We start from the raw sequence: 41188 nt of genomic DNA, 5'->3' as shown, positions 1-41188 counted from the left end.
GTCGCGGGGTGGAGCAGTTCGGTAGCTCGTCGGGCTCATAACCCGAAGGTCGCAGGTTCAAATCCTGTCCCCGCAACCAAATGGTCCCGTGGTGTAGTGGTTAACATGCCTGCCTGTCACGCAGGAGATCGCCGGTTCGACCCCGGTCGGGACCGCCATTTATTTATGGCTCGGTAGCTCAGTCGGTAGAGCAGAGGACTGAAAATCCTCGTGTCGGCGGTTCGATTCCGTCCCGAGCCACCATTTTAACTAAATATGCCGGCTTAGCTCAATTGGTAGAGCAACTGACTTGTAATCAGTAGGTTGGGGGTTCAAGTCCTCTAGCCGGCACCATGTAAGTTTCGGAGGGGTAGCGAAGTGGCTAAACGCGGCGGACTGTAAATCCGCTCCTTCGGGTTCGGCAGTTCGAATCTGCCCCCCTCCACCATTTACATTTTATATAGGGGTATAGTTTAAAGGTAGAACAGAGGTCTCCAAAACCTCCAGTGTGGGTTCAATTCCTACTACCCCTGCCAAAACACAACATGGCGGTTGTGGCGAAGTGGTTAACGCACCGGATTGTGGCTCCGGCATTCGTGGGTTCGATTCCCATCAGTCGCCCCATTTTTATTTTTAACATTTGTAAATAAAGTAGTTAATACTTGCATATAATGAATTAAAACTTCGGTGGGCTATAGCCAAGCGGTAAGGCAACGGACTTTGACTCCGTCATGCGCTGGTTCGAATCCAGCTAGCCCAGCCATTTTTGCGGAAGTAGTTCAGTGGTAGAATACAACCTTGCCAAGGTTGGGGTCGCGGGTTCGAATCCCGTCTTCCGCTCCAAAGTAATTTAATATGGCGGCATAGCCAAGTGGTAAGGCAGAGGTCTGCAAAACCTTTACCACCGGTTCAAATCCGGTTGCCGCCTTTCTTATTATGCCGATGTGGCGGAATTGGCAGACGCGCACGACTCAAAATCGTGTTCCTTCGGGAGTGTCGGTTCGACCCCGACCATCGGTATCAAAAAGACGAGTAATCGTCTTTTTTATTTGTCTTCGGATTGATTATATCGTACATATTAAGCGCTTCTTACTTCGGTAAGGAGTGCTTTTTTTTGCGTTTATAGACGTTGAATTCTTAGATGACTATATTAACTCGAAGCGTGCGAGCAAATCGTTTACGTTGAGTGTGGAGGTGTAGTTGTGGTAAGACGAAGGAACGTGTTAAATGATCGCGAATTATCTGTTGTTCACAAAAGTAAAAAGTCGTACGTAGAAATGTTTGAGGATGCGCTAAGTATTTTTACGAAGAATTGTGAGTTACGTAATTTAAGCCCTCATACGATTGGGCTTTATCGTAAGGAAGTATCTGCCTAAACCATTTACATGAGCAAGGTATCGACAGTATAAATTTAAAGTTGTATAACGTCACAGAGGAACATAGTAAAGAAAACGTCATTTTATATATGCGTAATGAAGTAGAAAATCCTACGGAGCCCCGCGTTTAATTATCGGAAGTGACCACCATTCTCGTTGGCTTTACTCGTTTTTTTTTATACGAGGAAGTCAAAGTATAACCAAGACTCTCTGTTATAGAATACATATTTTCCAATGTATATGTTAAGGATATATATTGAATGACTTTGTCTATAAGGAAAGGACGAATGTTTAAATATGAATTCAAAAGAATCAATTCTTAGCCTTACTAGTAATAATGATATTGTTAAATACCTAAATGTGAGGAAAGACCCTATCGATTTACGAGATAGAATGTTTCAAAGTTATCTTTTTAGTAATGAGGAGGATCTTCCAACTCAAGTGGATCTTCGAGAGCGAATGTCAGATGTTGTAGATCAAGGTCAACTTGGTTCTTGTACAGCAAACGCTATTGTATCCGGATTACGTGAGTATCTCTTAAAACAATCGGGACGCCCATTTGTTCTATTATCGCGCTTATATCTGTATTATCATGAACGAAAAATAGAGGGAGACATTCAAAATGATAATGGAGCTATTTTGCGAGATGGGATGAGTGTACTTGAAAAGCTGGGAGTCTGTCCTGAGAAAGATTACCCTTACCAAATAGAGCATTTTCGTGATACACCATCCTCGAAATCGGAAAATGATGTATTACTTTATCGGATTGGGCAATATAGTCGTGTGCAAGATTTACCACGATTAAAATCTGCACTGGCGCATGGACTTCCAGTAGTTCTTGGTTTTCTAGTTACAAATGCCTTTTATCATTCTGATGAGGTAAGAAAAACTGGAATCGTACCTATCTCAGGAACTGATGATGTAATTATAGAAGATGGACAACCAGCAGGACATGCTGTATGTGCTGTTGGGTATGATGATGATAAAAAAGTTGTGATTATTCGAAACAGCTGGGGGACAGAATGGGGAGATGAAGGGTATTGTTATTTTCCATATGAATTATTCCAAAACGGAATTGTACAGGATATGTGGACCGGACGTTAATTTCAGAATAAGGAAGGAGGATAAAAAGATTATTCTAATTCCTCCTCTTTGAATAATCTTTTTTTGTATTGCGTATACTATCTGCAAGCCGACTTTCCTTCGGCTTCACTCTTTCAAAACGGGGCGCTCTCTCTTCCGTGTCGTGCAAGAACGTAGCGGGGGACTTAATCAGTTGCCTGCTGTTTTTGCGAATAAACGTAAAAATTCTTGTCCACAATAACTAAAGAAGATATCTTAAGCTATTCGTAGCAACCTCCAGCAAATGTTTTTTGTACGACCGTTCTTGTAAAAGAGGCGGTCTTATTTACGTATTGCTATAAACACAAAGAAAAACTCTTATAATATCAGTCATTCCGTTATCGGTACTAGCTGAACAAAAGTTAACACTACGAGCAATTCTCACCGTTCGCACCACGCATTAAAACCGTGCATTTTAATCGGCAGTGAGTCCGAGAGTTCGATGAACCAAATCATGCGCATTATGAGGAAACACACTTTGTATTAAATAAATTTGGAGATGGAATTGCTAGATCATTAACGAAATCTGGAGACCTTTCAGAACCAAAATAATGGGTTGTAAAAGTAGGCTTCCATTTTAGGAGGCTTTTTGTATTTACACTGTAAAATCATGTTATTTGAGTGTTAAATTCGTAATGAATTATGAATTTAAGGTATAATATAATTTGGTGAATGAACGAAATTATATTGATTTATATTATGTCAGTAATGCGAATCAATAATGAACTTTTTGTATTTATTTTGAAAAAGTGTTGAATAAACATTGTATTTCATATTAATATTTTTATGTAGATTTAAACGTGAAAGAGAGTGGAACAGTATGGGCCGTAAATGGAATAATATTAAAGACAAAAAAGCATCAAAAGATGCAAATACAAGCCGTATATATGCGAAATTTGGACGTGAGATTTATGTGGCTGCAAAACAAGGTGAGCCAGATCCAGAATCAAATCAAACGTTGAGAGTCGTATTAGAACGTGCAAAAACATACAATGTACCAAGAACAATCATTGATCGTGCGATTGAAAAAGCAAAAGGTGGTTCTGAAGAAAATTACGACGAGCTTCGTTATGAAGGATTCGGACCAAATGGATCTATGGTAATTGTAGATACACTTACAAATAACGTGAATCGTACTGCAGCGGATGTACGAGCTGCGTTTAGTAAAAATAGTGGTAATATGGGCGTAAATGGATCCGTAGCATATATGTTTGATGCAACTGCTGTTATTGGGCTTGAAGGAAAAACAGCAGATGAAGTGCTTGAAATTTTAATGGAAGCAGATGTAGACGCGCGTGATATTCTAGAAGAAGAGGAAGCAGTTATCGTTTATGCTGAACCTGATCAGTTCCATTCGGTACAAGCAGCGCTTAAGGATGCTGGTATTACTGAATTTACAGTTGCTGAGCTAACAATGCTTGCACAAAATGATTTAACACTTCCAGAAGATGCACAAGTACAATTTGAAAAAATGATTGATGCATTAGAAGATTTAGAAGATGTTCAACAAGTTTATCACAATGTTGATTTGGGTGAATAATATCTAAAAAAGAGACCTTTTGTTATTTAGAACAAAAGGTCTCTTTTTTAGATTGTTTATAGCCTAAAAGAAAAGGATTCTTACAATAATTAATGAATATTAATATATATTGTATTTGGAATTATACTAATGTTCTTTGGGGGCTATAAAATGGAATATACAACACCAAGGCATATTGTTGCTGTTTCTGCTTACATAAAATATATAACACGCCCACATATGAAGTCGAGAACACTTGATGCCATAAAAGCAAAGAATTTCATTCCATATGAAACATGGAAAGTAGATCCTTATGATTTGATAGGGAGATTATAGATTATTTCATCTATTATTAATTTCAAAAGGGCAAGTGATTTGAGATATCATCAAATCAATCGTCCTTTTTTGCTTATATTGTGTAAGTAAAAATGTCTAGTATGATGTTTAATCGGTGAAATTAGGTAAAGTAATAAGATAAAAAATATACATAGTAAATACATATTGATTATAAGAACGTTCGTTTGGTATTATATCTATATTGTTCCAATTGGACTGTTATATTAATTTTTTAGAAATACTGTAGAAAAAATGTTAGGAGGGAACCAACTAAAACTAAAAATATGCCAGGTGATATAATAGAAGAAGGATGGATATGTGATTTTAAAGCAATTCATCTGAATATATATATCCATTTTGATTTTCCGACATATAAGTCGCGGCTATGAAAACAAAAGAGGATCTCCACTCATTTGCTCCCTTTGTTTTCACGTGGCATGGGGCCAAAAAAGGCACTGACCGCTTCTATACATGGCCGGATCCTCTCTCCCATCTAAAAAGAAGGGGGGTATGTTGTTTTTTTTATTTCGATGTATATAGAATCTTACCATTTTTTCTGCTAGAATATGTATTTTATAACTTACAACATTGTAAGGTAGGTGTAAGAGAAATCAATTGGAGATTGTTTTAAAAAACGGTATTCTTAATGTAAGGATTATATATGGTGTAAGGAAAAGAGGTGTGCATAATGAAAGAACGAGTACTGTCTAGAGTCAACTATCATCAAAAAGTTTCATTCAATCCAATTACAAAGTTTCTTTATAAAGCTATTATTTTATTATTACTACTGAGTTGTACATTATTATTTGTCGGAAATGTAATGATTGAAAGAAGTGATATTAGTAAGCTACATGTACCTGCTAAATTAGAGGTGCCAGAATCTCTGGCTCACGCATTTATTGCGACAGAAGATAAAAGGTTTTATCACCATAATGGCTTAGACTATATAGCAATTGTTCGAGCTTCTATTGAAAATATAAAAGCTGGTGGTGTTGTACAAGGTGGAAGTACAATTACACAGCAGCTTTCCAAAAATGCTTTTTTATCTAATGAACGTACATTTTCTCGTAAATGGAAAGAAGTTTTTTATACAAAAAAAATTGAGCGAACATTTACTAAAGATGAGATTTTGAAATTATATGTAAGCAATATTTATTACGGAGAAGGTGCATGGGGGATTGAAAAAGCATCCAAGCTATACTTTGGCAAAACAGTAAATCAATTAACATTAAGTGAGAGTGCAATGATGGCTGCTGTTGTGAAAGCTCCTGCTTATTATTCTCCTGCTCAAAATTATGACAAAGCAGTAGAAAGACGAAATGTCGTTTTGAAATTAATGGAACGAGAAGGATATATTAGTCATGATGAATATGTGCAAGCAATTAGTGAAAAATTAGTAATTCGTCATGACATTCCAACTCAGCATTCATTGCAAAAAGTAGCTCGTGAAAAAGTGGTAAGTTAAAAGTGAAGTTCCATAGGGGAACTTCACTTTTTTTTGAATAAGACTGCCAAAGAAGAGACACAATATTGACACATTTGTTGTGTTTTTGGAAATTATGTGAGCGTGTTCATTGCATGATGTATAAAAGTATTGATATCATGTGTAATGTGTACAACAATGTATACAGAATATGAATTTAAAGAGGAATGTATATGAAATCATCAAATAAAATCATGGCTCTTGGTATTGTTTTTTCTATTGCAGTGTTAATTGTAATTGGAACAGTTGCGTACAGTATCATAAATGACAAAAAAGATAAAGGGAATGAAATGTTTGCTTATTCCACGCAGCAATCTTTAGGTAAGGAAGATGCACCCGTTAAGGTTGTTGAATTTGGGGATTTTAAATGTCCAGCTTGTCGAACTTGGGATACGACTGTATTACCTCGTTTAAAAGAGGAGTATATTAATAAAGGGAAAGTCCAGTTTTATTTCATTAATTTTCCGTTTATTGGAAAAGATTCTAATTTAGGTGCAGCGGCTGGTGAAGCGATTTATAAACAAGACCCAGAATCTTTCTGGACATTCTATGATGAAATTTATCAAATTCAGAAGAAAGATACTGAAGAATGGATTACAGAAGAACTGCTTCTTAATATAGTGAAGGAAAAACTTCCGAAAGTTAATATAGAACAGTTTAAAAAAGATTTACATAGCAAAGAAACCCAAGACAAAGTACGTAAGGATTCCGATCGTGCACAAAAATTAAAAGTACAAGGTGCTCCTTCAGTATATGTAAATGGGAATCTTTCAAATCCTGATTATGATAGTATGAAAAAGGCAATCGATAAAGAATTGAAAAAGTGATGATTATTCATCACTTTTCGACTTTTTTCGATAAAATTCTTGCTTGGACTTTTATTACATGCTATACTATTTTACATAAGTTATTTCAATATCTTATGTTTTTTCATATTTGCGGGTGTAGTTTAGTGGTAAAACAAGAGCCTTCCAAGCTCTGGTCGAGAGTTCGATTCTCTTCACCCGCTCCAGATATTATTTCATATTATCATAATAAATTGTGATCAACGCAGTGTTTCGTTTCTAAGATAAACGAGGCATTGCGTTTTTTAATGTTTGGAAATGAAGATTTTATGCGAAAATAGAATTAAGGACTATGATTACGAAGTGGATTGCTAACCATCAGTAGGTGATTACTTGTTTGATGAGGATATGTATTCATCGTAGAAGGAGGCAAAGCATGAATTTTGAGCAATTAAAGCAAGATGTTATAGCGTATAGTAAAACAATTGGAATAGATAAAATAGGCTTTGCGAGTGCCTCACCATTTGAAGAATTAAAACAGCGTTTAATTCAGCAGCAACAATTAAATTATCAGTCTGGATTTGAAAAACCTGATATTGAAAAAAGAACGAATCCACAGTTACTATTGCCAGGAGCAAAATCCATTATTGCAATTGCATTAGCGTATCCATCAAAGTTGAAAAATGCACCGTTAAGTAAACGAGGAGAAAGACGTGGTATTTTTTGCCGTGCTTCTTGGGGACAAGATTATCATCTTGTTTTGCGGGATCGCCTGCAAAAATTAGAGGCGTATTTAATTGAGAAGCTTCCTGATATAGAAGTGAGATCAATGGTGGATACGGGAGAGTTGAGCGATCGCGCTGTTTCGGAGCGTGCTGGTATTGGATGGAGCGGTAAAAACTGTTCTATTATTACGCCAGAATTTGGCTCCTATGTGTATTTAGGTGAAATGATTACGAACGTACCATTTCCGCCGGATCAACCAATAGAAGATCAGTGCGGAAGTTGTACAAAGTGTATTGATATTTGTCCAACTGGTGCACTTGTACAGGGAGGACAATTAGATTCAAAAAAATGTATTGCTTTTTTAACGCAAACAAAAGGGTTTCTCCCAGAAGAATATCGAGATAAAATTGGAAATCGTATTTACGGCTGTGATACGTGTCAAACAGTTTGTCCAAAGAACAGAGGGAAGGACTTTCATAACCATCCAGAAATGGAGCCAGATCCAGAGCTTGTTAAACCATTATTAACTCCATTATTAACGATAAGTAATCGGGATTTCAAAGAAAAATATGGCATTATGTCTGGATCATGGCGCGGGAAAAAACCATTGCAACGAAATGCAATTTTAGCCCTTGCTCATTTCAAGGAAACCACAGCAACTCCTGATTTAATTGGTGTTATGAAAGATGATCCAAGACCCGTAATTCGTGGGACAGCAGCATGGGCTCTAGGAAAAATCGGTGGTGAAGGTGTAGGAGAAGCGATTGAAAAGGCGATGGAGCGTGAAAAGGATGAAGAAGTTCTTCATGAAATGAATCGCGGTCTTGAAATGTTAGCTGAGAAAAAACAGTAGATAATACCTCTTTTTTTCATATTGTGTAATATGGGAGGGAGAGGCCTGTGTTGGTAAAGAAACAGCTTGAACAACAGATGCAACAATTTTTAGCGTATATTACAAATAAACGTGTAAGCGTCGATAAGATTCCTGCTGATTTACTACAAGTATTACAGCGAAAAAGAAGTTTGTTTCAAAAACGTGATGCTGAAATTGTAAAGGCAACAGCGGACGTATGTTTTATAAGACAATTGAATAGTAAGCAATATCAAGAAGTAGATTATCAAGTTCATTTGAAATATTTAGTTCATCATCATGAATTATTCTACATGGAAGAAGAACAATTAGAACGGCGTGTTTATCTGAAAGATGGGCGTATTGTAGAAGATAAAGATATTGCAGTGAAAGAAGAAAAGGTCCAAGGGGAAACGTTAGAGCGTGAGATAACGAAAGGAAAGTATGATTCGTATCAATATAATCGCTTAGAAGCTGTCAAATATGCGGAGCGTTGGTGGGATGATCGAAACCCTGCGTATCGTAATTTTCCTGATAATTGTACGAATTTTATTTCACAGTGTCTGCATATTGGTGAAACACCAATGACTGGGTATCCTAACATTCGTAAAGGATGGTGGCAAAGGGAGAATCAGTGGAGCTGGAGCTGGGCAGTTGCTCATTCATTTTATTGGTATTTATCAGGGGCTACAACAGGACTTCGTGCTAAAGCGGTAGAAAATCCGGAAGACCTGCTACTTGGTGATGTAATTGTTTATGATTTTGAAGATGATGGTAGATGGAATCATACAACAATAGTTGTAGCCAAAGATGCGGACGGCATGCCGCTTGTAAATGCCCATTCTGCTAATAGCCGCAGGCGTTATTGGAATTATGAAGATTCCAGTAAATATACACCACAAATGAAATATAAATTTTTTCATATTATTAATGGGTAGAGATTTTTCACTCAAGTGGTATAATACGTAGTAGACAAAAGATTGAGGTGAATATAACGTGGGAGTACATGTTGTTTTATATCAACCAGAAATTCCAGCAAATACAGGGAACATTGCACGTACTTGTGCAGCCACTGGAACAGAATTACATTTAATTCGGCCACTTGGATTTTCAACGGATGATAAAATGTTAAAACGTGCCGGTCTTGACTACTGGCAGCACGTAAAAATTACGTATTATGATTCGATTGAAGAGTTTTATGAAAAAAATAAAGACGGTGAATTCTTCTATTTAACAAAGTATGGTGAAAAAGCACATACAGCGTTTGATTATAGTAAGGTAGAGAAAGATTATTATTTTGTATTTGGAAGAGAAACAAACGGATTGCCAGCAAACGTAATTGAAGAAAACTTCGATCATTGTTTACGTATTCCAATGACTGACAAAGTACGTTCTTTAAATTTATCCAATACAGCAGCGATTTTAATTTATGAGGCATTCCGCCAACAAAATTATCCAGGTTTAGATTTAGAGATTGTATATTAAAATTTAAATGTAATAGCAGACAAAAAGTGATGGGCTTAGGCCCATCACTTTTTGTTTGTACCTGGCTTATCATTATATCCTGAAGTGAAAATTGCAGTAAGAAATGTAAGTGAGACACCTAAAATTAATAATAATTTCATGTGAGACCTCCTTCTTCATATTTTATTTAAAATAATTTTGATCTGAAGTTTATGTAGATTCTATGGAAGTAAAGAAGATATATCCTGTAAGAATGGAGAACAAGTTCCCTAGTATTTTTATTATACCGAATTTTCTTTTAACTTTGGGGTGAAATTTATAATGTTTGTAGAAGATTTCATTTTGATTTAAAGAATGTTTAAGGACATCCTCGCATACCTTTTATAATAATCCGATTGAACAAGGAGATGGGGGAGGAGCTATAATGGATATTCTAAAGAAAATTGAACAGCATCGAGAAGCAGAAGAACGTTTACAATGGGAAGGTACGTTTGCGGAATATTTGGAGCTTGTTAAAGAACGACCATGGGTGGCTCAAACTGCACACTCTCGCATTTACAATATGATTAAAGATGCTGGCATTGAAGAAGTAGAGGGTAGAAAAAAATATAATTTTTTTAGCAATCAGCTATTTGGATTAGAAGAAGCATTAGAGCGTCTTGTGGAAGAATATTTTCATCCGTCTGCGAAACGTTTAGATGTTAGAAAACGGATTTTATTATTAATGGGACCAGTTAGTGGTGGGAAATCCACGTTAGTCACTATGTTAAAACGGGGATTAGAGACATACTCGCGTACAGATCGAGGAGCTATTTTTGCGATAAAAGGTTGCCCGATGCATGAAGATCCTCTTCATTTAATACCACATCATTTACGTGATGACTTTTACGATGAATATAGGGTAAGAATTGAAGGGAATTTGTCACCATTAAATGTGATGCGTTTAGAAAAAGAATATGGTGGAAGAATTGAAGATGTAATTGTAGAACGTATTTTCTTCTCGGAAGATCGCCGGACAGGAATTGGTACATTTAGTCCTTCAGATCCAAAATCACAGGATATTGCAGATTTAACAGGGAGTATTGATTTTTCTACAATTGCAGAATATGGTTCAGAGTCAGATCCACGTGCATACCGTTTTGATGGAGAGTTAAATAAAGCAAACCGTGGTATGATGGAATTTCAGGAGATGTTAAAATGTGATGAGAAATTTTTATGGCATCTATTATCTCTTACACAAGAGGGGAATTTCAAAGCGGGGAGATTTGCACTTATTTCAGCAGATGAATTAATTGTAGCCCACACGAATGAAACAGAGTATCGCTCCTTTATTTCTAACAAGAAGAATGAGGCGTTACATTCAAGGATTATTGTAATGCCGGTTCCATATAATTTACGAGTGAGTGAAGAAGAACATATTTATGAAAAGATGATTCATGAAAGCGATGTTGCCAATGTACACATTGCGCCGCACACACTTCGCGTCGCAGCAATGTTCACGATTTTAACACGCTTGAAGGATCCGAAGCGTCCGGATATTGATTTAATTAAAAAGATGCGTTTGTATGACGGAGAAATGGTAGAAGGTTACAATGCAATTGATGTAGAGGAATTGCAGCGTGAATATCAGGATGAAGGTATGAGTGGTATTGATCCGCGTTATGTCATTAACCGTATTTCTTCTACTATTATTAGAAAAGAAGTACCATCGATTAATGCGCTTGATGTGTTACGTTCATTAAAAGATGGGTTAGATCAACATCCATCTATTAGTAATGAAGATCGGGAGCGCTATATGAATTTCATTTCATTAGCACGGAAAGAGTACGATGAAATTGCCAAGAAAGAAGTACAAAAAGCATTCGTGTATTCGTATGAAGAATCAGCTAAGACGCTTATGGATAATTACTTGGATAACGTTGAGGCATATTGCAATAAATCAAAATTACGTGATCCATTAACAGGTGAAGAAATGAGTCCAGATGAAAAGCTGATGCGTTCTATTGAAGAGCAAATTGGTATTTCAGAAAATGCAAAGAAAGCGTTCCGAGAAGAAATTTTAATACGCATTTCAGCTTATGCTCGTAAAGGAAAACGTTTTGATTATAACTCACATGAACGCCTTCGCGAAGCAATCCAGAAAAAATTATTTGCTGATTTGAAAGATATTGTGAAAATTACAACATCTACAAAAACACCAGATGAAAATCAGCTGAAGAAAATTAATGATGTTGTAGCACGCTTAATCGATGAACATGGCTATAATTCTTCATCAGCAAATGAATTACTTCGCTATGTAGGTAGCTTGTTGAATCGATAGCTTGATAATAAAACGCTGTCTCTAATGAAAGCAGAGGCAGCGTTTTTGTATCTATCTGATTGAAGTAATGGAACTTTACTATATAAATCCATTTCGATTTTCAAACATCTAAATTGTGGTTATGAAAAAATCTCCACTCATTTCTTCCTGTTGTTTTCACAAGGAAGGGGGCCAAAAAAGGAACTGACCACTACTAGGCTTGGCCGGATGCTCTCTTCCACCTAAAAAGTAGGTGCTGTATTGGTTTTTCAATATGTATTTATATAGTGAATGTTTCCTGGAGACTTGTCCAAACATAATAAATTAGGGTGCAATTTCATGAATTTATTGTCAATTATTTTTACAATACGCATATGATAGAGTAACCAACCATTCATACAGAAAAAGCCAACACAATACAATATGTTGCAGAGTGGAAAAGTGTGCAACAATGAATTGTGTTTCTTTCTTATCAGCTAAAGAAATTTCAATTTAAAATGAATGCCAAAGTTTTTGTTAAGGAAGTTCGGAGCAATACGTAAAAAAGCTATGGGTGTCTTATGATTATGGAAAAAGTAAGTTCTAATGAACAGATACTTTTTAACTACTCTTGTTGCTACATCATAACCTCAAATTTGTATATTACTGTTTATTAGAGAAAATAAGGAAAATCACAGTAAGGAGGGAAAAAGATGGGCGAAGAAAATCAACCAAATTATACAATTTCACAGGAAAACTGGTCCCTCCATCGCAAAGGACATGACGATCAACAACGCCATCAAGAAAAGGTGCAAGAGGCAATTAAGAATAACTTACCAGACCTTGTGACAGAAGAAAATATCGTGATGTCTAATGGTAGGGACGTTGTAAAGATACCAATTCGGTCTTTAGATGAATATAAAATTAGATATAACTACGATAAGAATAAACATGTTGGGCAAGGAACTGGTGATAGTAAAGTTGGCGATGTGGTTGCAAGAGATGGGTCAGGTGGTCAAAAGCAAAAAGGACCAGGAAAAGGGCAAGGTGCAGGGGATGCAGCTGGAGAAGATTATTATGAAGCAGAAGTATCAATTTTAGAATTAGAGCAAGCATTTTTTAAAGAGTTGGAGCTGCCTAATTTAAAGCGGAAAGAAATGGATGAAAATCGTATTGAACATATTGAATTTAATGACATTAGAAAAACAGGATTGTGGGGAAATATTGATAAAAAACGGACGATGATCTCAGCTTACAAACGAAATGCTATGAATGGAAAGCCAGCTTTTCATCCAATTCGTCAAGAAGATTTGAAGTTCCGAACATGGAATGAAGTGTTGAAGCCAGATTCCAAAGCTGTTGTATTAGCAATGATGGATACGAGCGGATCTATGGGAATTTGGGAGAAGTATATGGCGCGTAGTTTCTTCTTTTGGATGACAAGATTCTTACGTACAAAGTACGAAACGGTAGATATAGAGTTTATTGCGCATCACACAGAAGCGAAGGTCGTGACAGAAGAGGAGTTTTTCTCAAAAGGAGAAAGTGGTGGAACAATCTGTTCCTCTGTTTATAGAAAAGCACTTGAGCTTATAGATGGCAAGTATTCACCGGAACGCTATAATATTTATCCATTTCATTTTTCAGATGGAGATAACTTAACATCAGATAATGCTCGGTGTGTGAAGTTTGTGCAAGAATTGATGAAGGTATGTAATATGTTTGGGTATGGGGAAGTAAACCAGTATAATCGTTCATCATCTACCCTTTTTTCCGTGTATAAAAACATTGAGGATGAGAAGTTTAGGTATTATATATTAAGGAATAAAGCAGATGTTTTTGATTGTTTAAAAACATTTTTTTTAAAAGGAAGTTCAGTATGAGTGTACTTGCAGAACAAAATTTTACTATGTAATTATAATGAAAAAAGGGTTCTGGTGCAAAGATAAAATAAAAGAGAATATAGTTCATATATTTCTAGCGGAATTCTATTTTATGCTGTAAGTCCAAACAATCGATGGATGAATTCTCTATGGTTTTGAACAGACTGATTCCGTAAATCAATCTGTTCTTTTTTAATCATATGCATAGCTTCCACTCCTGCAAGAATGGATGTAGCTGTGCCAAAAGACTTGAACCCTAACATAGAACGAACACGTTTCTTAATAAAACGATGATCTTGTTCCACTATGTTATTGAGATATCTAACTTGCCTTAGCACTATGTCTTCAGGTATATGCTTTTCTTCTTTCAACGCTCGAATTGCTACAGGATAAGCGGGATTCTTATCTACTGTTACCACGCGAGGTTTAGAGACGTACGAAAAAGCCAAGGCTTTCTTGAAAAAGTACTTGGCTGCTTGTTTATTTCTTGATTTACTTAGATAAAAATCAATGGTATTTCCTTCTGAATCAACGGCACGATATAAATACGTCCATTGCCCTTTTACTTTAACATAAGTTTCATCAAATCTCCACGAGTCATTTGTTGATGTAAGATGATGTCGTACTTTCTCTTCTAATTGAGGTCCATATTGATGAACCTAGCGCATAATGGTTGTGTGAGTAATGGATAATCCTCTTTTCTCCATCATTTCCACTAGGTCATGAAAGCTCAAATTGTACCGCAGGTACCATCTTACTGTTAATAAGATTAGTTCGGGCTGATAATGTTTCCACTTGAATAGGTTTTGCTTTTCCATACTGATTACCTCCTTTTTTAAAGTTTACATAACCAGTATCCAAAAAAGCTAACTTCTTATCTGTTTTCAGATAAGAAGTTAGCTTTTTCGTTTTGGGGATTTTTTATTTGTTAGCTTGATAGCGATATGGCGGTACCCCTTTGATGAGTATTTTGGATAGAAGTCATCGTATATTGTTGATTTTAAGAATTATATTTTAGTATATAATTCCACTATAAACTCATCTTTTCTTTTCCACTCTTTTTTCCGTAAATAAGTCACTTTCTCAAGCACCGATTTGAGAAGATGATTTTTCTTCTCTATATCATTCGTTGCATAATAAGCCTCTAAAACATTTTTGATTCTCGGAACAAATTCATGTATATGTTTTTCTTTTTCTAATATCTTTTTAATTTCATGTTTAAGCCCTTCAATTGCCTCTTGGGTAGCCTTCAATCGTACAGTAATAGATTTTTGCCTTTCTAAGAATGTGTCAACATCATATACACCTTTTTCTAAAAAATCATGGAGATTACTTTTTTGTTTTTGCAGATCATTTATTTGTTGTTCTTTCTTTTCTAGAGCTTTCTGTTGTAAATGAATATTATTGCTCGATTTCTTTTTTTGTACCATGTTTTCTTGTATCTCAAAGCTTTCAATAATTTGTTTTAATCCATCAAGTATACGCTGTTCAACAAGTGTTAAGGATGCTCCTTTTTGAATTCCTTTACAGGATGGTTGAACGCAACGAACTTGGGGATTAGGCCGATCTTTTCGTGGCTGATAAAGCATGGAATGTCCGCATAGTTCACATAATAAGATTCCTGCTAATGGATTGGAGAGGTTTTTTGTTTTTATTGTTGGGGGTCTCCAGCGTTTACTATGAGCTATATTAGCCTTTTGGAATAGCTCTTCTGATACAAGAGGGAGATGAGCAAGATTGTGTCGTTGCCATCTTTCCTTTGGTACTTTTTTACGAATGTATTTCCCGTTTTGTTTAATATAACGTATTTTTCCCCAAATAATATGACCAAGATATACTTCGTTTTTTATAATGGATGAGATAGTTGAAGGATTCCAATACTCGCCTTCAGGTGGGGAAATTCCTAGTCTATCTAATTCTTGTGCAATTGCTTGTCTTCCCATTCCATTCGCCATCAATTCAAAAATTTTTGGTATCACCCAATTCTTTTCAGGATCAGGATACAGTTTTAAATTATTATCTCGTAAGTACCCGTAAGGTGGAACACGCGAGATGGATTTTCCTTCTTTTGCAGACGCTCTTCTACCACGTTGCATACGTTTGACGATTGTTTTTAATTCTTCTCGAGCAATTAAAGATTTGATACTGAAGGTTAATTCCTGATTTTCATCATTTGGATCAATAATTTCTGTTGGTGTAATAATGAATGTTTCTGAGTAGCGAAACACACGATAAATGGTCCCTTGATCTACCATATCCCCACGACCAAGACGATCTAAATCCATTACTAAAACTGCATCAGCGATACCTGATTCTACTTCGCGAAGAAGTCTTTGCATCAAAGGTCTTTCAGATATATATTCACCAGAAACAACTTCTTCTAAAATATCAATGATATTATGATGCTCTTTGTGAGCGAGTTCTAATAACTGAGTACGATGACGTTCAAGTGTATCATAATGTTGTCCCTGTTCCCTCGCCTTTTTTTCTTCTTCAAGATCTTTTCGACTTTTACGTAAATAGATGAATACATCAAGTTCTTGTGGACGGTACATTAGTTTCACCTACCAGGTTGTCTATTATTATTGTTATGAATATGTATAGCTAACTTGTCCTATGAAAATGATAGTTCGTCTTTTTTCTTGTCTTGCATACATATAGTGCAAGGGGGGGGATATGATGAAAGAATTTCAATTTGGTAATACAAAAGTCATTATTCATTCACCACTTGCAACAATGAAAAAAGAAGAACAAAAAGAATGGTTCCAGCAAGAATGGGAAAAGAAAAATCCAATTTTAAAGTCTATAGTTGAGGCAGCAGTCAGCTGTCAAGAAGATGAAAAATAAAAAGAGCATCCTCTTTCCTTAAGAGGTATGCTCTTCTTTTTTGTTTTAAATTATTCACAATAATAAACAATTGTTTTTTATTGTGAATAGTCTTTTTAGTTTTGTAAATAATAATCCTGATCATTGTTATCGGAGGTAGGTGATACCTGAGATAGATAAATACCTTTTTCTAAGGTTTCTAATAAGTAGTATCCGAATGCTTCATTCTGTTGCATCAAGCTATGTAAGAGAGTGCTTGCCCGAGCAATTCTATATTTTGTTTCATCTTGTATTACTGAAAAATCATCTATTGTAATGAGATGAAGTTCATCCTGTAGCTTTTGTAGTAATGAAAGTTGAATAGTATCTGTCTTTCCTGTTTCAAGATTACTTAAATAAGCTGGTGATACACCAAGCTCTTTTGCAAAGGTGTTTAGTCCAATGCCTTTTTGAGTACGTAGTGTACGAATGTGTTTACCAATTTCATTTATCATAAGACTAACCTCCACGGATTTATTGAAAGGAATAGATAAAATGAATAAGCAAAAGAAAATTAAAATTACATCAATAAGTTATGTTCATGATCCAGAATCAGCTCAAAAATGGTTTGAAGCGTATATAAAGATTGTTGAAAAAGAATTAGTTAAAGCAATTAATAAGGACTAGCCGCTATTTTTGATACATACAGTGTAAATAGAACATCATGAGAGGAGGTCCTGAATTGAAAACCGTTGCATATTATAGAAGTTCAATTGATTCTCAGGAAAACTCAATCGGGATGCAACAAAATTCAGTTCTTACTTGCTCCATTGATAGGGCATTGATTATCGATGAAGAATATATCGATGAAGCGGTATCAGCCCGAAAAGTCAGTTTTAAAAAGCGTCCAGCCCTACAAAAATTACTACAAGATATCAACAATAACTATGTCGGAACCTTATTCTTATTTAAACGAGATCGACTAGCTCGAAATGTGATGGAGTATTATGAAATTTATCAAATATTAAGAAACAAGAAAATAAATGTTATTTTCACTGCACCGAATGAGCCGCCAGTGTACTACACACCAATTGGTGAATATCTTGAATTAATTATGGCGGGTATGGCTCAACGTGAAGGCGAACAAATTATTGAACGTTTAAAGCAAACATTAAAGTCAAATTTCCAAAGTGGTAAAAACCCAGGACGTCTTCCGTATGGTTTCAAATGGAATAAAGAAACGAAAGAAATTGAATTGGTTGATGAACAAGTACAAATTGTTAAAAGGATTTATCAAGAACTTGTATCGGGAAAATATGAATCCTTGAAAGAACTTTGTAGTGTATTAGGCTTGAAGGAAAACGGTAAGTCTTGGACTTCGGCTGATATAAGAAAAATTGCATTAAATCCGACATATATTGGATTGCGTACTATGAATATTTTCGGTGAAGATGTTACTAGTAAATATGAAAAACTTTCCATTATTGATAGGAATACATGGGAAAAAGCATGTAGTATTGTCACCGTTTTATCTCCCCAAAAGACTCATCAAGATTATGTATTCGAACAAGTGTTATTTCCATTGCAAGACTTACTAATTTGTTCGAAATGTAATGAATCATTACAAAAAATAAAGGCTAGAAGAAAAGGAAATTTAAAATATAAATGTTTAAACCATTCTTCAGTTTACGTTTTTAAGAGTACAATCGAACCATTAGTCTTTGAACGCTGCAAAGAATATTTTCATAGCCTACTTACTTCTCATTTCCATGAATTATTTGATCGATATGAACAGAATGCTAAGAAGCAAGTAAAACAGAAAATACAAACCATTGAAGAGAAAATCCAGCTTATGAATGAAAAGTTAATTACAAAAGTAGATACGTGGTATCACGAAACTGATGCACCTTATAAGGAACAGAAAGAAATCGAAATTATGGCGCTGTATGATGAGCTGGCAAAATATAAAAAACAAAAAGAACAGGTAATACAGGAATTAAGTGATGTAAAGCAATTACGTGAAAAGATAAGTAATTATCAATCCTCTATGTCGTTGTCCTATGACGAGATAAAGGAGAATCGACAGTTAGGTTCCTTTTTTCAAGATTTAATACAACAAGTTAAAACTGATGGAAAGAACTGCGAAATTGTTTTTAAACACCCGTTCTTACGTACTCAAGAGGTGTTAACATCATGAAGCTTTCTCATATATTACAACCAAATAGGAAGGCAGCTTTTTATGGCCGTCATTCTACGGATAAACAAGATATGGATATGCAATTGAATTCCGTTATGGAAGTGATTCGCAAATATGATTGCATTCATACTCATTCTTTTCTTGATAAGGCTGTTTCCGCTCGTAAAAATAAAATTACAAGTAGGAAAGAACTTGAAAATATGTTCGAAGGGGCAAAAAGAAAAGAATTTGATTTTGTCATTGTTTATAAAAGTGATCGTTTGGCCAGAGATCCTCTTGAGCATCAAACGATACGTATTGTCATGAAGACACTAGATATTCCCATCATTATTAGTTCAACCGAAAGTGTGTACAATACTGATAATGACTTGATTGTGCAACTTATGGAAGATGGTTTTACTAAATATGAAGTTGACACCATTATCGCCAGAACACGATCAGGTCTAGAAAACAAAGCAAAACAAGGGAAATGGCTTGGTGGTAAGCCGCCATTTGGGTACACATATGATAAGAATAGTGAGCAATTTATTGAACACACCGAAGAGCTTTGCTATGTAAAAGAAATCTTCAATTTATATGTAAATGGTCATGGGTTTCAGTATATTGCTAATACACTCCCTAACGGTTCCCGCCGCGGAAAAGATTGGGGGAAAGAGAATGTAAAGGCCATTGTGCTTAATCCTTTTTATTGTGGTTTATTATCATGGCGCCGACAAACAGATGGAAAGCGAAATGCAAGGGATATTTGGATTGAAGCACCAAACCACTATGTGAAGCCAATCATTTCACGAACGACATGGGAATCATGTTGGCGTATTTATTCAGAAAAACGTAATGGCAACATGGTTCCTAAACATTACAAAACAAGTTTTTTGCTGCAAGGATTGCTTTCTTGTGAAAAGTGCCAGGAATTAATGAAAACAAAGAATCAACAGACAATAAGTTCTACAAATAAACAGTATGGAGGGAAAATTTATTTTTGCACTAACTGCAAATTAAGAATAGATGCAGACCTCCTTCATGATAAAGTAGTGAATCAAACACTTACTGATGTGAAAATAAGTGGATTTCACAATGTATATCATGCGATAGAACAAAAAATTCAGTATGAGATACAAGGATTGAATAACAATATTCAAAAGCATCAGCGTCTCTTCGAAAACTACACCATCAAACTTCACAATATTACAGAAGAGCTCAAACAGCGTATGAAAAATAACGATGATAAACGTTTTTTGAAGTCCTTAGCGATTTATCGCTTGGATGTACAGCGAAAGCTAGATGGAGTCACACAACAAATCAATGACTTTAAACAGCAAATCACCCTCAAAGAAAAAGTCGAGAAGAGCAAAGAAACATGGTTACATACTTTGAATGAAGTATTTCAAGATGATGTCAAGCTTCAAGAAATAAGCGATATGGATAAAAGACGATTTTTATTACCTCTCATTCAATCTGTATCCATTAAAGAAAATAAAAAGCGTAACGAATACGATATTTCACTACAGTTACGAACAGATTTTTCAAAACGTGATGTGAAAAATCAGATCAGCTTAATTTTGTAAAACAGCTATCAAGATGGATAGCTGTTTTTTTGTTGGTGATGACATCGGTATTTAGGTCGAAATGTAGATGAGGAATTTTCTTTTATTCGGTGATTAGGGTAGAGTGGTATACCACTCTATCCTAATCACCGAGTTTGATACTCTTGAGAAAGAGCTTGTATCTTAAGGATAAAGGGTTTGTCTTTATTTATTATTATGGACAGTGATTTAGAGAAATAAACATACTCGGTGATTAGGGGATGGGTAACTATTTAAAACATTTGAGAACTCGGTAATTGGGTAAATAAAAAATGCCTTATCATTCCCGCTGTAAGGAGGCATGAGGGATTAATGATTATTGAGTCTAAAATACAACAACTCTTTAAAGGGGTACCTCCACATCGCTATCAAGTTAAGAATTCTAAGTCCCCCAAAAACGAAAATTTTATCCTTTTATAGTTATCCATAGGAATTTAGTTCATTTTTTTGTTTTTAGGCGTTATAAAATTCTTAAGTTGATGGCTGTGTGGCACTACTCCATCGCTATCAAGATAAGAAATACAAATACCCCAAAAACGAGAAAATTGACATCTTCATGTGAAAATATACAATTTTTTTTGTTTTGGGGGTGTTATAAAATTCTTAAGTTGATGGGCATGTGGTGCTACCCTATTGCTATCAACTTAAGAAACATAATGTTCCTCAATACGAAAAAATGAGGATACCTCAAAATAATAGCTTGATGGACATGCGGCGATCCCCTAATAAACTATTCTAATGGTCCAGGAAGAATAAACTCTTTATGGGTGATTGAACATCTTATTGAGGGAGCGAAAAATAATTGGATTTCAAGGTTAGAATCTATTTTTTATGACAGATGAATTATCAAGAGAAAATCTAGAAAGTGATATCGTAGCAGAAGAAGGTGTAGAGTAAAAAGGAGAGAGGCAGCTGAGATGCACGTATCTCAGCTGCCCCTAGTAGAGGTTGTCCACTATTTAACAATCGGAACATGCAGAAAGTAATTGATAATCGATATAGCTAGGGTCATAGTAAATGAATTGGTTTCCGCCTAAGTTTAGCCATCCATTTTGTTCGTAAAATACTTTATAAGCTTCGTTATGATGTAATGTTCGAATGACATTGCCACTCATAGAAGGTTGATCTCGTAAATTTACATTATCGCCTGTAATTGTAGCAATCCCTATATAGTTACAGTAACAAATATAACTAGGATCATAAAAAACAAATTCATTCCCACCTAAGTTTAACCATCCATTTTGTTCGTAAAATACTTTATAGGACTCGTTACGATGCAATGTTCCAATGACATTGCCACTCATAGAAGGTTGATCTCGTAAATTCACATTATCACCTGCGATAGTAGCAATTCCTATATAGGAGCTATTAGGTCCATTGTTGTTATTATTCCCGTTATCCAAATCCACATAGGATATATTGCAATCGACATTGCTATTAATGCCTTGTACACTTCCGGTATCTGTGTATTGCCAAATATCACATTCCATTCCTGCGCCTCTTGGATTATAACGTGCAACCCACAATAAAGTATCTTGTAAGCGTGAAACGTTTAGACTATTTTGAAAGAAATATAGATTGCTGTAAACGCCGGTATTTGTATACCCTGCATTTTTCAATTCTGTTAAAAATGCATTCACAGCATCTGTTAATGTATCCGGATCTAAATTTGCATCATTAACTTCTACATCGACAAATACAGGTGCAGTTAATGTTACGCTCTGTAAATTTTTAATGAAGAAAGCAGCCTCTTGTCTTGCATCATTAACAGAGATTGCCCGAAAAAAGTGATAAGCTCCTGTAAGGATGCCAACACTATTTGCACCATTGATATTGTATTGAAAGGTTGGATCGACAAAATTGGTGCCTTGCTCAGAACCTTCTGTCACTTTTGCAATCATAAAGTTTACTTGATTTGGATCATTCTTTACTTCATTCCAATCAATATTTCCCTCATGGTGACTCACATCAATTCCAAATGACATGATATAACACTCCTAATTCGTTTATTTAATTTTTTGAGGTACTATACTACTTTATATTCTCAGTCTATTAAATTGTTAATGGATGTGTATGGGTACTTATACCATTTCTACTATTTTGGGTGATATTACAGTCTATCAAGGGGTAGCACCACATGCCCATCAACTTAAGAACAGAAACAAAATGAAATTTCGTTCAAATAAAATAAAAAACTCTTAAAACACTTTTTTTCTTAAAAATGAGCATGCCAAATAAACCTAAATAGGTATTATTTTTAAAGATTATGCAGTTTTCTTTTGTTTTCTAAATCTACTATACTCATAGATAACACCCATAATATCAAAAACTGTTTTCTTCTCATATCGATGAGATTTCCGTCCGTTTTTCTGTAGTAGATGGAATAGGCGGATTAGAATCTTTGTTATTTCTCGGGTTTTTTTCTGTATAGCTTGATACAGAAGATATAAATAATCTTGGATCATCCCTATTGCTTTATATTCGCTTAATTCTCTTTTCTTCTTTTGTAAAAGCAGTTGACGCATTTTAAACATCGTAGAAGAACATAAGAAAATAGCGATTAGCTTTCCATATAGTTGGCATTCTAACCGTTCCTGTTTTACATGACGATAATGGTCTATTTTGAAGAGTGATTTCCACATTTTAAAGACAATCTCTATTTGCCAACGTAAAGTATATAACTCATGTACCTGTTCCATCGGAACCCATTCCCAAGGTATGTTCGTCACATACACGTTTAATCCCGCTACCATTTTACTTTTCTCTGAGTACGTTCTATTTTGTGATTTTTCTTTTTCTGCGATTTTTGCTTGTCGTTTTTGAAGTTGCTTTTCTGTTAATCGGTTAAAAATAACACGTGCAAACAGCTGTTGTTTATCACCGATATAAGCATATTTTAATTCAAATATTTCTCCAGGCTGTAGTTGATTTAAAATTTGTTTCACATCTATTTGTATGTATTCTGATTGTTTCTTAATTGCACCATTTTTAAAGCAGTCTGGGTTTGGATTTTTCACATATACATTCGTATTCAATTTTAAACGAGAAATATAGTATGTACCTCGTTGATCCATTTGATCTAAGTCTTCCAATGAAAAATAACCCAAATCACGAATACATAAATCCCCTGGTCGTAAGGTATCTAAGCATTCCGTACCAAATGTTTTGTCATTATTTCTTCCTGGTCCAACTTGAAAGTTAAGAAATTCCCCACTGTGCAGATCATATTCTAATTGAATTTTGATTCCCGCTGTTTGGGCGCATCCTCCAGAGCCTGGATATACATTCTCTAAAACATTTGGCACTTGAAATACGGTGGCATCTAGGATACGGATTCGCCCAAAATAAGAAAAGAGATGGTTAGAAATTTGCGTTTGTTCACATATTTTTTGTTGTAATAGTAAAGAAAAAATATGTTGTAAAAACAAAACTGCTTTCGCATTTAAACGTTTATTTAAGCCCTCAGGGCTGAGTAAAGTACCAGTAGCTGCATGAAGTCTACTACATAATCGCACTAAGGGATCACTTGCCACCCGTTGACTGATCCAAATACAAATGGTAGCTAAGTCTGATCCAGAAAACTTACGTTTTCGTTTGATAAATCCGATTTCTCTTGCAAGTTCTTCTAAGAATACAGGTGTAACATATCGTTGTAATTCTTCTGCAAATGGTAGTAGTTCATCTTGAATCGAGAGATTCATACAAAAACGTCATCCTTTCTAATTTAGCTTGTTTAGAAAGGATAACGTTTTTTGGTGTTTGAGGGGTATTAAAATCTCTTGAGTTGATGGGCATGTATGGTGACCCCTATTAGTAAAAGTAAGTAGTAGATAGTACCACTATCTAAAAAACTGTTTAATTGCTTCAAGTCTTATTTTATGACTGCATTCTTCACAGCAATATTTCCCTTTTGGATTTTTCTTGAATTGCTTATATTTTTCAGTTCCTTCATATACTCGAAATATATTTTTACAACAAAAACAAATAACCTCATAAAATATCATAAACTTCCCCCTCATCAGGGTGATATGTTACTTTTGAGTTGTCCGCTCAAAGATTGTAATAAGTTCTTTAATGTAATCTTTAACGTTAAGATCGGGGTTTCTCATTAGTTCTAGGCTAAATCCGTCTATGGCATGCCTAATTGTTAACGCCATCACCCTTAAGGACGTTTCGGAAAAATCTCGAAACACTCCCTCTTGCATCCCTAAACGTAGAATATTTTCAATGGGAAGAAAAATAGTTTCATCATGGTCTGCTGCAAACCGAAGTTTCCCTTCATCTGTTCTTTCATTTGAAACAATTTCTATAACAGCGAATACATGCTTTCGATGCTCATCTATAAATTTCAGATTGGATTCAATATACGTTTGGAGCATTCCTTTTGAGGTCGTTTGAGCTTCAATTTGCGGACAACTAAAGGATTGGCAAGCTATATAATAATCGATTATAACTTGCTCCAGAAGTTCCTCTTTGTTTGTAAAGTAATAAGAAATAACCCCCTTACTTATTTTTGCACGTTTAGCGATTTGTCCTAAAGAGGCTTTTACATAACCAACTTCAGCAAGTGTTTCAATTGCACATTCCATAATTTGAGCCCTACGGGCTTTTTCAATAAATGACATTTCTTTGTGATTGTATGTTTTATTTTTTATACTCATGGTTATATTTTAGCACGAGTGTTCAAAAAAATACAATTAAAACCATTTTTTAATTCATCTTTTTTACAAATGGTTTAACTTTTTTCAAAACGGTACGACTTTTTATAAACAGTGCAACTTTATTTCAAATCCACAATAATATTAAACCTGGAAAATCGCTAAACGTGACTGAAGTAGTTATTAAAAATCAAAAATAATCGTTGAACTTATATAGTCTTAAAGGCTAAGGCATCTATGAAGATAAATTCTTACCGTTTGTAAAGGCTGTTCCTACTAATTAATAATTAAGAAGACTATCCCTGTGCACAAGCAAGAAGATAGTCTTTTTTGTGAAAATTAAGTAACTGAGAAATAACGAAAAAACAGATTAGGTTTTTGAAATTCATTAACTTTAGAAAATAACGTTTTTTTACACTTGGGGATATTTCAAAATCTTAAGTTGATGGGCATGGGGTAGCACCACATCGCCATCAAGCTAAGATCTTAAAGTATCCCCCAAACGGAAATTTTTTGTTTTTTATAGCACCGAAGTTCATTTTTATCATTTTTGGGAAGAATGTGTTTCTTAACTTGATAGCGATGTGGCACTACCTCTTCTATAAAGATAACCAAAATTTAGAAATCATATTTTTAGTAGAAAATAGCTATTCTAAATAGTGAATTCATAATTATAAGGAGGAATTTAATTATGACAGTAATTACTAAGCTTAAACAAACTATTTCTGGATTAAAAAGTGCTCAAGCATGTTTAGAAGGATTTGTTCTTGATACTGACAATCAACAAGCAAAACAACTGTATCAAAATGCAGCTCAGCAAGCGCAGACAATTATTGATTCTTTAGAACCACGTGTTCAGGAGATTCAACAAGATGAGCCTCAGTATAATCAATAAAACGCAGTAATCTTCAGATTTTTTGCAGAGATCTTATCATAGTTAGATTTATATATATGGGGTTCTGCCGTATGCCCATCAAGTTAAGAAATTGGTTGTTCCTCAAAACGAAAAAATTAAGCTAAATTCTCATAAATAACTGTAAAATAATAAAATTGTCGTTTTGGGGACACTTCAAAATACTAGCTTGATGGGCATGGGCTGAATCCCAATTTGTTTTTTTTGATTTGAAGTGTTGATTTTAAAAGTTTGAGATGGATTGCTACTATCTTTGTCCCTGAGGCAAGATTATGGGGTAATAAAAGATTTATGGCCATGTTATGCTTCAAGCATTACAAGAATGTTCTCTACAAACACTAATAACATCTAGGCTTGTAACATTAATATTCGCACATTCATCAACCCAAACAAGAAATCTGTCTTCAACTTTAATAAAAACTCCTGTTCCATCGATTCGATTGCTACCAGAGAACACTTGAATCTTATCTCCCTCTCGTATGTGATCTAATCTTGAGCGTCTTTTGCGCTCAACAAAGCAATTCTTTTCCTCAAAACATTCTCTTTCACCGAAAAACTCTCTTTCTCGTCTATCAAATTTTCCACGTCTTCTGCGTTCGAAAGACATCGAAATCCAACCCTTTTTAATAAGATTTATATCCCTTTATTCTATGAGTGCACTAAAAGAATAGACTAAGCTTGTTTCATAATGATGAAATAAATGGATCCCTATCCGTTTTTTGTATGTTTAGCTAAGTGATATGTCTATGCTTGTTAGATTTTGAAATCCATTTGTAACCTTGAAGTAATGTTAAGGCAATAAGCCTACTCATACATTTGAGTAGGCCTTATTTTGTATTTTAACCAGTATTTTTATGGAAAATATCTTCTGTAAAATTAATGGTACAAGCGTGTATACCATTTACATAGTGATAGCATAATTTAAATTAGTTAAATAACTGGAGGGGATGGAGAGAAGACTATGAAAGTCATAATTTTATGTGGTGGAAAAGGATTGAGGATGCAAGGTATTCTGGGGAATATACCCAAACCATTAGTTCATGTTCAAGGAAAACCTCTCATTTGGCATATAATGAATTGGTATAGCAAGTTTGGACATCATGAATTCGTCCTACCATTAGGGTATGGAGGTGAAAAAATCAAAGAATATTTCATGGACTATATATGGAAAGAACATGATTTTAATTTAGATTTAAAGAATAATCATTACCAGTTGCTTGAAGAACCAAAACAGTGGAATATAAAATTTATAGATACAGGGATTGAAACAATGACCGGAACCAGATTGAAAAAACTTGAAAAGCATATACAGGATGAAATGTTTTTATTAACTTATGGTGACGGATTAGCAAAGATAGATATTAACGAACTTATAAAATTTCATAAAGACAAAGGAAAAATCGCAACATTAACCGGTATAAAAGAAAGTAGTCAATATGGTCTTTTACAGATTGAAAACGGGATTGCTGTGGATTTTAAGGAAAAACCCCTACTTAATGCTGTAATAAATGGAGGTTTTTTTGTATTTAATAAAGGAATATTCGATTATTTGAATGATAATGATTGTATGCTTGAAGAAGAACCTCTACTAAATTTAATAAAAAACAAGGAACTTGCAGTTTATGAGCACAATGATTATTGGATTAGTGTAGATACACCTAAAGATCTTAAAGATGCAAATGAAAGCTGGAACCCTAACAAAAATAGTTGAGAGGAGTGAATAAACATTGCGTTTTAACAATAGAAAGAAAGGTTGGCCGTACCGCTATATTCCCTTTAAAGTAGAAAAAGATTTTCCGTTATCTTCAGATGCTTCAGCTATTGATCACTCTAAAAAAACTACAAGCAAACAAATCTATCCTCTACCTTATAATAAACAGCCTCACTCTGAAAATCATTTTTGTGCCATAGTTGGAACAGAATACGTCTTGAAAATAATTTCTTTGCACCAATCTCTAATGAAAAATTCAAAAATATTCACATTATGGATTTGTTGTATAGATGTGTTTGCGTATTCAATATTGAAAGAAATGAACTTGAATAATGTAAAGCTCTTACAGGTAGATGATATAGAGGATACAAATTTGAAAGATATTAAAAGAAATAGGTCAGTCAGTGAATATTGTTGGACTTTAAAGTCCGTGCTTATTGAATATTTATTAGTAAATTATAATTTGCCATCTGTTCTCTATTGTGATAGTGATTTATATTTCTTCTCTGATCCTAACATGATATTTAAAGAATGGGATGACAATTCTATTTATCTTTGTCCACAGAGAGACCGTGACTGGGTAGAGGAAAAATACGGGAAATATCAGGCTGGGTTAATTGGGTTTAAAAACGATTTCTACGGATTAAAAAGCGTACGATGGTGGAAAGATAAATGCTTAGACTGGTGTAGTGCTAATCCTGATAAAGGAAGATTTGGTGACCAAAAATATTTAGATTTAATTCCTATTTACTTTCCAAAAGTAAAAATCTCAAGCAATCTAGGTATAAATGCCGCACCTTGGAATTGTATTTATAATAACAATTATATAATTGATAAAAATCAAAATGAGGTATACATTGAAACAGATAAACTAATTGTATATCATTTTGCATGCATTACCATTTTCAATGAACAGGATTTTGATCTTTGGTCTTTAGGTAAACTTTCAATACCAAATAATATATTGCACCTTATCTATACCCCCTATCTAGAAGAAATTCAGTTTAACCTCACAAAATTAGCAGAAAAATTAGGTGAAAAAACACAGCGCCTGTTAAGTATTAAAGACATTAGCGAGGCGCAGACTTTATATAAAGATACACAATTAAGAAGAAAAATGAATCAATCAAATCATTTTATGAATTATTCAATAATTATAAGTCAAAAACGTTTAATTCAAGGTCTGACTTGCTACTATTCCCTTGAAAGCCATGGTACAGATTTTATAGTGTGGATCTGTTGTATGGACAATTTAACTTATCGAATTCTAACAAATCTAAAATTGAAGAATGCTATACTGTTTCATGTGAAAGACATAGAAAATCAAGAACTCTTAAGTATAAAGAATGAAAGAACTTTGCAGGAATACTGCTGGACATTAAAAGCCCCTCTATGCCTTCATATTCTTAAATATTATTCTGAAGTTGATCACATTATATACTGTGACGCAGATATGTTTTTCTTTACAAAGCCTACTATAATTTTAGACGAATGGTGGAAGTATTCTGTATTTCTTTGTCCACAGAGAGGCACTACTGAATTGGAAAATGTACATGGCATGTATCAGGCCGGCCTAATAGGATTTAAAAATGATCAAAATAGTAAAGATATTTTAACATGGTGGAAAGATAAATGCCTGGAATATTGTTTGGATGTATATGATATTGAGATGAATAGATGGGGAGATCAAAAATATTTAAATCACATTCCCGATTTATTTTCTAACATTAAAATCATGACTCAAAAGGGGATTAACGCTGCACCTTGGAATCTAATTTTAACCAATCATTCTTCTATAACCAACACAGAAAACAAGATCTTTATAGATCAAGATGAATTAATCGCTTTTCACTTTGGGAGTATGCAAATTATTAATAAAAATGAATTTGATTTATGGAAACAAGAACATGTAGAAATAGATCCGTCAATTTTAGAATATATATATATTCCTTATATCGAAAAAATACGAAATACATGTCGCGTACTTGATAATATCTTTTCTCTTACCCCTTTATTTGTTGGAAATTCAGATGAGTCCTCTGTAAAAAACTATTTCCAATACCCTCCCTCATTTTTTAGATGAAATCCATTCTTCCTTTTATATAACTAGTATTATTCCCTAATTCACACGAACTTCTTAAGTAAAATTATTTATTCCTTTTACTCAAAAATTTGTAAGGAGACAAATGAAATTATATGAATATAATTGACCATTTTAAAAATAAAACGTTTCTTATCACTGGCGGATACGGTTTTATTGGTTCTCATTTGGTAAGAAGATTATTGAAATTACAAGCAAAAATCGTTATTTTAGCCAGAAGGTCATCAAATCCTTGGCGTCTTAAAGACATATTAAAAAGTATCAACCTTTATGAAGTAGATATACGCGATAAGATACAAGTTCAAAATATTATAAAACAAATCCGTCCTGATTATATTTTTCATTTTGCTGCATACGGAGTAAATTCAGCTCATACAGATTACATGAATGCTATTGAAACGAATGTTTTAGGTACAATTAATATTATTCAGGCAACAAAGTCTATAGATTGCAAAAAGATTATTAATATTGGAAGCAGTTCTGAGTATGGAAATAAAACAGAATCTATTAAGGAAGATATGGAATTAACACCAGTAGATATTTATGGAAGTAGTAAAGCTGCAGCCACTATAATTGCTCATCAAGTCGCGGCTGAAAACAATATCAACCTTATAACCTTAAGACCCTTTGGAGTATTCGGAGAAGGTGAAGAACCACATAAAATTTTTTGCTATATTATTTTACAGGTATTACAGAATAGAAATGTAAACTTAACGTTATGTAATCAATTAAGAGATTACTGCTATGTAGATAATATTATAGATGCTTGTATGCTAACAATTGAAAATAATTCTATACAAAATGAGATTTTTAATATTGGAAGCGGTGAAACTCACCCTTTAAAATATTATGTGGAATTACTCTTTAAACACTTGCAGACTAATAAAAGACCCAATTATGGTGCGTTATCCTATAGAACGAATGAAAGAAGGATTTCTAAACCAAATATTAATAAAATTAAAAGTATGCTCTCTTGGGAACCACGCATAAGTATTGAAGAAGGTATTATTAAAACTGTTAATTGGTATAAACATAATACACATCTATATCCGAATGTATGAAAATCTATTTCTAAGGTGTGAATCAATTGTTCAATAATAGCTTTAAGAATGTATTTCATGGAAAAAAGATTTTAATCACAGGACACACTGGTTTTAAAGGCTCTTGGTTATCCATATGGTTAAAAGAATTAGGCGCGACTGTAATTGGATATTCTTTAGATCCTAAAAATAAAAAAGATAACTTTAATTTAACAAACCTTCAAAACGACATAATTGATGTTCGTGGGGATATTAGAGACTATAATAAATTAAATAAGCTTTTCAAAGAATATAAACCTGAAATTGTATTTCATTTAGCCGCACAACCACTTGTTAAATATTCTTATGAGCACCCTAAAGATACGTATGATATAAATGTTATGGGAACAATGAATATATTAGAAGCAATTCGTTTACATGAATCCACTAAAATAGGAATTATAGTTACAAGTGACAAGTGTTATGAGAACAATGAATGGGTTTGGGGATACCGTGAAAATGACCCAATGGGTGGACATGACCTTTATAGTTCTAGCAAAGGATGCTGCGAACTATTAATTTCTTCCTACCGCAACTCTTATTTTCCAGAAAAAAAATATGAGCACCATAAAAAAATAATCGCAAGTGTTCGTGCTGGCAATGTAATTGGCGGAGGAGATTGGTCAATAGGCAGGATTATTCCTGATTGTATACGAGCACTGGAATCAAACCAAGAAATTTTCATTAGAAATACTAATGCAGTAAGACCTTGGCAACATGTACTTGAACCTTTAAGTGGATATTTACTTCTAGCAGAAAAAATTTTAACTGATGGGGTCCTTTTTTCTGGTGCATGGAATTTTGGTCCAAAACTAAATAATATTGTCTCAGTAAAAGAGCTTGTTACCGGTATGATAAAGTCCTGGGGATGTGGGAATTGGATATCTTCAAATGTAACTCCAGAAGAATTTCATGAGGCAACATTCCTAAACCTAGATATAAGCAAAGCAAAATTCAAGCTCAATTGGGAACCAAAATGGTCCCTTCAACAGACTTTAGACCATACAGTAGACTGGTATAAAAATTACAAGGCGTACTCCAGTACAGAACTGAGAAATTTATGTGTTGATCAAATTAAACAATATGTGCAGTCTTAAGAAGAGAAAAGCTATAATCCCTTTCTCATTATATACTTCGGAATGTATCATTCATTTGACACTTATCATTCCTTTAAAATATCCCATCTATGATTCTCCTTACTCTATTTTGTAAAGGTTTAGCCTACTTTTAAAAACTTTGCAACAGAACCAGAAAAAGAAAAAGAATAAACAAAACAAAAAAGTCATGACAAGTGAGTTTTTGGAACAGAATCTATTTAAATTTGGTTACATCCTTGCTAATTAAACCAGTACAATCGTCACAGTACGCTTATGTCAGCCTATAAAAATATTAAAGATGAGAATTTCAGATACTATATTTTAAAGCAGAAAGCTGATGTGTTTCATGCAATGAAGAGCTTTTTTAGAGAAGAATCAGGTGAGAAAATGGCGTAGCCCCTTTTTTAAGGGGTTTTTTATATAATAGAATATTCATTCATGTGTAATAAAAGGGAAAAAATTGAAGTAGAAATATTTATATAACTTTACTTTTTATGTAAAATAGTATATTATATAAATATACAATATAACGGTTATTTTCTAGGAGGAGCCTGTCACCATAGGCTCCTCCTGTTCTTTTTTAAGCAGCCTGTCGTACAGGTTTTTTTTAAAAGATTAAATAACTGAAAATTAGGAAAAATAATTTTTGAAAGAGGTGAGGCATACATATAACAAAGAGAGAGGTAATGATGAAAGGGGGATAAGGCATGACATTGTTGGGTTATCCGCTTGAGACAATTTATTTATATGGATTTATTATTGCTACCGTACTTACTGTTATTTATATCTTTTTTGGAGATATATTTGAATCCATATTTAGCTTCGGAGGTGGATCTACATCTATTGTAACGTTGCTGCTCAGTTTCTTTGCCATGCTTTGTGGTTTTAGTTATATAGGAGAGTATTTATTTACTTGGAATAGTATTGTTATTTTTAGTCTTTCTTTCGGCATATCTTTTATTGGAGTTTTCCTAATGAAAATATTGATTTTAAAACCAATTGCAGAAGCTGAACAAAATACAGTGCAACGTATGGCTGAATTTGTTGGATGCAAAGGAGAAGTGATTATTACCATCCCGAAAGAAGGGTTTGGAGAAGTATTAGTTTCTTCGCAATTTGGAAGTAATGCGATACCAGCTAAGACAATTGGAAAGAAAGATATTTTACAAGGAACCGAGGTCATTATTGAGGGAGTTCAAGATGGTGTTTTGCTTGTACAGAACATCGCTTATTCTTTAAAAAAACCAAAGTTATAAGGGGGAATTTGAATGATTCCATTAATTATCGGTGGTATATTACTCGCAATCTTACTTTTACTTATTTTGGTGTTTATCACAAAATATCGTACAGTTGGTCCTGATGAGGCGCTGATTGTAACAGGGAACTGGCTTGGTGACGGGAAAAACGTTGTCACAACAGATGATGGTAAAAAAATTAAAATTATTCGTGGTGGTGGTACGTTTGTTGTACCAATTATGCAACGAGCGGAACTTCTTAGTTTATTAAACTATAAATTAGAAGTTGGAACACGTGATACGTATACAAAGCAAGGGGTGCCAGTTACGGTAAATGGTGTTTCTATTATTAAAGTAGGTTCAACAATTGAAGAAGTATCTACAGCAGCTGAACAATATTTAGGGAAAGAAACGGAAGAGTTAAAAGTTGAAGCGAAAGAAGTATTAGAAGGCCATTTACGTGCTATCTTATCTTCAATGACAGTGGAGGATGCTTATAGTAATAGAGAGCAATTTGCACAAAAAGTACATGAAGTTGCTTCGACAGATTTGAAGAAAATGGGGCTTCGTATTGTCTCCTTTACGATTAAAGAAATCATGGATAAAAATGGTTATTTAGATGCTTTAGGTCAACCGCAAATCGCAACAGTGAAACGTGATGCAACAATTGCGAATGCAGAGCGTGAAAAAGAAGCACGTATTGAAAAAGCTCGTGCGGAGAAAGAAGCAAAAGAAGCTGAATATCAACGTGATGCACAAATTGCTGAGGCTGAAAAGCATAAAGAATTAAAAGTACAATCATATAAGAGAGAGCAAGAGCAAGCACGTGCCGATGCGGACCTTTCTTATGAATTACAACAAGCAAAAGCACAACAAGGTGTTACAGAAGAGCAAATGCGCGTTAAAATCATTGAGCGTGAAAAGCAAATTGAATTAGAAGAAAAAGAAATTGCGCGTCGTGAAAAACAATACGACGCGGAAGTAAAGAAGAAAGCAGATGCAGATCGTTATGCAGTTGAACAATCAGCGGAAGCGGAAAAAGTAAAACAAATGAAAAAAGCAGATGCAGATCAATATAAGATTGAAGCAGAAGCAAGAGCACGTGCGGAAGAGGTGCGTGTAGAAGGTTTAGCAAAAGCCGAAATTGAAAAGGCACAAGGGCAAGCAAAAGCAGAAGTTCAAAAAGCGCAAGGTACAGCGGAAGCGGATGTTATCCGATTAAAAGGTTTAGCAGAAGCGGAAGCGAAGCAAAAAATTGCGGAAGCATTCGAATTATATGGGCAAGCGGCAATTATGGATATGGTTCTTAAAATGCTTCCAAGCTACGCAAAAGAAATTGCAAGCCCACTTAGTAACATTGATAAGATTACTGTTGTGGATACAGGCGGCGGTGGAAAAAACAGCGGAGCTGGAAAAGTGGCAGGATATGCGACGGATTTAATGGCAACAATGCAAGAAACATTAAAAGCTTCTTCTGGTATTGATTTGAAAGAGTTATTAGAAGGATTTGCCGGAAAAGGTACTGTGCAGCAAATGGTGAGTGAGAAGCCTGTTGTGCAAGTAGTGGAAGAAAACGAGAAAAGTGAAAAATAACGAAGGAAGGCCTCTAGCATTAGGGGCCTTTTTAGGCTCTAATGTAAAGCGAAAATAAAAGAGAATATAGCGCATATATTTCTAGCGGAATTATATTTGATGATATAAATGCAAACAATTGATGGATGAATTCTTTCTAGTTTGAACAGGTTGATTCTGTAAATCAATTTTTCTTTTTCATACTGATCATGTCCTTTTTTAGATTGATAGTATCAGTATGTCAAGGTTTTATAAATTTCTCGCACCAGAATCTCGCTAGCATCATACATGCCGCACTCATGCCACCTAATGCCACCTAATGCTTTGGAAAGAAATAATCCTCATATATGATTGGCAAATTCAAATAAAGATTCAGAGGAAGAACAAAGAAGTAACCCCAGTATAATCAATTTTTGATTGAATCTATCTATCTTCCGGTGATAGGAGGTGTTAGTAATTGAGTAAATGTAAATGTAAATGTAGCAATATTTCATTATATCAGTAACTAATTGTAACGTATTCATATAAAAAGACATTATAGGAACAACAAGATCGATTCCTAAAAATAAAGAAATTGAATAATATCAGGGCTAAAGATATCTTTTCTGCTGCATACAATTATGTTATTTCTTTCAATGTGTTAAATTTAATTCAAATAAAGTAAATTTAGATTAATGGAGAAATGATTGTGTGTTAAACTACATTAAAATATGTTTAATTATAATTCGTTACACAACTTGCTACAAGAACATTAGGAGGATTAGAAAGATGAGGAAATTGAAAGCAAAGATATACAAGTATGGAAAGGTTAATATCCTTTACTAAACAAGCTCATTTCAATGGAGGAAGTATTTTGAATCAACCCTGATATCGAAGAATTTCAAAAAGGATTGAAAATAGCGTTAGAGAAGCAGAATTAATATAATATGGGGAATTTGAACTTCATATAGCGTTTGAAAAAGCTACTTCTATTCAAGGGAGATTACAAATAGGATGGGCTGTTGTGTATAGCGTAACTCAAATATTTTTTATAGTTATATAAACAGAATTATTAATGTGATATAAAAATTATTGTGTAACTCCATTTTTATCCCGCATTAACGGACAGTAACACTCCCACCTCAAAATTCAGCGAAGGCAAAGAAGTTAGGTAGGAGATGAACTGTCCATAAAAGCCCGATTCGTTCAACTAATAATCAGTGGGGGATGAAGAAAACCCCCACTGATTAAAGTTTCACTTTATTTAGTGTGCTGTTATCGCAGTTTTTATAAGGAACAGAGGAGACTTAATGTATGAAAAAAAGAATTGTAATCATAGAAGATGAAGATAATATCCGAGAAATATGTAAACGGTACTTGGAAAGAGAAGGATATGAAGTATACACCGCTGTAAACGGAATAGAAGGTTGGAATGTATTTCAGCAATATCAACCAGATTTAATTATTTTAGATTTGATGATGCCGAAAAAAGATGGCTGGGAATTATGTGAGGAAATTCGCCAATACTCTAATGTCCCTATTATTATGTTAACCGCTAGAGGAGAAGAAAGAGATCGAATTTTAGGATTAACAATGGGCGCGGATGATTATGTGACAAAGCCGTTTTCACCTCGTGAATTAGTATTAAGGGTGCAAATTATATTAAGAAGAGGAAATCAAGCAACGATACAAGAGAAAGAACCTGTATCAGAAATGATAGAGTTCCTAGATTTGAAGATTGATCCAACGAAAAGACGTGTATTTGTTTGTGGACATGAAATTGAGTTAACAGTGAAAGAATTTGAGGTACTTTATATAATGGCAAAACATCCAAAACAAGTATTCTCACGATCTCAACTTCTTGAACAGATATGGAATTTTGAGTATGAAGGGTGCACAAATGCAGTAACTGTGTTAATGAGTCGTCTACGTGAAAAATTGGAGAAGCATACAACAAAGAATCGTTGGATTCATACAGTTTGGGGCATAGGATATCGCTTTGAGCCAGATGGAGGAAATGAAACATGAAGTTACGGAATCAATTGTTATTGATGAATTTATTAAGCACGGGAATCATAGTAATTTCGATCTGGTATAGTGACAGAAGAATGTTACTTAGACCGGAACAAACACGGTTATTAATAGGAATTGTGATGGTAGCAATGATTCTTTCAACGATTATTTACTGGTTAATGACACGTCCTATTATGAGATCTATTCAAAATTTAATTGCATTAACGAAACAATTTAGTGATAGACACTTTGAAACGATGTATATAATCGGGAAAGAACCAGAAGAGTTTAAAGAATTAGCGACAGCTTTTCAACAAATGGCTAAAAAATTAGAAGAAAGCTTTACTAAGTTAGAACAAGGAGAAAAAGCACGTACAGAACTAATTGCGAATATTTCCCATGACTTAAGAACCCCTATGGCTAGCATACAATTGATGATAGAAGCGTTACAAGATGGTTTAATTGAAGATCCTAATATGAAAATGCAGTATCTAACGACAATCCTAAACGAAATTCAAAGATTAAGTGGATTAATTAATAATTTGTTTGAGCTTTCTAAGCTAGAACTTGGACAAGGAGCCTTTCACCCCAGTTTAACACATGTGGACAGCATTCTATTAGAAGTACTAGATTCCCATGCGATCTTATTGAAGGATAAAAATATCCATTTACAATTGCACGTTTCGGATACATTGCCACGACTTTGGATTATGCCATGTAAAATAGTGCGGGTTATCAGTAATTTGTTACATAATGCGATTCGGCATTCCCCCACATTTGGAACAATCGAGTTAATTGTGGAGGAAAATAAACAAAAACAGCAAGTTACATTCATTTTGCGTGATGAAGGGGAAGGGATTTCTTACGATGATCAATTACGTATATTTGAACGTTTTTTCAGAACAGACCCATCAAGAAGCTCACAATCTGGAGGGTCTGGACTTGGACTCGCCATTGCAAAATCACTAGTTGAAATACACAAAGGAGAAATTGGTGTTCAAGATCGTTCGGATGGGAAACAGGGATGTGAATTTTGGTTTACTCTTCCCATTGCATCAGAAAAGAAATAATACGGTGGAAAGACTTTTGTAACATTTATGAGAGAGAAATGAAAGATTTGTTAGCTATGATGAAGTTAATCTTACTAGTAGATGTTTTATAACTCATCTAGAAAACTTAGTGACCTATGAAATCTTACAAAACTGTCATCTTTATGTAAGGTTATTAGATAGTTCATTTATTATTTTAATGTGATAATAAAGGTATAAGAAATACCAGTAAATTTTTAGATATTATAGGAGAGTGTCAGTAATGATTATAACAACAACTTCAACGATTCAAGGAAAAGAAATTATTGAGTATATCGATATTGTAAACGGTGAAGCGATTATGGGGGCAAATATTGTACGTGATCTATTTGCTTCTGTTCGTGACATTGTCGGTGGCCGCTCTGGTGCATATGAAAGTAAATTAAAAGAAGCTCGTGATATTGCAATGGAAGAGATGAAAACTCTTGCGAAGCAAAAAGGTGCAAATGCAATTGTTGGTATTGATGTAGACTACGAGGTCGTTCGTGATGGAATGTTAATGGTTGCTGTTAGTGGTACAGCTGTACGTGTATAAAATAAAAAGTATAATTGCTAAAGCGCCTTGTTAAGAGTGAGGTGCTTTTTCTTTTTTGTAAAATTAGAAAGGTGAAACACCTGAAAGGAAATAATATCTTATTTTCTTTAAGTTACTTTAGTGTTTTTTTGCACCATTAATATTTCCAATTATGGTATATTTTTTAGCGGAAGAAGATGTTCAATTAATAATAAATATATTTTTATTAAAAAGGAGAATATTTTGTTTAAAAAAAGTAGGGTAACTACAAGTATATCGATTTTAATACCAGTTCTATTGATCTTACTCATAGTTAACTTTATAAATGAAATTATTTTAACTGTATTTCAGGGGATTTCTCTTGTTTTACCTTTATTTCTTTGTCCTATTGGATTTATTTTAGCTATTTTTTCTCATAAAGTAGATAAAAATAATGGAGCAAAGATTGGGATAGTATTAAATGTGTTAGTATTCTTAATTCCTTTTATTTTGCTGATACGGGGAACGATGTGATTTCTATTTTGGTTATATTTAAATAGAGTTACCTTCTCTAAAGGGGAAAAACGTAGAAAGATCTTTGATAATTTTTGAGGGATTCTGGTGCAAGAAATATATGGGTATATTCTCTTTTATTATATCTTTGCACCAGCCCACCTTTTTAGACACTATTTAGAAGTGTATTTCATTCCCTCTAGTCTATCTAGTACCCTTCTTTTCTTATAAAACATTTTCCCTACTTCTGCAATTTCTTCAATTGTTTTTCGGTTTAAATAAGCACCAAAAATCATACCAGCAATGGGAATCATCTGAAATAGCTTCTTCCAACCGTAATTGTCACGATATACAGTAAACACTTCGCGCCATGATTTAATTTGGGACATACTGTCGTCGTGATTGACACGAGCATCAAAATGTTTTAATTCATGAAGAATGGTTTGTTTTCCTACAATATCAGACGAGGAAAATTGTAAGCATTTTACGATAAATAATCTCTCTTGAATATCTTCAGGATTATAACCGTAGCAAATTGCAATTTCTTGCAAAACGTTTAGTGACATGCTTAAAACAGCTGGAATATCAATTGCTAGGGTAAAAATGCCACCAAAACCGGTTGTGGCCCCTTGTGCAGTTGCGACAGATTTTCTATTCTCGATAATTTTATCAACGATTGTATCTATCTCACTTAAAGGGAATTTTTGAACATCTGTTAAAGAAGCTGCGTTTTCAAATTTCTTTATTGTTGTTTGTGGATGAATTAAATATTTACTTCCAGAATTGAGATATTGAATGAGCTCATCTAGTAAAATATTAATTTTTTTATGGATAAACTTAGGAGTTAACTTATCAAGAATAGCAAATGGAATTTTCCCCCACTTTTCAAAGAACCAAAGATCTTCCTGTTCTTTCTCCCATTTTTCAATGATTACGATTTCCTGTAATAAAAGTTCTTTTGACTCCATTTTTCGCCCTACTTTCTTATAACCGTGTCTTTCTATTTTACTGGGTATTTTTTGAATAATAAATAAAATTTAGCGTTTGTATTTATATTGGATGCTGTAAATAAGAAAAAGAGATAAGAGAACCAGCTTGAAGGAAGTATAGAATTAGATAACGTAATACAGCATTTCAGTTGGGATTTCTTGTGTAGGAAGTAGATATACGAGTACAATAAATATGTTAGTTTTACTTAACTTTTAACATTTGAATAAGCTTAATTGATTTTTGTGAGGTATCCTTTTTTACTGATAAAGGGCTTAATCCATTTGTAGATATCAGTATTTTCTGTAAAAAAGAGACTTTAGTTCGAAAGTGGTGGATGAAATGAATATACTGTTTGAAGCAATTAAGAGTAAAAATCTTGAAAAAGTGATAGGAGCTATGCCAAAGGTGGATATAAATGAACAAGATCAGTTTGGAAGAACCTCCTTGCATTACGTAATTGTAAAAAAGGCTCCTATTGAAATATTCAAAGAGTTACTAGCCTTCGGGGCGAAAACAGGCATAACAGATCGTTTACATGAGTCAGTACTTACTAAAGCAATTAAGTTTAATAATAAACAAGCTGTGAAGTGTTTAATCGAAAATGGAGTGGAATTGAATCATCCAGCCGGGATAAAGAAAACTCCTTGGTTTTTAGCAAGACATAATCCTGAAATAGCAGATTTATTATTGGAAACAAAAGGAGCTATTCGGCTGAAATTAACAGAAAGCGAACAAGCAATCATCGATGGTTGTTTGTATGGAGAACCTGCTGAAGTAAATGCTTATTTGACTCAATTAAATACTCCGGAATTGTTACATGCTTTTGTATTACATTTTAATTGGGATGATGATTTACAGCCGATGAAAATGGTATTGCAACATGCTAATTGTCAGGAAATAACTGCTATTGAAATGTTTGATTTAGTAGATGGGGATTATTGGCTGAATCAGGGAGATAGTAGTGATGAAGAAAGGGAGTATGTAGATTTTGTACAACATCTTTTAAGGAGGTTTCCTAATATATTATAAGCTATTTTTTCATATTGTGATCTTTGTATTAAGGAGATTATACAGAGTAATGGGCAATGAAAGTTAGGGGAATGATTTTGAAGGTTAAAAAATTAAAATTACAGCCAAGAATTACATTGACGATTGGTACACTCATTTTCTTTGTTATTGTTTTAACGAGCTTTCTTTTTTACTATATTGTATCTGAAACGGTGGAAGAGCAAATTGGTAAAAGGGCATTACACGTCGCAAAAACAGTTGCTGCCATACCTGAAATTCAAGAAGCATTTCAGAAAGAAAACCCATCTGCTATTATTCAACCAATTGTTGAGAAAATAAGAGTAGAAACAGA

The 41188-nt window shown here is 34.1% G+C and carries 36 protein-coding genes, 12 tRNA genes and 2 pseudogenes (1 of these 50 cut by a window edge); 41 read left to right on the top strand and 9 right to left on the bottom strand.

Annotation, left to right across the window (positions count from 1 at the left end; genetic code table 11):
* The first annotated feature begins 2 nt into the window (after positions 1 to 2).
* The 23 genes from C564_RS0113290 to yhbH all read left to right on the top strand — a co-directional run bounded on the left by C564_RS0113290 (position 3) and on the right by yhbH (position 13801).
* Positions 3 to 79: transfer RNA gene (locus tag C564_RS0113290), tRNA-Met, on the top strand.
* Positions 80 to 82: 3 nt separating this feature from the next.
* Positions 83 to 158: transfer RNA gene (locus tag C564_RS0113285), tRNA-Asp, on the top strand.
* A gap of 9 nt (positions 159 to 167) precedes the next feature.
* Positions 168 to 243: transfer RNA gene (locus C564_RS0113280), tRNA-Phe, on the top strand.
* 14 nt (positions 244 to 257) lie between these two features.
* Positions 258 to 333, top strand: a tRNA-Thr gene (locus C564_RS0113275).
* Between the two features lie 10 nt (positions 334 to 343).
* Positions 344 to 427: transfer RNA gene (locus C564_RS0113270), tRNA-Tyr, on the top strand.
* 14 nt (positions 428 to 441) lie between these two features.
* A tRNA-Trp gene (locus C564_RS0113265) sits at positions 442 to 515 on the top strand.
* A gap of 12 nt (positions 516 to 527) precedes the next feature.
* Positions 528 to 603 (top strand) — tRNA-His (locus tag C564_RS0113260).
* A 64-nt stretch (positions 604 to 667) separates the two neighbouring features.
* Positions 668 to 742: transfer RNA gene (locus C564_RS0113255), tRNA-Gln, on the top strand.
* 5 nt (positions 743 to 747) lie between these two features.
* A tRNA-Gly gene (locus tag C564_RS0113250) sits at positions 748 to 822 on the top strand.
* A gap of 14 nt (positions 823 to 836) precedes the next feature.
* Positions 837 to 907 (top strand) — tRNA-Cys (locus C564_RS0113245).
* A 10-nt stretch (positions 908 to 917) separates the two neighbouring features.
* Positions 918 to 999: transfer RNA gene (locus C564_RS0113240), tRNA-Leu, on the top strand.
* 182 nt (positions 1000 to 1181) lie between these two features.
* Positions 1182 to 1355: a hypothetical protein gene (locus tag C564_RS36170; protein ID WP_018765646.1), complete on the top strand. Its 174-nt coding sequence runs from the start codon at positions 1182 to 1184 to the stop codon at positions 1353 to 1355.
* Positions 1356 to 1652: 297 nt separating this feature from the next.
* A complete protein-coding gene (locus C564_RS0113230; RefSeq protein WP_026008557.1) occupies positions 1653 to 2459 on the top strand; it encodes a C1 family peptidase in 807 nt (268 codons plus the stop codon).
* 838 nt (positions 2460 to 3297) lie between these two features.
* The gene (locus C564_RS0113225; RefSeq protein ID WP_003205196.1) at positions 3298 to 4017 is read left to right on the top strand and encodes a YebC/PmpR family DNA-binding transcriptional regulator; all 720 of its coding nucleotides are present in this window, start codon (positions 3298 to 3300) and stop codon (positions 4015 to 4017) included.
* Between the two features lie 150 nt (positions 4018 to 4167).
* Positions 4168 to 4332, top strand: coding sequence for a hypothetical protein (locus C564_RS0113220; protein ID WP_018765644.1), 165 nt, complete (start codon positions 4168 to 4170; stop codon positions 4330 to 4332).
* A 688-nt stretch (positions 4333 to 5020) separates the two neighbouring features.
* Complete coding sequence (locus tag C564_RS0113210; RefSeq protein WP_003195077.1) at positions 5021 to 5797, top strand: transglycosylase domain-containing protein; 777 nt, start codon at positions 5021 to 5023, stop codon at positions 5795 to 5797.
* Between the two features lie 191 nt (positions 5798 to 5988).
* Positions 5989 to 6642 (top strand): DsbA family protein, encoded by a 654-nt coding sequence (locus C564_RS0113205; RefSeq protein WP_018765642.1) that lies wholly within the window; start codon positions 5989 to 5991, stop codon positions 6640 to 6642.
* Between the two features lie 111 nt (positions 6643 to 6753).
* A tRNA-Gly gene (locus C564_RS0113200) sits at positions 6754 to 6827 on the top strand.
* Between the two features lie 209 nt (positions 6828 to 7036).
* On the top strand, positions 7037 to 8179 hold the full coding sequence (gene queG, locus C564_RS0113195; RefSeq protein WP_018765641.1) for a tRNA epoxyqueuosine(34) reductase QueG: 1143 nt from the start codon (positions 7037 to 7039) through the stop codon (positions 8177 to 8179).
* A 77-nt stretch (positions 8180 to 8256) separates the two neighbouring features.
* Positions 8257 to 9114 carry an amidase domain-containing protein gene (locus C564_RS0113190; protein WP_442852604.1) on the top strand — a complete coding sequence of 286 codons (858 nt, stop codon included), beginning with the start codon at positions 8257 to 8259 and terminating at the stop codon, positions 9112 to 9114.
* A 58-nt stretch (positions 9115 to 9172) separates the two neighbouring features.
* Positions 9173 to 9661, top strand: a complete 489-nt coding sequence (gene trmL, locus C564_RS0113185; RefSeq protein ID WP_003195070.1) for a tRNA (uridine(34)/cytosine(34)/5-carboxymethylaminomethyluridine(34)-2'-O)-methyltransferase TrmL — start codon at positions 9173 to 9175, stop codon at positions 9659 to 9661.
* A 403-nt stretch (positions 9662 to 10064) separates the two neighbouring features.
* Entirely contained in the window at positions 10065 to 11960 is a 1896-nt protein-coding gene (locus tag C564_RS0113175; protein ID WP_003195068.1) for a PrkA family serine protein kinase, read from the top strand.
* A gap of 671 nt (positions 11961 to 12631) precedes the next feature.
* Positions 12632 to 13801, top strand: coding sequence for a sporulation protein YhbH (gene yhbH, locus C564_RS0113170; RefSeq protein WP_018765639.1), 1170 nt, complete (start codon positions 12632 to 12634; stop codon positions 13799 to 13801).
* A gap of 110 nt (positions 13802 to 13911) precedes the next feature.
* Here the strand turns inward: yhbH and C564_RS34720 are convergent.
* Together C564_RS34720 and C564_RS0113160 are read right to left on the bottom strand one after the other, a co-directional pair.
* Positions 13912 to 14619 (bottom strand): annotated as a pseudogene (locus tag C564_RS34720) (IS6 family transposase).
* 189 nt (positions 14620 to 14808) lie between these two features.
* Positions 14809 to 16356, bottom strand: a complete 1548-nt coding sequence (locus tag C564_RS0113160; RefSeq protein ID WP_018765636.1) for a recombinase family protein — start codon at positions 16354 to 16356, stop codon at positions 14809 to 14811.
* Between the two features lie 124 nt (positions 16357 to 16480).
* Between C564_RS0113160 and C564_RS36765 the strand changes: the two genes are divergently transcribed.
* Entirely contained in the window at positions 16481 to 16648 is a 168-nt protein-coding gene (locus C564_RS36765) for a hypothetical protein (RefSeq protein ID WP_018765635.1), read from the top strand.
* Positions 16649 to 16743: 95 nt separating this feature from the next.
* On the opposite strand, the gene C564_RS0113150 is transcribed toward C564_RS36765, so the two are convergent.
* On the bottom strand, positions 16744 to 17121 hold the full coding sequence (locus C564_RS0113150; RefSeq protein WP_018765634.1) for a helix-turn-helix domain-containing protein: 378 nt from the start codon (positions 17119 to 17121) through the stop codon (positions 16744 to 16746).
* Positions 17122 to 17161: 40 nt separating this feature from the next.
* Here C564_RS0113150 and C564_RS38050 point away from each other — a divergent pair, with 40 nt between their 5' ends.
* The 3 genes from C564_RS38050 to C564_RS0113135 are packed head-to-tail and all read left to right on the top strand — an operon-like array spanning position 17162 to position 20368.
* Positions 17162 to 17293, top strand: a complete 132-nt coding sequence (locus C564_RS38050; protein ID WP_018765633.1) for a hypothetical protein — start codon at positions 17162 to 17164, stop codon at positions 17291 to 17293.
* Between the two features lie 55 nt (positions 17294 to 17348).
* Positions 17349 to 18803: a recombinase family protein gene (locus C564_RS0113140; protein WP_018765632.1), complete on the top strand. Its 1455-nt coding sequence runs from the start codon at positions 17349 to 17351 to the stop codon at positions 18801 to 18803.
* A complete protein-coding gene (locus C564_RS0113135; protein ID WP_018765631.1) occupies positions 18800 to 20368 on the top strand; it encodes a recombinase family protein in 1569 nt (522 codons plus the stop codon). The genes C564_RS0113140 and C564_RS0113135 overlap by 4 nt, the downstream gene beginning before the upstream one ends.
* 977 nt (positions 20369 to 21345) lie before the next feature.
* Here the strand turns inward: C564_RS0113135 and C564_RS0113125 are convergent.
* The 4 genes from C564_RS0113125 to C564_RS0113110 all read right to left on the bottom strand — a co-directional run bounded on the left by C564_RS0113125 (position 21346) and on the right by C564_RS0113110 (position 25047).
* The gene (locus tag C564_RS0113125; protein WP_018765629.1) at positions 21346 to 22371 is read right to left on the bottom strand and encodes a GH25 family lysozyme; all 1026 of its coding nucleotides are present in this window, start codon (positions 22369 to 22371) and stop codon (positions 21346 to 21348) included.
* Between the two features lie 279 nt (positions 22372 to 22650).
* Positions 22651 to 24087: an IS4 family transposase gene (locus C564_RS0113120; RefSeq protein WP_018765628.1), complete on the bottom strand. Its 1437-nt coding sequence runs from the start codon at positions 24085 to 24087 to the stop codon at positions 22651 to 22653.
* A gap of 138 nt (positions 24088 to 24225) precedes the next feature.
* Positions 24226 to 24390, bottom strand: a complete 165-nt coding sequence (locus tag C564_RS34715) for a DUF2197 domain-containing protein (RefSeq protein ID WP_003203292.1) — start codon at positions 24388 to 24390, stop codon at positions 24226 to 24228.
* A 27-nt stretch (positions 24391 to 24417) separates the two neighbouring features.
* The gene (locus C564_RS0113110; protein WP_026008556.1) at positions 24418 to 25047 is read right to left on the bottom strand and encodes a TetR/AcrR family transcriptional regulator; all 630 of its coding nucleotides are present in this window, start codon (positions 25045 to 25047) and stop codon (positions 24418 to 24420) included.
* Positions 25048 to 25735: 688 nt separating this feature from the next.
* Here C564_RS0113110 and C564_RS0113105 point away from each other — a divergent pair.
* The gene (locus C564_RS0113105; protein ID WP_018765626.1) at positions 25736 to 25939 is read left to right on the top strand and encodes a DUF1657 domain-containing protein; all 204 of its coding nucleotides are present in this window, start codon (positions 25736 to 25738) and stop codon (positions 25937 to 25939) included.
* Between the two features lie 325 nt (positions 25940 to 26264).
* On the opposite strand, the gene C564_RS0113100 is transcribed toward C564_RS0113105, so the two are convergent.
* Positions 26265 to 26564, bottom strand: coding sequence for a hypothetical protein (locus C564_RS0113100; protein WP_018765625.1), 300 nt, complete (start codon positions 26562 to 26564; stop codon positions 26265 to 26267).
* Between the two features lie 354 nt (positions 26565 to 26918).
* On the opposite strand from C564_RS0113100, the gene C564_RS0113095 reads away from it, so the two are divergent.
* The 11 genes and pseudogenes from C564_RS0113095 to C564_RS0113050 all read left to right on the top strand — a co-directional run bounded on the left by C564_RS0113095 (position 26919) and on the right by C564_RS0113050 (position 38859).
* Positions 26919 to 27668: a sugar phosphate nucleotidyltransferase gene (locus tag C564_RS0113095; protein ID WP_018765624.1), complete on the top strand. Its 750-nt coding sequence runs from the start codon at positions 26919 to 26921 to the stop codon at positions 27666 to 27668.
* Between the two features lie 16 nt (positions 27669 to 27684).
* A complete protein-coding gene (locus C564_RS0113090) occupies positions 27685 to 29751 on the top strand; it encodes a hypothetical protein (protein WP_018765623.1) in 2067 nt (688 codons plus the stop codon).
* A gap of 119 nt (positions 29752 to 29870) precedes the next feature.
* Positions 29871 to 30830, top strand: a complete 960-nt coding sequence (locus C564_RS0113085) for an NAD-dependent epimerase/dehydratase family protein (RefSeq protein ID WP_026008555.1) — start codon at positions 29871 to 29873, stop codon at positions 30828 to 30830.
* Between the two features lie 26 nt (positions 30831 to 30856).
* Positions 30857 to 31945, top strand: a complete 1089-nt coding sequence (gene rfbG, locus C564_RS0113080; RefSeq protein WP_018765621.1) for a CDP-glucose 4,6-dehydratase — start codon at positions 30857 to 30859, stop codon at positions 31943 to 31945.
* 243 nt (positions 31946 to 32188) lie between these two features.
* A pseudogene (locus C564_RS34710) lies at positions 32189 to 32341 on the top strand (sporulation protein YhbH); the annotation flags it as partial.
* A gap of 311 nt (positions 32342 to 32652) precedes the next feature.
* Positions 32653 to 33201, top strand: coding sequence for an NfeD family protein (locus C564_RS0113075; RefSeq protein ID WP_003205827.1), 549 nt, complete (start codon positions 32653 to 32655; stop codon positions 33199 to 33201).
* Between the two features lie 12 nt (positions 33202 to 33213).
* The gene (locus tag C564_RS0113070; protein ID WP_003195033.1) at positions 33214 to 34773 is read left to right on the top strand and encodes a flotillin family protein; all 1560 of its coding nucleotides are present in this window, start codon (positions 33214 to 33216) and stop codon (positions 34771 to 34773) included.
* A 1272-nt stretch (positions 34774 to 36045) separates the two neighbouring features.
* The gene (locus C564_RS0113065) at positions 36046 to 36759 is read left to right on the top strand and encodes a response regulator transcription factor (protein ID WP_018765620.1); all 714 of its coding nucleotides are present in this window, start codon (positions 36046 to 36048) and stop codon (positions 36757 to 36759) included.
* Positions 36756 to 37814: a sensor histidine kinase gene (locus C564_RS0113060; RefSeq protein WP_018765619.1), complete on the top strand. Its 1059-nt coding sequence runs from the start codon at positions 36756 to 36758 to the stop codon at positions 37812 to 37814. Before C564_RS0113065 ends, C564_RS0113060 begins: the two co-directional genes overlap by 4 nt.
* A gap of 241 nt (positions 37815 to 38055) precedes the next feature.
* A complete protein-coding gene (locus C564_RS0113055; RefSeq protein WP_018765618.1) occupies positions 38056 to 38367 on the top strand; it encodes a heavy metal-binding domain-containing protein in 312 nt (103 codons plus the stop codon).
* 222 nt (positions 38368 to 38589) lie between these two features.
* The gene (locus C564_RS0113050) at positions 38590 to 38859 is read left to right on the top strand and encodes a hypothetical protein (RefSeq protein WP_018765617.1); all 270 of its coding nucleotides are present in this window, start codon (positions 38590 to 38592) and stop codon (positions 38857 to 38859) included.
* A 152-nt stretch (positions 38860 to 39011) separates the two neighbouring features.
* Here C564_RS0113050 and C564_RS0113045 read toward each other — a convergent pair whose 3' ends face one another.
* Positions 39012 to 39806 carry an EcsC family protein gene (locus C564_RS0113045; protein ID WP_003195022.1) on the bottom strand — a complete coding sequence of 265 codons (795 nt, stop codon included), beginning with the start codon at positions 39804 to 39806 and terminating at the stop codon, positions 39012 to 39014.
* Between the two features lie 361 nt (positions 39807 to 40167).
* Here C564_RS0113045 and C564_RS0113040 point away from each other — a divergent pair, with 361 nt between their 5' ends.
* A complete protein-coding gene (locus C564_RS0113040; protein WP_018765616.1) occupies positions 40168 to 40857 on the top strand; it encodes a DUF4274 domain-containing protein in 690 nt (229 codons plus the stop codon).
* Between the two features lie 71 nt (positions 40858 to 40928).
* A protein-coding gene (locus C564_RS0113035) for an ATP-binding protein (RefSeq protein WP_098205864.1) crosses the window boundary here: on the top strand, positions 40929 to 41188 show its start. The gene runs 1351 nt beyond the window's last position; 260 of the gene's 1611 nt are visible here — the first part of the coding sequence; its start codon is at positions 40929 to 40931; its stop codon lies beyond the right edge, outside the window.

The sequence above is a fragment of the Bacillus sp. 105MF genome (assembly GCF_000374885.1).
GTDB classification, from domain to species: domain Bacteria; phylum Bacillota; class Bacilli; order Bacillales; family Bacillaceae_G; genus Bacillus_A; species Bacillus_A pseudomycoides.
Note: the sequence above shows the minus strand (reverse complement) of the source record. Positions and strands in the feature narration are given on the sequence as shown.

Bases quoted from the DNA above. Each gene is read 5' to 3' on its own strand.
- C564_RS0113230 (WP_026008557.1), top strand. From the start codon at position 1,653: ATGAATTCAAAAGAATCAATTCTTAGCCTTACTAGTAATAATGATATT.
- C564_RS0113225 (WP_003205196.1), top strand. From the start codon at position 3,298: ATGGGCCGTAAATGGAATAATATTAAAGACAAAAAAGCATCAAAAGAT.
- C564_RS0113220 (WP_018765644.1), top strand. From the start codon at position 4,168: ATGGAATATACAACACCAAGGCATATTGTTGCTGTTTCTGCTTACATA.
- C564_RS0113210 (WP_003195077.1), top strand. From the start codon at position 5,021: ATGAAAGAACGAGTACTGTCTAGAGTCAACTATCATCAAAAAGTTTCA.
- C564_RS0113205 (WP_018765642.1), top strand. From the start codon at position 5,989: ATGAAATCATCAAATAAAATCATGGCTCTTGGTATTGTTTTTTCTATT.
- queG (WP_018765641.1), top strand. From the start codon at position 7,037: ATGAATTTTGAGCAATTAAAGCAAGATGTTATAGCGTATAGTAAAACA.
- C564_RS0113190 (WP_442852604.1), top strand. From the start codon at position 8,257: ATGCAACAATTTTTAGCGTATATTACAAATAAACGTGTAAGCGTCGAT.
- C564_RS0113175 (WP_003195068.1), top strand. From the start codon at position 10,065: ATGGATATTCTAAAGAAAATTGAACAGCATCGAGAAGCAGAAGAACGT.
- yhbH (WP_018765639.1), top strand. From the start codon at position 12,632: ATGGGCGAAGAAAATCAACCAAATTATACAATTTCACAGGAAAACTGG.
- C564_RS0113160 (WP_018765636.1), bottom strand. From the start codon at position 16,356: ATGTACCGTCCACAAGAACTTGATGTATTCATCTATTTACGTAAAAGT.
- C564_RS36765 (WP_018765635.1), top strand. From the start codon at position 16,481: ATGAAAGAATTTCAATTTGGTAATACAAAAGTCATTATTCATTCACCA.
- C564_RS0113150 (WP_018765634.1), bottom strand. From the start codon at position 17,121: ATGATAAATGAAATTGGTAAACACATTCGTACACTACGTACTCAAAAA.
- C564_RS38050 (WP_018765633.1), top strand. From the start codon at position 17,162: ATGAATAAGCAAAAGAAAATTAAAATTACATCAATAAGTTATGTTCAT.
- C564_RS0113135 (WP_018765631.1), top strand. From the start codon at position 18,800: ATGAAGCTTTCTCATATATTACAACCAAATAGGAAGGCAGCTTTTTAT.
- C564_RS0113125 (WP_018765629.1), bottom strand. From the start codon at position 22,371: ATGTCATTTGGAATTGATGTGAGTCACCATGAGGGAAATATTGATTGG.
- C564_RS0113120 (WP_018765628.1), bottom strand. From the start codon at position 24,087: ATGAATCTCTCGATTCAAGATGAACTACTACCATTTGCAGAAGAATTA.
- C564_RS34715 (WP_003203292.1), bottom strand. From the start codon at position 24,390: ATGATATTTTATGAGGTTATTTGTTTTTGTTGTAAAAATATATTTCGA.
- C564_RS0113110 (WP_026008556.1), bottom strand. From the start codon at position 25,047: ATGAGTATAAAAAATAAAACATACAATCACAAAGAAATGTCATTTATT.
- C564_RS0113105 (WP_018765626.1), top strand. From the start codon at position 25,736: ATGACAGTAATTACTAAGCTTAAACAAACTATTTCTGGATTAAAAAGT.
- C564_RS0113100 (WP_018765625.1), bottom strand. From the start codon at position 26,564: ATGTCTTTCGAACGCAGAAGACGTGGAAAATTTGATAGACGAGAAAGA.
- C564_RS0113095 (WP_018765624.1), top strand. From the start codon at position 26,919: ATGAAAGTCATAATTTTATGTGGTGGAAAAGGATTGAGGATGCAAGGT.
- C564_RS0113075 (WP_003205827.1), top strand. From the start codon at position 32,653: ATGACATTGTTGGGTTATCCGCTTGAGACAATTTATTTATATGGATTT.
- C564_RS0113070 (WP_003195033.1), top strand. From the start codon at position 33,214: ATGATTCCATTAATTATCGGTGGTATATTACTCGCAATCTTACTTTTA.
- C564_RS0113065 (WP_018765620.1), top strand. From the start codon at position 36,046: ATGAAAAAAAGAATTGTAATCATAGAAGATGAAGATAATATCCGAGAA.
- C564_RS0113060 (WP_018765619.1), top strand. From the start codon at position 36,756: ATGAAGTTACGGAATCAATTGTTATTGATGAATTTATTAAGCACGGGA.
- C564_RS0113055 (WP_018765618.1), top strand. From the start codon at position 38,056: ATGATTATAACAACAACTTCAACGATTCAAGGAAAAGAAATTATTGAG.
- C564_RS0113045 (WP_003195022.1), bottom strand. From the start codon at position 39,806: ATGGAGTCAAAAGAACTTTTATTACAGGAAATCGTAATCATTGAAAAA.
- C564_RS0113040 (WP_018765616.1), top strand. From the start codon at position 40,168: ATGAATATACTGTTTGAAGCAATTAAGAGTAAAAATCTTGAAAAAGTG.